The 56377-nt window shown below is 71.2% G+C and carries 53 protein-coding genes, 2 pseudogenes and 1 riboswitch (1 of these 56 cut by a window edge); of the genes and pseudogenes, 29 read left to right on the top strand and 26 right to left on the bottom strand.

The features are described from left to right. Positions 1-102 carry the 3' portion of a helix-turn-helix transcriptional regulator gene (locus ABZ490_RS44360; protein ID WP_359003901.1) on the top strand. The gene continues 777 nt to the left of window position 1, outside the view, so 102 of the gene's 879 nt are visible here — the last part of the coding sequence; the start codon falls outside the window, past its left edge; its stop codon occupies positions 100-102. Between the two features lie 288 nt (positions 103-390). Here ABZ490_RS44360 and ABZ490_RS44355 read toward each other — a convergent pair whose 3' ends face one another. After that, positions 391-618: a hypothetical protein gene (locus tag ABZ490_RS44355; RefSeq protein ID WP_359003898.1), complete on the bottom strand. Its 228-nt coding sequence runs from the start codon at positions 616-618 to the stop codon at positions 391-393. A gap of 113 nt (positions 619-731) precedes the next feature. Here ABZ490_RS44355 and ABZ490_RS44350 point away from each other — a divergent pair, with 113 nt between their 5' ends. Continuing rightward, positions 732-1007 carry a TetR family transcriptional regulator gene (locus tag ABZ490_RS44350; protein WP_359003919.1) on the top strand — a complete coding sequence of 92 codons (276 nt, stop codon included), beginning with the start codon at positions 732-734 and terminating at the stop codon, positions 1005-1007. A 47-nt stretch (positions 1008-1054) separates the two neighbouring features. Further along, a riboswitch (cobalamin riboswitch) is annotated at positions 1055-1280 on the top strand. Between the two features lie 148 nt (positions 1281-1428). Then, positions 1429-3741 carry a 5-methyltetrahydropteroyltriglutamate--homocysteine S-methyltransferase gene (gene metE / locus ABZ490_RS44345; RefSeq protein WP_359003895.1) on the top strand — a complete coding sequence of 771 codons (2313 nt, stop codon included), beginning with the start codon at positions 1429-1431 and terminating at the stop codon, positions 3739-3741. 378 nt (positions 3742-4119) lie between these two features. On the opposite strand, the gene ABZ490_RS44340 is transcribed toward metE, so the two are convergent. After that, positions 4120-4797: a TetR family transcriptional regulator gene (locus tag ABZ490_RS44340; RefSeq protein WP_359003892.1), complete on the bottom strand. Its 678-nt coding sequence runs from the start codon at positions 4795-4797 to the stop codon at positions 4120-4122. A 161-nt stretch (positions 4798-4958) separates the two neighbouring features. On the opposite strand from ABZ490_RS44340, the gene ABZ490_RS44335 reads away from it, so the two are divergent. The 4 genes from ABZ490_RS44335 (at position 4959) to ABZ490_RS44320 (ending at position 10005) form a co-directional block, all read left to right on the top strand. After that, positions 4959-6419: a cytosine permease gene (locus tag ABZ490_RS44335; protein WP_359003889.1), complete on the top strand. Its 1461-nt coding sequence runs from the start codon at positions 4959-4961 to the stop codon at positions 6417-6419. Next, positions 6416-7213 carry an MBL fold metallo-hydrolase gene (locus ABZ490_RS44330; RefSeq protein ID WP_359003886.1) on the top strand — a complete coding sequence of 266 codons (798 nt, stop codon included), beginning with the start codon at positions 6416-6418 and terminating at the stop codon, positions 7211-7213. Before ABZ490_RS44335 ends, ABZ490_RS44330 begins: the two co-directional genes overlap by 4 nt. Positions 7214-7284: 71 nt before the next feature. Next, on the top strand, positions 7285-8697 hold the full coding sequence (locus ABZ490_RS44325) for an NAD-dependent succinate-semialdehyde dehydrogenase (RefSeq protein ID WP_359003883.1): 1413 nt from the start codon (positions 7285-7287) through the stop codon (positions 8695-8697). A 42-nt stretch (positions 8698-8739) separates the two neighbouring features. Then, complete coding sequence (locus ABZ490_RS44320) at positions 8740-10005, top strand: acyl-CoA dehydrogenase family protein (RefSeq protein WP_359003880.1); 1266 nt, start codon at positions 8740-8742, stop codon at positions 10003-10005. Between the two features lie 48 nt (positions 10006-10053). On the opposite strand, the gene ABZ490_RS44315 is transcribed toward ABZ490_RS44320, so the two are convergent. Next, positions 10054-10560: a MarR family transcriptional regulator gene (locus ABZ490_RS44315; protein ID WP_359003878.1), complete on the bottom strand. Its 507-nt coding sequence runs from the start codon at positions 10558-10560 to the stop codon at positions 10054-10056. Between the two features lie 110 nt (positions 10561-10670). Here ABZ490_RS44315 and ABZ490_RS44310 point away from each other — a divergent pair, with 110 nt between their 5' ends. Next, the gene (locus ABZ490_RS44310; RefSeq protein WP_359003875.1) at positions 10671-11162 is read left to right on the top strand and encodes a cupin domain-containing protein; all 492 of its coding nucleotides are present in this window, start codon (positions 10671-10673) and stop codon (positions 11160-11162) included. A 22-nt stretch (positions 11163-11184) separates the two neighbouring features. After that, a complete protein-coding gene (locus tag ABZ490_RS44305) occupies positions 11185-11571 on the top strand; it encodes a VOC family protein (protein WP_359003872.1) in 387 nt (128 codons plus the stop codon). Positions 11572-11930: 359 nt separating this feature from the next. Here the strand turns inward: ABZ490_RS44305 and ABZ490_RS44300 are convergent, their stop codons facing one another. Both ABZ490_RS44300 and ABZ490_RS44295 read right to left on the bottom strand, forming a co-directional pair. Further along, positions 11931-13463, bottom strand: a complete 1533-nt coding sequence (locus ABZ490_RS44300) for an FAD-dependent monooxygenase (protein WP_359003916.1) — start codon at positions 13461-13463, stop codon at positions 11931-11933. Positions 13464-13468: 5 nt separating this feature from the next. Next, complete coding sequence (locus tag ABZ490_RS44295) at positions 13469-14596, bottom strand: NAD(P)/FAD-dependent oxidoreductase (protein ID WP_359003869.1); 1128 nt, start codon at positions 14594-14596, stop codon at positions 13469-13471. A gap of 246 nt (positions 14597-14842) precedes the next feature. Between ABZ490_RS44295 and ABZ490_RS44290 the strand changes: the two genes are divergently transcribed. Further along, positions 14843-18130 (top strand): BTAD domain-containing putative transcriptional regulator, encoded by a 3288-nt coding sequence (locus ABZ490_RS44290; RefSeq protein ID WP_359003866.1) that lies wholly within the window; start codon positions 14843-14845, stop codon positions 18128-18130. On the opposite strand, the gene ABZ490_RS44285 is transcribed toward ABZ490_RS44290, so the two are convergent. Both ABZ490_RS44285 and ABZ490_RS44280 read right to left on the bottom strand, forming a co-directional pair. Further along, positions 18127-18813 carry an HAD-IA family hydrolase gene (locus ABZ490_RS44285; protein WP_359003863.1) on the bottom strand — a complete coding sequence of 229 codons (687 nt, stop codon included), beginning with the start codon at positions 18811-18813 and terminating at the stop codon, positions 18127-18129. The two genes, ABZ490_RS44290 and ABZ490_RS44285, sit on opposite strands and share 4 nt — an antisense overlap. A 119-nt stretch (positions 18814-18932) precedes the next feature. Beyond that, complete coding sequence (locus ABZ490_RS44280) at positions 18933-20297, bottom strand: aminotransferase class I/II-fold pyridoxal phosphate-dependent enzyme (RefSeq protein WP_359003860.1); 1365 nt, start codon at positions 20295-20297, stop codon at positions 18933-18935. A gap of 130 nt (positions 20298-20427) precedes the next feature. Here ABZ490_RS44280 and ABZ490_RS44275 point away from each other — a divergent pair, with 130 nt between their 5' ends. Continuing rightward, positions 20428-20919, top strand: a complete 492-nt coding sequence (locus ABZ490_RS44275) for a MarR family transcriptional regulator (protein WP_359003857.1) — start codon at positions 20428-20430, stop codon at positions 20917-20919. A 9-nt stretch (positions 20920-20928) separates the two neighbouring features. Here ABZ490_RS44275 and ABZ490_RS44270 read toward each other — a convergent pair whose 3' ends face one another. Together ABZ490_RS44270 and ABZ490_RS44265 are read right to left on the bottom strand one after the other, a co-directional pair. Beyond that, a complete protein-coding gene (locus ABZ490_RS44270; RefSeq protein WP_359003924.1) occupies positions 20929-21072 on the bottom strand; it encodes a hypothetical protein in 144 nt (47 codons plus the stop codon). A 6-nt stretch (positions 21073-21078) separates the two neighbouring features. Beyond that, positions 21079-21176, bottom strand: a pseudogene (locus tag ABZ490_RS44265) (IS5/IS1182 family transposase); the annotation flags it as partial. Positions 21177-21235: 59 nt separating this feature from the next. Here ABZ490_RS44265 and ABZ490_RS44260 point away from each other — a divergent pair. Next, positions 21236-21712 carry an NUDIX hydrolase gene (locus ABZ490_RS44260; RefSeq protein WP_359003854.1) on the top strand — a complete coding sequence of 159 codons (477 nt, stop codon included), beginning with the start codon at positions 21236-21238 and terminating at the stop codon, positions 21710-21712. Positions 21713-21732: 20 nt separating this feature from the next. Here ABZ490_RS44260 and ABZ490_RS44255 read toward each other — a convergent pair whose 3' ends face one another. After that, entirely contained in the window at positions 21733-22272 is a 540-nt protein-coding gene (locus ABZ490_RS44255) for a DoxX family protein (protein ID WP_359003851.1), read from the bottom strand. Positions 22273-22300: 28 nt separating this feature from the next. Beyond that, the gene (locus ABZ490_RS44250; protein WP_359003848.1) at positions 22301-23749 is read right to left on the bottom strand and encodes an amidohydrolase family protein; all 1449 of its coding nucleotides are present in this window, start codon (positions 23747-23749) and stop codon (positions 22301-22303) included. A gap of 265 nt (positions 23750-24014) precedes the next feature. Between ABZ490_RS44250 and ABZ490_RS44245 the strand changes: the two genes are divergently transcribed. From ABZ490_RS44245 to ABZ490_RS44220, 6 genes are all read left to right on the top strand, one after another. Beyond that, complete coding sequence (locus tag ABZ490_RS44245; protein WP_359003845.1) at positions 24015-24836, top strand: IclR family transcriptional regulator C-terminal domain-containing protein; 822 nt, start codon at positions 24015-24017, stop codon at positions 24834-24836. A 71-nt stretch (positions 24837-24907) separates the two neighbouring features. Continuing rightward, entirely contained in the window at positions 24908-26098 is a 1191-nt protein-coding gene (locus ABZ490_RS44240) for a CoA transferase (RefSeq protein ID WP_359003842.1), read from the top strand. Continuing rightward, the gene (locus ABZ490_RS44235; protein ID WP_359003839.1) at positions 26091-26933 is read left to right on the top strand and encodes a citryl-CoA lyase; all 843 of its coding nucleotides are present in this window, start codon (positions 26091-26093) and stop codon (positions 26931-26933) included. Before ABZ490_RS44240 ends, ABZ490_RS44235 begins: the two co-directional genes overlap by 8 nt. Positions 26934-26978: 45 nt before the next feature. Then, a complete protein-coding gene (locus tag ABZ490_RS44230) occupies positions 26979-27836 on the top strand; it encodes a dioxygenase (RefSeq protein WP_359003837.1) in 858 nt (285 codons plus the stop codon). Positions 27837-27889: 53 nt separating this feature from the next. Further along, complete coding sequence (locus ABZ490_RS44225) at positions 27890-28483, top strand: YdcF family protein (RefSeq protein WP_359003834.1); 594 nt, start codon at positions 27890-27892, stop codon at positions 28481-28483. Between the two features lie 39 nt (positions 28484-28522). Beyond that, a complete protein-coding gene (locus ABZ490_RS44220; RefSeq protein ID WP_359003831.1) occupies positions 28523-28996 on the top strand; it encodes a hypothetical protein in 474 nt (157 codons plus the stop codon). 367 nt (positions 28997-29363) lie between these two features. On the opposite strand, the gene ABZ490_RS44215 is transcribed toward ABZ490_RS44220, so the two are convergent. Next, the gene (locus ABZ490_RS44215; RefSeq protein ID WP_359003828.1) at positions 29364-30218 is read right to left on the bottom strand and encodes a YwqG family protein; all 855 of its coding nucleotides are present in this window, start codon (positions 30216-30218) and stop codon (positions 29364-29366) included. Positions 30219-30236: 18 nt separating this feature from the next. After that, positions 30237-30701: an NADAR family protein gene (locus tag ABZ490_RS44210; RefSeq protein ID WP_359003825.1), complete on the bottom strand. Its 465-nt coding sequence runs from the start codon at positions 30699-30701 to the stop codon at positions 30237-30239. Between the two features lie 93 nt (positions 30702-30794). On the opposite strand from ABZ490_RS44210, the gene ABZ490_RS44205 reads away from it, so the two are divergent. Continuing rightward, a complete protein-coding gene (locus tag ABZ490_RS44205) occupies positions 30795-31019 on the top strand; it encodes a hypothetical protein (protein WP_359003822.1) in 225 nt (74 codons plus the stop codon). Between the two features lie 42 nt (positions 31020-31061). Here ABZ490_RS44205 and ABZ490_RS44200 read toward each other — a convergent pair whose 3' ends face one another. The 6 genes from ABZ490_RS44200 to ABZ490_RS44175 form a co-directional block, all read right to left on the bottom strand. Continuing rightward, positions 31062-31805, bottom strand: coding sequence for a hypothetical protein (locus ABZ490_RS44200; protein WP_359003819.1), 744 nt, complete (start codon positions 31803-31805; stop codon positions 31062-31064). 529 nt (positions 31806-32334) lie between these two features. Continuing rightward, entirely contained in the window at positions 32335-33024 is a 690-nt protein-coding gene (locus ABZ490_RS44195) for a polysaccharide deacetylase family protein (protein ID WP_359003816.1), read from the bottom strand. Next, a complete protein-coding gene (locus ABZ490_RS44190; RefSeq protein WP_359003813.1) occupies positions 33021-33701 on the bottom strand; it encodes a glycoside hydrolase family 11 protein in 681 nt (226 codons plus the stop codon). The genes ABZ490_RS44195 and ABZ490_RS44190 overlap by 4 nt, the downstream gene beginning before the upstream one ends. Before the next feature lie 210 nt (positions 33702-33911). Next, positions 33912-34067, bottom strand: coding sequence for a hypothetical protein (locus ABZ490_RS44185; RefSeq protein ID WP_359003810.1), 156 nt, complete (start codon positions 34065-34067; stop codon positions 33912-33914). 131 nt (positions 34068-34198) lie between these two features. Continuing rightward, on the bottom strand, positions 34199-34576 hold the full coding sequence (locus ABZ490_RS44180; protein ID WP_359003807.1) for a cupin domain-containing protein: 378 nt from the start codon (positions 34574-34576) through the stop codon (positions 34199-34201). Positions 34577-34587: 11 nt separating this feature from the next. Beyond that, positions 34588-35238, bottom strand: coding sequence for a TetR/AcrR family transcriptional regulator (locus tag ABZ490_RS44175; protein ID WP_359003804.1), 651 nt, complete (start codon positions 35236-35238; stop codon positions 34588-34590). A 112-nt stretch (positions 35239-35350) separates the two neighbouring features. Here ABZ490_RS44175 and ABZ490_RS44170 point away from each other — a divergent pair, with 112 nt between their 5' ends. Next, positions 35351-38167 carry an FAD-binding and (Fe-S)-binding domain-containing protein gene (locus ABZ490_RS44170; protein WP_359003801.1) on the top strand — a complete coding sequence of 939 codons (2817 nt, stop codon included), beginning with the start codon at positions 35351-35353 and terminating at the stop codon, positions 38165-38167. A gap of 58 nt (positions 38168-38225) precedes the next feature. Here ABZ490_RS44170 and ABZ490_RS44165 read toward each other — a convergent pair whose 3' ends face one another. From ABZ490_RS44165 to ABZ490_RS44150, 4 genes are all read right to left on the bottom strand, one after another. Continuing rightward, positions 38226-39110, bottom strand: a complete 885-nt coding sequence (locus ABZ490_RS44165; RefSeq protein ID WP_359003798.1) for a fumarylacetoacetate hydrolase family protein — start codon at positions 39108-39110, stop codon at positions 38226-38228. Positions 39111-39217: 107 nt separating this feature from the next. Next, positions 39218-40588 carry an NAD-dependent succinate-semialdehyde dehydrogenase gene (locus ABZ490_RS44160; protein ID WP_359003796.1) on the bottom strand — a complete coding sequence of 457 codons (1371 nt, stop codon included), beginning with the start codon at positions 40586-40588 and terminating at the stop codon, positions 39218-39220. A gap of 35 nt (positions 40589-40623) precedes the next feature. Then, positions 40624-42246 (bottom strand): NAD(P)/FAD-dependent oxidoreductase, encoded by a 1623-nt coding sequence (locus ABZ490_RS44155; protein WP_359003793.1) that lies wholly within the window; start codon positions 42244-42246, stop codon positions 40624-40626. A gap of 202 nt (positions 42247-42448) precedes the next feature. Then, positions 42449-43375, bottom strand: coding sequence for a LysR family transcriptional regulator (locus tag ABZ490_RS44150; RefSeq protein WP_359003790.1), 927 nt, complete (start codon positions 43373-43375; stop codon positions 42449-42451). 276 nt (positions 43376-43651) lie between these two features. Here ABZ490_RS44150 and ABZ490_RS44145 point away from each other — a divergent pair, with 276 nt between their 5' ends. From ABZ490_RS44145 to ABZ490_RS44125, 5 genes are all read left to right on the top strand, one after another. Next, positions 43652-44578 (top strand): C-terminal binding protein, encoded by a 927-nt coding sequence (locus ABZ490_RS44145; RefSeq protein ID WP_359003787.1) that lies wholly within the window; start codon positions 43652-43654, stop codon positions 44576-44578. Between the two features lie 244 nt (positions 44579-44822). Next, entirely contained in the window at positions 44823-46238 is a 1416-nt protein-coding gene (locus ABZ490_RS44140; protein ID WP_359003784.1) for an APC family permease, read from the top strand. Between the two features lie 147 nt (positions 46239-46385). After that, the gene (locus ABZ490_RS44135; RefSeq protein WP_359003781.1) at positions 46386-47690 is read left to right on the top strand and encodes an FAD-dependent oxidoreductase; all 1305 of its coding nucleotides are present in this window, start codon (positions 46386-46388) and stop codon (positions 47688-47690) included. 1 nt (position 47691) lies between these two features. Beyond that, the gene (locus tag ABZ490_RS44130) at positions 47692-48144 is read left to right on the top strand and encodes a flavodoxin domain-containing protein (RefSeq protein WP_359003778.1); all 453 of its coding nucleotides are present in this window, start codon (positions 47692-47694) and stop codon (positions 48142-48144) included. Between the two features lie 39 nt (positions 48145-48183). Then, positions 48184-49395 (top strand): cytochrome P450, encoded by a 1212-nt coding sequence (locus tag ABZ490_RS44125; RefSeq protein ID WP_359003775.1) that lies wholly within the window; start codon positions 48184-48186, stop codon positions 49393-49395. Between the two features lie 123 nt (positions 49396-49518). Here the strand turns inward: ABZ490_RS44125 and ABZ490_RS44120 are convergent, their stop codons facing one another. Together ABZ490_RS44120 and ABZ490_RS44115 are read right to left on the bottom strand one after the other, a co-directional pair. Next, the gene (locus ABZ490_RS44120) at positions 49519-50382 is read right to left on the bottom strand and encodes a TIM barrel protein (RefSeq protein WP_359003772.1); all 864 of its coding nucleotides are present in this window, start codon (positions 50380-50382) and stop codon (positions 49519-49521) included. Further along, positions 50379-51440, bottom strand: a complete 1062-nt coding sequence (locus tag ABZ490_RS44115; RefSeq protein WP_359003769.1) for a Gfo/Idh/MocA family oxidoreductase — start codon at positions 51438-51440, stop codon at positions 50379-50381. The genes ABZ490_RS44120 and ABZ490_RS44115 overlap by 4 nt, the downstream gene beginning before the upstream one ends. Positions 51441-51593: 153 nt before the next feature. On the opposite strand from ABZ490_RS44115, the gene ABZ490_RS44110 reads away from it, so the two are divergent. From ABZ490_RS44110 to ABZ490_RS44100, 3 genes and pseudogenes are all read left to right on the top strand, one after another. Continuing rightward, positions 51594-52664 carry a LacI family DNA-binding transcriptional regulator gene (locus ABZ490_RS44110; RefSeq protein ID WP_359003766.1) on the top strand — a complete coding sequence of 357 codons (1071 nt, stop codon included), beginning with the start codon at positions 51594-51596 and terminating at the stop codon, positions 52662-52664. A gap of 22 nt (positions 52665-52686) precedes the next feature. Further along, positions 52687-52872: a hypothetical protein gene (locus ABZ490_RS44105; RefSeq protein WP_359003763.1), complete on the top strand. Its 186-nt coding sequence runs from the start codon at positions 52687-52689 to the stop codon at positions 52870-52872. Further along, positions 52869-53612 (top strand): annotated as a pseudogene (locus ABZ490_RS44100) (fumarylacetoacetate hydrolase family protein); the annotation flags it as partial. The gene ABZ490_RS44105 and the pseudogene ABZ490_RS44100, both read left to right, overlap by 4 nt. Positions 53613-53835: 223 nt before the next feature. Here the strand turns inward: ABZ490_RS44100 and ABZ490_RS44095 are convergent. Further along, positions 53836-55083: an MFS transporter gene (locus ABZ490_RS44095; protein WP_359003760.1), complete on the bottom strand. Its 1248-nt coding sequence runs from the start codon at positions 55081-55083 to the stop codon at positions 53836-53838. 102 nt (positions 55084-55185) lie between these two features. Here ABZ490_RS44095 and ABZ490_RS44090 point away from each other — a divergent pair, with 102 nt between their 5' ends. After that, positions 55186-56271 carry a DUF5937 family protein gene (locus tag ABZ490_RS44090; RefSeq protein ID WP_359003757.1) on the top strand — a complete coding sequence of 362 codons (1086 nt, stop codon included), beginning with the start codon at positions 55186-55188 and terminating at the stop codon, positions 56269-56271. Positions 56272-56377: the final 106 nt, after the last annotated feature.

Raw genomic sequence — 56377 nt, 5'->3', positions numbered from 1 at the left:
ATCGTCACCTACACCCTGGCCTCGGCCGCACCCCACGCCGACGCGTTCCGTCGGCTTCGCGAGCACGGCTCGGCCGCCGCCGAGGAGCCGACATCGGCCTGAACGCGGTTCCCGCGCCGGTGCGTTGCTCCCCCGGTCGGCCGCAGCTTCTCCGGGGCCAGGCAATCGGCGCTGTACGCGACGGCCGGGGGGCGCGTCACCGCGGTGCTTCCCACCCGATGAGACGGCTTCGCTCCGGTCGCGGCGCTCGTGCAAGTCCCAGTACAGGGGTGCGATCTGCTCGGGCGTGGCCCACGGGATTTCCCCGGGGCCGCCCTGTCCGATCCACGTGCCTGATCGTCACGTGCGCCGCGAGGACGCCGCTGTCGGCAGGCTCGTTGTGCAGGTTGATCACCCGGTTGCGCAGCGCGCCGCCCGCACGTCGATCGAGCCGAAGCGGGCACGGGCCGCGTCCAGGGCGGCGGTCAGGGAGGGGCGGTCCAGTACGTCCGCGGGGAAAGCGGCGGCCGTGACGCCTTCCTCGCCGAGCAGGGCGACGAGGTCGTCCAGCTTCTCGGGCGTGCGGGCGATGGCCAGACCCATACCGGGGCCGGCGCCGACGCTGGCGAGAGTGGGCACGATCAGATCTCTTCCGTGAGGAGGGGAAGGGGCGCGCCGACGCCGAGCGCAACCGCGATCTCGTCCTCGACGCGGCCCGCCGCCTCTAGGCCACCGACGGGCTCGGCGTGTCCATGGCCTCCGTCGCCCGCGAGGCCGGCGTCGGCAAGGCCGCCCTCTCCCGCAGGTTCGCCACCCGCGAGGAGCTCATCACCGCCATCACCGCCATCACCGCCGCCTTTCGCGGACCGCATGGACGCCTACGCCGCCGCCGCCGTCACCGAGGCCCTCGCCGACCCCGACCCCGACCCCTGGGACGGCTTCTCCCACTGGCGGACACCCCGACGCCCACCAGCCTGTACCGGTCCATGGTCCGGCTCGGTCGCCCGCTGCCCGGCCGCAGGCCCTGACGCGCGGCCGGACGGTCAACGGCCGCTCGCGGCAGCGGTCCTGTGTGTACGCTGGCCCTGCAGCTGGTTCGCCCTGCCCGCCAGGCAGGCGCGTCGCAAGAGGGAACCCGGTGGGAATCCGGGACTGCCCCGCAGCGGTGAGCGGGAACGACCGCCGTCATACGCACTGGGTCCGGACGCAACGGACCTGGGAAGCGACGGCCAGTAGGTGCCTCGTGACAGAACGAGGCGTGCCCGTGAGTCCGAAGACCTGCCACTGCCCGTGCGCGGACCGCCGTGCGCGGAGATCCCGGTGACCTCGTGGGCGGGTCGGCGTACACAGCGGGCGGGCACGCGAGTCGTGACTCGTCCGGTCTGTCGTCCCTTCGCGTCCGCGCTCCACCTGGGTCGCTCTCGTCCAGAGCTCGCGAAGGAGAGTTTCGTGACAGCCAAGTCCGCGGCCGTACGGGCCACGGTCCACGGTTACCCCCGGCAGGGACCGAACCGGGAACTGAAGAAGGCGATCGAGGGCTACTGGAAGGGCCGCGTCAGCGCCGGCGCCCTCGCCGAGACGGCCGCCGGCATCCGCCGCGCCAACTGGCGTGAGCTGGCCGACGCCGGCGTCCATGAAGTCCCGACCGGCGACTTCTCGTACTACGACCACGTCCTCGACACCAGCGTGATGGTCGGCGCGATCCCCGCACGGCACCGCGCGGCCGTCGAGGCCCATCCCCTCGACGGGTACTTCGCCATGGCCCGCGGCACCCAGGACACCGTGCCGCTGGAGATGACGAAGTGGTTCGACAGCAACTACCACTACCTCGTGCCGGAACTGGGCCCGGACACGGTGTTCGCGGCCGACTCGACGAAGCAGGTCGGTGAACTCGGGGAAGCCCTGGCGCTCGGGCTGACCGCCCGGCCCGTCCTCGTCGGCCCGGTCACCTACCTGCTGCTCGCCAAGCCCGCTCCGGGCGCCCCGGCCGGCTTCGACCCGCTCACCCTCCTGGACCGGCTGCTCCCGGTGTACGGCGAGGTGCTCGCCGACCTGCGGGCGGCCGGCGCCGAGTGGGTGCAGCTCGACGAGCCCGCCCTGGTCCAGGACCGCACCCGGGCCGAGCTGGACGCCACCGCCCGCGCCTACCGTGATCTGGGCGTCCTCACCGACCGGCCCCGGCTGCTGGTCGCCTCCTATTTCGACCGGCTCGGCGAGGCGTTGCCGGTCCTGGCGAAGGCCCCGGTGGAGGGGCTCGCCCTCGATTTCACCGGGGCCGCCGTCGCGGACCTGGATGCCCTGGCCGCCGTGGGCGGCCTGCCCGGCAAGCGCCTGGTCGCCGGGGTCGTCAACGGCCGCAACATCTGGGTCGACGACCTGTCCGCGTCCCTGGCCACCCTGGGCACCCTGCTCGGGCTGGCCGACCGCGTCGACGTCGCCGCCTCCTGCTCCCTCCTGCATGTCCCGCTGGACACGGCCGCCGAGCGGGACATCGAGCCGCAGATCCTGCGCTGGCTGTCCTTCGCCCGGCAGAAGACCGCCGAGATCGTCACCCTCGCCAAGGGCCTCGCCCGGGGCACCGACACGATCGCCGCCGAACTGGCCGCCAACCGCGCGGTCCTGGCCTCCCGGGCGGCTTCGCCGATCACCCACGACCCTGCCGTCCGGGCGCGTACGGCGGCCGTCACGGCGTTCGACGCCCGCCGCTCCCACCCCTACCGCCAGCGCACCGCCGCCCAACGCGCGCACCTGAGGCTGCCGTTGCTGCCCACCACGACCATCGGCTCCTTCCCGCAGACCGGCGAACTGCGCACCGCCCGCGCCGAACTGCGCGCGGGCCGGATCGACACGGCCGGATACGAGGAGCGCGTCAGGGCCGAGATCCAGGAGGTGATCGCCTTCCAGGAGAAGTCGGGCATCGACGTCCTCGTGCACGGCGAGGCCGAACGCAACGACATGGTCCAGTACTTCGCCGAGCAGCTCACCGGCTATCTCGCCACGCAGCACGGCTGGGTCCAGTCCTACGGCACCCGCTGTGTACGCCCGCCGGTGCTCGTCGGCGACATCTCGCGCCCCGAGCCGATGACGGTGCGCTGGACGTCGTACGCCCAGTCCCTCACCGACCGCCCGGTCAAGGGCATGCTCACCGGGCCGGTCACCATGCTCGCCTGGTCCTTCGTCCGCGACGACCAGCCCCTGGGCGAGACCGCCCGCCAGGTCGCCCTCGCCCTGCGTGACGAGGTGAACGACCTGGAGACGGCCGGGACTTCGGTCATCCAGGTCGACGAACCCGCACTGCGCGAGACCCTGCCGCTGCGGGCCGCCGACCGCCCGGACCACCTGGCCTGGGCGACGGAGGCGTTCCGCCTGACCACCTCCGGCGTACGGCCGGACACACAGATCCACACCCACATGTGCTACGCCGAGTTCGGCGACATCGTCCAGGCGATCGACGACCTCGACGCCGACGTCATCAGCCTGGAAGCGGCACGCTCGCACATGCAGGTCGCCCGGGAACTGGCGGCACACGGCTATCCACGGGAGGCCGGGCCGGGCGTGTACGACATCCACTCCCCGCGCGTACCGAGCACGAAGGAGGCCGCCGACCTGCTGCGCACCGGCCTCAGAGCCATTCCCGCCGAACGCCTGTGGGTCAACCCCGACTGCGGGCTGAAGACCCGCGGCTGGCCCGAGGTCCGCGACTCGCTGGAGCACCTGGTCGCAGCCGCGCGGGAGGTACGCCGGGAGCTGTCCACGGACTGACGCGGGCGGTCGGCGACGGCCCGGTCCCCGGCGGACACGGACTGACGCGGGCGGCGGACCGTCCTTTCCCCGGTTCGGCCGGCCCCTTTTCGCGGTACGCCGGACGAGGACGGCGTACCGCCAGGGCGGCGATGCTCACGGGTGTCGCCGCCTGCTCGGTGCCGCCTGCTCGGTGCCGCCGACACGGGAAGCGAGGAGGCGCGGGAAGCGGGCAGCGGGAAGCGGGCAGCGGGAAGGCATGCGACTCCGCCGCCCCGCGCGCCGACGGCCTGGCCGGCCTGGCCGACCCCGTACGGACCCCGCGCGGACCCCGCTGGGGGGCTCGGGTCGTACGACGTCGACGACGCGGCACGGCACGGCCTCGGTGGCGCGTGCCCGTCAGGAGGCCGACGCCGGGCCGCCGGGGCCGCTCAGCGTTCCGGCGGGCAGTCCGACCTCACGTTCGACCGTTTCCCAGACGAGCCTGGTCACATCGCCGTAGGACTTCTCGGCACGCATGGAGATCTGGACGAGGACCCCGTCGAGCAGCACGAGAATCCGGAAGGCACTCGCGCGGGGGTCGGTCAGCCGGAAGACGCCCTCGTCACGTCCGCGGGCGAGCAGGCCCGTCAGCAGGTCCAGGCCCTCCACCATCCGCCGGTCGACTTCCTTCGCCAGCTCGGGACGGCGCGGGGCCGCCACCCAGGCGCTCATCCAGACACGTGCGTAGCGCAGCGGCGCGTCGAGCTGGCGTGCCACCAGTCCGCACAGGCCCGGAAGGGCGGGAAGCGACTCGATGATCGAGCGCAGCTCGTCGTGTTCGGCCCCGGTGAACTGGGCGAACGCCTCCACGATCAGTTCGTCCATGGAGGCGAAGTAGTGATGGACCAGCCCCGGCGCCACACCGACGGCGGCTCCGATGTCCCGCGACGTCAGCCGGTCGAGCCCCACCTCGTCCGCCAGGTCCAAGGCGGCGTCGAGCATCTCCTGGCGCCGCTCCTGCGGGCTCAGCCTCCGCCCTCTGGTCCCCACGCGATCCCCGCCCTTCTCTTCGGTCGGCCAGTGTATCCGGGTCACCCGAAGCACTCTATTGGTCGAACAGCCAACACGTCACCACCACGATCATGCTTGTTCCAAGACGTCTCGCCGGAGCCATTGACAGGACGACGACTCTGTTGTTGGCTCCCTGCCCAACAGAACTATTGGGCATTCGCCCAACACAAGGCAGGGTGACCTTCATGTCTGACGCCTCCTACCTCGCCGCAGAACCCGGCCCCGCAGAACCCGGACCCGCATCGCCCGAGGAAGCCGTCGACCGGTTCGGCAGGATCGAGAGCGCCGGTGTCGAGTACATCGGCCCGGCGGACCGTCATGGCCGCCCGCGCGAGCTGTTCGCCGTATGGCTGTCGTCGAACCTCGCGTACTTCTACATCCTGGTGGGCGGACTGCTCCCGGTCCTCGGACTGTCGATCTGGCAGTCCTTCGCGGTGCTGACCGCAGGCCACCTCTTCTGGGCACTCGTCGGCCTCGTGGCCGTCAGCGGGCCGAGTACGGGCTCACCGAGTTCCGTCGTCACCCGCGCGATGTACGGCGTCCGCGGCAACCGCGTCCTCGGAGCGGGCGCGGTGTGGGTCCTCTGCATCGCCTACGAGGGACTCAACCTGGCGATCGGCGCGGACGCGGGGTTCTCGCTGGCGTCCTTCGTCGGCGCGGGGACGTCGCTCCCCGTGAAGGTGGCCGTGACCGTGCTCATCGGCATGGTCACGTTCGCGATGGGCGTGTACGGGCACGCGACGATCGTCCGCCTGAGCGTGTGGTTCTCCGTACTGCTGGGCACCAGCACGGTCGTCCTGGGATTCTTCGTCGTCCGGCACGCGACCCTGCACCCGGCCGGCTTCCACGCGCTCTCCGGCGGCAAGCTGTGGGCCGCGCTGCTGATCGGTTTCACCGCGGTGGCCGCGCTGCCCCTGGGCTGGCCCGGCAGCGCCGACTACGCCCGCTACCTGCCGCGGACCGCCTCGCAGCGCGCGGTGGCCGGATGGACCGCGTTCGGCGGCTGGGTCCCGGCCATGGCCCTGGGGAGCATCGGGATCCTGGCCGGTTCCGCGATCGACATGTCCGACCCGCAGTCCAACATGAGGGCCATCCTGCCCTCCTGGTTCTACGCCGTCTTCCTCCTCGTCCTCGTCGTCGGCTCGATCACCAACAACGTCCTGACCGTCTACTCGTCGGGGCTGGCCCTCCAGGCGATGGGTGTGCGGATCAGCCGGGCCCGGTCGGTGCTCGCGGACGCGCTGCTCGGCGGTGCCCTGTGCGTGGCCGCGCTCGCCTCCAGCAGCTTCCTCACCTCGATGAGCAACGTGCTCGCCCTCTCCGTAGCCCTCCTCGGGCCGTTCCTCGCGATCTACGGCACCGACATCCTGCTGCGCCGCAACCGTTACGACGGCCCCGCCCTGCACGACTCCTCCCCGTCCGGCCCGTTCTGGTTCCGCAACGGCGTCAACTGGTCCGGCGTCCTGGCCCTGGCCGGCGGGACCACGGCGGCGCTGCTCTGCGTGAACACGACGGTCTTCGTCGGCCCGGTGGCCTCCGCGATCGGCGGCGGAGACCTCTCCGCGCTCGTCGGCCCGGCCGTCGCCGCTCTCCTCCACACCGGCGGCAGCCTGCTGCTGGGCAACCACCGCAAGGGAAACCTGTGATCGCTCCCCGACACCCCGTGGCCGACCGCTGGTTCCAGGTCACCCGGGTCGACGACGACCTCACCGTGGTCACGGAACCGCATGTGCACCCGTTTCTCCGCGCGAACATATGGCACCTGCGCGGCAGCCGTCGTGACCTCGTGGTCGACGCGGGGCTCGGGGTGCACTCCCTCCGGCAGGACGTGCCACAGCTCTTCGACCGCGATCCGGCGCTCGTGGTGACCCATGCCCATCTGGACCACATGGGCGGCGCCCACGAGTTCGACCATTGCCACGCCCACCCGGCCGAGGCACCCCACACGCCGGCACCCGGCACGCTGCACGGCGGGCGCCTCGTGGACGCGCTCGGGCTGCGGGTGGCGTACGCGGCGGATTTCCCGGAGTTCATGGTGGACGCCGCGCCCGCACCGGGGTTCGACCCTGACGCGTACGAACTGCGCCCGCCGAAACGGTGGTTGCCCCTCGCGGACGGAGACGTCATCGATCTCGGCGACCGCAGGCTGACCGTCCTCCACCTCCCCGGCCACAGCCCGGGAAGCGTCGCGCTGTTCGAGCCGGAGACGGGCGCACTGTTCTCCGGAGACGTGGTCTACGACCTCCAGGAGGGCGAGGAGCTCCTCGACGCGATCGACGGCGCGAACGTGCCGGACTACGTCGACTCGCTGAACCGGCTCGCCGACCTGCCCGTGACGGTCGTCCACCCGGGGCACGGCGAACCGTTCGGCCGACCGCGGCTTCTCGAGCTGATCCGCGCGTACGTCGGCTCCCGCACCGCGCGAAGCCGGACCTCGTGACCTCCGCGCCGGACCTCCTGACCTCCGCGCGGCCGCCGGCCGGCCCTCCGCCAGAAAGGCAGACCACTTCCATGACCACCGCAGCGCCAGCCGCTTTCCGGACCGTGAACCCGGCCACGGGCGAGACGGGCACGACACGAGCCTGCCTCACGGGCACGGAACTCGAGGCACTCCTGAACGCCGTCACCGCCTCCCACCGCACCTGGGCCGCGACACCCCTGGCCCGCAGATGCGAGGTCCTGCGGCGCGTCGCCGGGCTCTACCGCGACCGGCGCGACCTCCTGGCCGGTCTCATCGTGACGGAGGTCGGCAAGCCGGTGACCCAGGCACTCGGCGAGGTCGACCTGTGCGCCGACATCTACGACTACTACGCCGAGCACGCCCCCGCCCTGCTGGCCGACCGGGAGATCCCCGTGCTCTCCGGCGGCGGACGGGCCCTGCTGCGCAGGAGTCCGGTCGGCACCCTGCTCGGCGTGATGCCGTGGAACTTCCCCTACTACCAGATCGCCCGGTTCGCGGCGCCCAACCTGGCCGCCGGCAACTCCCTGCTGCTGAAACCGGCTCCACAGTGCCCCGACAGCGCGGCGGCCGTGGAGGCGCTCTTCCTCGAGGCCGGCCTCCCTGCCCGCACCTACGCGACCGCCTTCGCGGGCCACGACCAGGTCGAGTCGCTGATCGCGCACCCCGGGGTGCGCGGAGTGTCCTTCACGGGGTCGAGCCGAGGCGGTTCGGCCGTGGCCGAGATCGCGGGGCGCCACCTGAAGAAGGTCGTCCTGGAACTGGGGGGCTCGGACCCCTTCCTCGTGCTGGACGTCGGCGACCTGGCCCCGGTCGTCCGCGCGGGCGTCGAGGCCCGTCTGGAGAACAACGGGCAGTCCTGCAACGCCGCCAAGCGGTTCATCGTCCTGGACCACCTGTACGAGGAGTTCCTGACCGGGCTGACGACCGCCATGGCCGCCGTCACCCCCGGCGACCCCCGCCGGGACGCGACACGACTCGGCCCGCTGGCCTCGCTAGCCGCGGCCCACCGCCTGGAGGAGCAGATCGCCGCCGCCGTGCAGGACGGCGCCACCCTGCACCTCGGCGGCCCGCGCGAGGGCGGCTTCGTACCGCCGACCGTGCTGACGGACATCACCCCGCACCACCGCGCCCACCACGAGGAGTTCTTCGGACCGGTCGCCCTCGTCTACCGGGCCCGGGACGAGGAACACGCCCTGGCCCTGGCCAACGACACGCCGTTCGGGCTCGGCTCGTACGTCTTCACCGACGATCCCGACCAGGCCGGGCGCGCGGCCGACCGGATCGACGCCGGAATGGTCTTCGTCAACGGTGTCGGGCTCGAAGGCCCCGAACTTCCCTTCGGCGGCACCAAGGACTCCGGCTTCGGCCGCGAGCTGGGCCCGCTCGGCATCGACGAGTTCGTCAACGTGAAGGTGATCCGCACCGCCGGCGCCCCCGCCGTTCCCCCCGCCCGCGCCACCTGACCCACCGCGAAACCGCCCCTGACCGAATGGAGAAAAAGGACCATGGCCGTCGACTTCACCCTCACCCAGGACCAACTCGCCGAACGCGCCGCCGCACGTGAGTTCGCCGAGAAGCATCTCGCCGGGGTGGAACGCCTCATCGCCGGGATCCCGACCCCGGAGGAACGCCTGCTGGCGACCCGGCCGATCTACCGGGAGATGGTGCGAGCGGGCTACCTCAAGGCCATGATCCCCGCCGACCTCGGAGGCACCTTCCGGTCCGTCCTCGACCTCGTGATCGTGGGAGAGGAGATCTCGCACGGGGACATGAGCGTGTCCTGCGGTCTGTTCTCCTCCGGCCTGGGCTTCTACCCGGTGCTGATCGGCGGCAGCCCGGAACAGCGCCGTCGCTTCCTCGCTCCCTTCCTCGCCGATGACGGCACCCCGATGGCCGCGCTGGCCTTCAGCGAGGACGGCGGCAGCGCCAACTTCGACGCTCCGGAGCCGTCCGCCGGCTTCACCACGACCGCGCGCCGGGACGGCGACGAGTGGGTGATCAGCGGACGCAAGGCGTTCACCACCAACGGCTACGGCTGGGAGGGCGAGGGCCCGGAGTTCTTCTCCGTCGCCTGCCGCGTGGGGGACGGACCGTCCGATCGGACACTCTCGGTGATCGTGGTCCCCGGTGACTCCCCGGGCATCTCCTACGGTCCGTCCCTGGACACGATGGGGCACCGTGCCTGTCTGTCGCCGCGCGTGGTGTTCGACGAGGTCCGGGTACCCGTCGAGAACATGATCGGGCGCCCGGGGGACGGGATCGACCTCCTCACCCGGACCTTCGCCTGGTCGGGAGTCACTGTCGGGGCGGAGGCGGTGTGCGTGATGCAGCAGGCGTTCGACGCGGCACGCGCGTTCGCCGTGACCGAGCGCCGACGCGGCGCCGTACCCGTCATCGAGCACCAGAACGTGGCCTACATGCTCGCCGACATCAAGATGCGGCTGGAGGCCGCACGCTACCTGGTCTGGAAGGCCGCCCACCGGCTGGACGAGACCCAGGGCGCCGACATGGAACTGTCGAACATGGCCAAGGTCCACTGCTCCGAGCTGGCGGTGCAGGTCGTCTACGACGCGATGCGACTGGTCGGCGTGGAGAGCTACGCCGACGAGCGCCCCTTCGCCCGGATGCTGCAGGACGCCCTGGCCCTGCCCCTCTACGACGGCGGCAACATGGGGATACGCCGCCGCGCGATCGGCCAGGTGCTCGCTGCCGGCGACTACGACTCCCGGGCGGCGGCCGAGAACCGGCTCCCCTCGCACTCCCGACGGTGAGCGGAACGCCGGCACCCCGAGGTCCGGCGTCCGGCTCCGTCGTCCCGGTCAGTCGAATGCGATGTCGCCCCGGGCCTCCAGAACCTTGCGGAGGCTCTCGACCATCTGCTCACGCTCCGCGGAGGTCAGGACCGACACGATGTCCTCGTAGTCCCGCAGATGTGCCCCGATCATGTCGTCGGCCAGGTCCTTGCCACGCGGAGTGAGGCGGATCTTCACCGTCCGCCGGTCCTCACCGTCACGCACACGCTCGACCAGGCCCTTGGCCTCCATACGGTCGATACGGTTGGTGATGGCGCCGGAGGTCACCATGGACGCGCGGAGGAAGGCGCCCGCGGTGAGCGTGAAGGGCGGCCCTGAGCGGCGCAGCGTGAACAGGATGTCGCACTCGCCCATGTTCACGCCGTAGTCGTCGGTCAGCTTCTTGTAGTGCCGGTCGACGACGCGCTGCATCCGCTGGACGCGCCCGAACAGCTCCATGACGCCCAGAGCTTCCGCCAGGTCGGGCCTCTGATCACGCCACTGCTCGGTGATCCGGTCCACCGCGTCGGCCATGCCGCCCTCCTTCCACGTGAGGTATCTCAACCTTAAGAGGTTTGACATTGACCTAGCAAACGAGGTTTTCTATCAACGTTAAGATAATCAACCTTGAGAGGAACCGGGCGATGTCTTATCCCGAACCCCGCTACCTCGGCGAAAGAGGCAAGGTCACCGCGCTGTTCCGGCCCGCCCCTCCGGAGCCCGACACCGGCTTCGTCGGCTCCGCCGCCATCAGCTACGTCGCCGACCGGGAGACCACCCGTGGCGAGTTCGGCCTGTACAAGGTCGACATGGGTCCGAGGACCATCGGGGCCGAGGAGCACTTCCACCGGACCATCTCCGAGTCCTTCTACGTCCTGTCCGGCGAGGTCCGCTTCTCGGACGGCGAACGCTGGGTCACCGGCTGCGAGGGCGACTTCCTCCACGTCCCCGCCGGCGGGCTGCACGCCTTCCGGAACGACAGCGACGCCCCCGTGTCGCTGTTGATGATCTTCTCGCCGGGCGCACCTCGGGAGGAGTACTTCGAGAAGGCCGCGGAATACGCGGAGCGCAGCCGCGAGGAACTGAAGACCTTCCGGATGAAGCACGACAACTACTTCACCGACATGCTGGATTGACGCAACCTTGGGAGGAACCCTCATGCGTGTCAAAGCCTTCGACCACCTGGTCCTCAACGTGACCGACGTCGACCAGGCGCTGGACTTCTACACCGGGCTCCTCGGCCTCGTGCCCGAGCGGGTCGAGGAGTGGCGGGCCGGCACAGTGCCGTTCCCCTCCGTCCGTATAGACGAGGGCACGGTCATCGACCTGTTCTCCCGCCCGCGCGGCGAGTCCAACGTCGACCACATCTGTCTCGTCGTGGACCCGCTCGACTGGCAGGCCGCCATCAACGACGGCACGTTCGACGTCGTCGAGGGGCCCGTCCCCCGGTGGGGCGCCCGAGGGGAGGCCCAGTCCGTCTACGTCAAGGATCCCGACGGCAACACCGTCGAACTGCGCTGGTACCCAGAGGACGTGACGGACTGACGCACACGCCTTCAGACCGAGGGACGACCAGCGGCGCCGCCGCACCACGCGCGGGGCGCTGGTCATGGGCGGGCGGGTGGTTGTGCGGGGTGTGCGCCGTCCGCGATCCGGTCCTCCGGTCCGGTCCTCCGGTCCAGTACTCCGGTCCGGTCGTCGCGGCGAGTCCGGCGAACGAGCCGTCGGCGGCGAGGAGATGCGCGTCGTAGGTGCGGGCGTGCGGCGCCGGACGCGGCGAGGGGTGCGAGCGGGCGGTCGTCACCAGTCGCGTGCTCCTGCCTGGAGAGCGCCCGGCCGACATCGCGTCCGGACGGCCCGGTCCGAGGGGCGCAGTCCCCCGCTCCCCCGCCTGGGAATGACGATCACGAGTGCTCCCCGCTGTCCGGGGGACCGAACCAACGGTCCGCCGTCTGTTCGAACTGCGTCGGGTCAGGGTCGTCGGCGGTCGCCCAGGCGACCGTGCCGTCGGGCCGGACCAGCACGGCACGCAGCCCGAGATCGTTGCGCGCGGGCCCGGCCGCGTACCGGATCCGGTTCTCCCGGCGCGTGGCCGGAGCGTGCAGGGGTCGGTCGGGGTCGAGATCGAGTACGACGCCCCGGCCGTCCCGCATCAGATCCGCGAGGCGGGTGCCGTCCTCCAGACGGAGGTCCGGCGCGTCGCGTCCGACGAGCGGGTGCTCGCCGCCCAGGTCGTAGCGGTTCGACGACCCCGATGTCCGCGTGTACACGTACGTCGTCCCGTCCCGCGTTCCGATCAGGTCACGGATCACTTGCTGGACCGCCTGGCCGTGCGCGTCCGGCTTCATGGCCGCGGTCTGCGCGCGCGTCCAGTCGAGCGCCGCCGCGCCGACGGGACGGCGCTCGCGGGTGTAGGTGTCCAGGAGTCCGGCCGGAGCGTGACCGCGTGCCGTCGACGCGAGTTTCCATCCCAGGTTCATCGCGTCGCCGATGCCGAGGTTGAGTCCCTGCGCTCCGAGCGGGGAGTGGATGTGCGCGGCGTCTCCCGCGAGCAGGACCCGTCCCCTGCGGTAGGTCGTCGTCTGCATCGCCCGGTCGGTGAAGGTCGAGACGTGCCGGACGTCGGTCAGTGTCACGTCGGTGCCGGACACCCGGCGCAGAACCGTCTGGAGATGGTCGCGGGTCGGTCGCTGTGAGCGGTCGTACGCGCCGCCGTCGCAGTCCAGCACGCCGATGTAGTCCTTCGCGGGCATCCGGAGGTACATGCCCGTCGGCGTGAGATGGAAGCCCGGGCGCAGCTTGTCGGGGTCGGTGACGGTGGCGAGCATGACGTAGCCGGTGAACTGCGGCTCGCTGCCGACGAAGTCGAAGCCCGCGAGCCGGCGCACCGTGCTGCGTCCGCCGTCGCAGCCGACCAGCCAGCGGCCCGTGCAGCTGTGCTCGCCACCCCGAACGACCACGCGCTCGTCGTCCTGCGTGACCTCCGAGACCGTGACGCCGCGTCGGACCTCCACACCGAGCTTCGCCGCCCGCTCGGACAGCACCGTCTCGACCGCTTCGAGGTGCGTCATCACGCCCTCGGACGCCGGGCCGGGCAGCCGGAACGGCAGGGCGGTGACGTCGACGTGGGCCGGGTCGAGCATCATGCCGGCGAAGTGGCCCGCGCTCCGGGGACGCGGTGGCTCGTCCGTGTCGGAGTCCGCACCGGGGGCGTCGTCGATGTCCGAGGCCGCCAGCAGCGGGCGCAGCAGGCCGCGGCGGTGGAACGCCGCGACCGACGCGGCGGACAGCCCCCGCATCCCGAGCGGGTCCGCCTTCCCCGGGGAGCGGAGCGTCGGCTCCCGCTCCAGCACCAGGACCGAGCAGCCCGCCAGGCCGAGCTCGCAGGCGAGGAACATCCCGACCGGGCCCGCGCCGACGATCACGACGTCGTACACGCGGCTCACCGGCCCTGCTCCTCGATCATGTCGAGCAGACCCCGAGCGGTGTTGTCCTCGGAGTCGATCCCCCGGACCTCGGCCCCTTCGAACATGACCTCCTCGGTGGGACGGAGGAACATGGCCTCCTCGTACGCGCCGAGGGCGGCCTCGACGTCGTCGGGGTGTGCGGCGAGGGCCTTGCCGAGTTCGGCGCCGTCGAGCAGGGCGAGGTTGGCGCCCTCGCCGTTCGGGGCCGCGAGGTGGGCGGCGTCGCCGAGCAGTGTCACCCCCGGCACCCTGTCCCACCGGAGCCCGGTCGGCAGGGCGTAGTGGGGGCGCAGGACCGGCGGGGTGTCGGCGTCGGTGATCAGCGCGGTGAGTTCCGGCGCCCAGCCGTCGAACTCCTCCGCGATCCGTGTGGTGGCCGCGGCGGGGTCGGTGAAGTCGATCGCGGCGAACCAGTCGCGCTCCCTGGTGAGCTGTACGTAGGTGTGCAGGGTGGCGCCGCTCTCCCGGTGGGCGAAGATCTCCTTGCCCGGGGAGGGCGCGATCATCGATCCGCCGCCGACCGCCTTCGCGGCGGCCGGGTGCCTGGTGTCCGCCTCGAACAGGTACGTCTCGACGAACGAGGAGCCCGCGTACTCGGGGGTGGCGTCGCTCAGCAGCGGCCGGACCCGTGACCACGCGCCGTCCGCACCGACCAGCAGGCTCGTGACCACCGTGCACCCGCAGGCGAACGTCACCTCGTGGCGTCCGTCGCCGAGCCCACGGACGCCGACGGCCCTGTGGTCCCATCGGACGGTGCCGGCCGGGAGCGAGTCGAGCAGCAACCGCCGCAGGTCACCGCGCATCACCTCGGGGCGGCCACCGCCGTCGTCGGCCTTGTCCATCAGGACGGTCCCGTCCGTGTCCAGAACCCGCATCGTCTGACGGCCCTCGACGACGACGGCACGGAACTCGTCCATCAGATCGGCCGCCTGAAGGGCGAGTTGACCGTTGTAGTCGTGGATGTCGAGCATGCCGCCCTGCTTGCGCGCGGCCGGAGAGGGATCGGCCTCGTAGACCCTGGCCGGGATGCCGTTGCGGTGCAGGACGCGGGCCAGGACGAGCCCGCCGAGTCCGGCGCCGATGATCGTGACAGGGCTTTGCATAAGGGTGACTCCCCAGGGGTCGGACCGCCCGGTGCCTCCGGGCCGGCCGCCTGCGGACCGGCAGGCACTCGAAGACTGGCGCGCGCCGCTGACACGGGGCTCACACGGGCCTCACACGGCATGGGCGGCGGCTCACACGGCGCCGACGGCGGCTCGTACGCCGTCGGCGCGGTCGGGCCACCGGCCGAACACCGGGGACAGCGAGCCGATTTGGGGACTCGAGGTCACGCACGGGAGGATCGGGGGATGGACGGCGACACGCGGCTTCGCTTCACGCTGCTCGGCGGCTTCCAGGCGTCTCGCGGTGACGCCGCCCTGCCCGTCGTAGGTGCGCGGTTGCAGGCTCTGGTCGTACGGCTGGCCCTCGCCGGTGGTCGTACGGTCGCCCGGAGCGCGCTGGTCGACGCGATCTGGGCCGAGGAGCCGCCTGCCGACCCCGCCCACGCGCTGCAGGCCCTCGTCTCACGCCTGCGCCGGATTCTCGGCTCGGCCGGCCGGGTCGCGCAGGACGCCGGCGGCTACCGGCTGGACGTGGACGCGGCCGACGTGGACGCGCTGCGGTTCGAACAGCTCTGCGCCGTCGGCCGGGACCGCCTGCGGGCCGGGGACCGTCATGGCGCGGCGGCGGTGCTCGGGGAGGCCGTGGCGCTGTGGGCCGATCCCCCGGGAGCCGAGCCGCCGGGAGCCGAACCGGCGGCCGTCGCCGCGGTGGCACCGGCCGTCGCGACCCGGCTGGCGCACGCCTCGGCCGAGGCCGTCGCCGACCTCGCCGACGCCGAACTGTCCCTGGGCCGTGCCGACGCGGCCGTCGTCCGGCTGACCGCGCTCCTCGCCGCACAGCCCGTCCACGAGCGGGCGGCCGTACTGCTGCTGGACGCGCTCGCCGCCCAGGGCCGCCCGGCCGAGGCCCTGGCCCGCTACGAGCAGATCCGCGCAACCCTCGCCGACGAACTCGGCACCGACCCGGGCGCCGCCCTGCGCGAACGCCATGCGCGTCTGCTGCGGGCCGAGCGGCCCACCCCGGCCGCCACCCTCGCGCGGACCGCGGCGAGCAACCTGCCCGCGCCGCTGACCGGCTTCGTCGGGCGCGACGACGACCTCGCGCGGATCGACGCGCTGCTCGCCGCGGGCCGTCTGGTCACCGTGCTCGGTCCCGGCGGCGCCGGCAAGACCCGGCTCGCCGTCGAGGCCGCGCGCCGTCGGCACGGGACGTACCGCGACGGAGCCCGGATGATCGACCTCGCCTCGGTCACCGAGCCGGCCAAGGTGGGCGCGGCGCTGCTCGCCGGGACCGGACTGCGCGGCGGCGCGACGTTCGAAGCCCGGCCCGGGGGTAGGAGCGGAGGCGGGGGCGACGAAGTGGAGGTACTCGTCGACCGGCTCGGCGGCCGGGAGAGCCTGCTCCTCGTCGACAACTGCGAGCACCTGATCGAGGCCGTGGCCCGCCTGGTCGCGGCGCTGCTGCCGCGCTGCCCCGGGCTGAGCGTGCTGGCCACCAGCCGTGAACCCCTCGCGGTCGACGGCGAGGCGCTGGTGCCGCTCGGCCCGCTCGCACTGCCCGGCCCGGACGACGGCGTCGAACAGGCGCGACACGCGGAGGCCGTACGTCTGTTCGTGGAACGGGCCGCGGCCGTGCGCCCCGGCTTCGCGGTCGACGAGGCGACGCTGCCGGACGTGCTGCGGGTCGTGCGGGGTCTGGACGGAATGCCGCTGGCTCTCGAACTGGCGGCGGCGCGGCTGCGGACGCTGTCCCTGCCCGAGCTGGCGGACGGGTTGTCCGACCGCTTCCGGCTGCTCACCACCGGCAGCCGGACCGCTCTGCCCCGCCATCGCACGCTGCGCGCCGTCATCGCCTGGAGCTGGGACCTGCTCGGCGCACACGAACGCACGGTCGCCGAACGCGTCTCGGTCCTGCCCGGCGGCGTCACCACGGCCTCGGCCACCGCCCTCTGCGCCGGTACGGCGGTACCGGCCGCGGACGTTCCCGAGCTGCTCGCCGGTCTGGTCGACCGGTCGCTGCTCCAGCTCGCGCCCGCCCCGGGCCGTTACCGGATGCTGGAGACACTGCGGGAGTACGGCACCGACCAGCTGGCCGGCCGGGACGAGCTCGGCACCGTCCGCGATCTGGCCGCCGGCCACTTCGCCTCGCTGATGGCCCGCTTGGACCCGCAGCTGCGCGGGCCCGGTCAGCCGGCGGCCCTGCGCGGGATCGGCGCCGAGTACGACAACACGCTCGCCGCCCTGCGCCGGCGCTGCGACACCGGCGACTCCCCCGGCGCCGTCGCGCTCGCCCTGGATCTGACCTGGTACTGGCAGATGCTGGGCCGTACCTCCGACGCGGCCCACTGGCTGGGCGAGGCGCTGGCGGTGCCCGGCGGCCGGCCGACGCCCGAGCGTGACTGCGCGCACGCGATCCACCTGCTCAACCGGGGCGACGCCCGGCCGGTCACGGCGACCGGCCAGGCCGCGGACGACCGGGCCGGGATCCTGGAACTGGCCGACCGGCTGCTCGCGTATCCGGAGCTGCCCGGCCCGTACGGCGCGCTCGCCGCACTCCCTCTCGCTTTCCTCCAGGCGGAGAGAACGCAGGGAGAGAAGACCACGCCCGCCATCATCGAGCGGCTGGCCGACGGCGACGACGTGTGGCTGGCCGGGCTGGCCCGTATGTTCCGCGCCCAGTTCACCGAGAACGCCGGCGAACTCGACCGTACGCGCGCCGATGTGGAGGAGGCGCTGGCCTGCTTCGGGCGGGTCGGCGACCGCTGGGGGCAGGCCGAGGCTCTGCCGATGCGCGCCCGGCTGCGGCAGTACGACGGCGACCTGGACGGCGCGCTGGCCGATCTGCTCCAGGCGCGGTCGCCGGCCGACGGGTTCGGCTCGCTCAGCCTGGCCGACACGGTCTTCGGCGATCTGCGCTGGATCGACCTGCATCTGCGCCGCGGGGACGACGACCGGGTGATCGCGTTGCTCGACTCGGCCCGGGAGCGGGCGCTGCGCGCGCGGGCTCCGGCGCTGCTGTTCCTGGTCGACGCGTGGGAGGCGGGCTTCCGGGTGCGGCTCGGCGAGCTGGACCGGGCGCGGGAGCTCCTCGACACGGCAGAGCGGGGTCTGTCCGCTTCCCTCCCCTTCCCCGGGGACCACGCGCGGACGCTGACCGGCACCGCACGGGCCGCGTTCTGTCTGCGGACGGGCGACCCGGCCGGCGCGCGGAAGGCGCTGGCGACGGCCTGCACGGCGGCGCTGCGGACCCGGGACCTGCCCGTCCTGGCGCTGGTGGCGGTGCACACCGCCGCGCTCGCCGACGCGCGCGAGCTGTATCAGGAGGCCGCGGTCCGGCTCGGCGCCGCCTCCCGGCTGCGCGGCACGCACGACCACACCGACCCGCAGGTGCGCGACCTCACCCTCAGCGGGCGGGCCGCGCTGGGCGCGGACGCCTTCGCCGCGGCGTACGGAAAGGGCTGGGAGCTGGACCACAGGGCGGCCATGGCCGTGGCCGACCCTGCCCGGCTGTCCCGGGAGGACGGGATGCGCTAGAACAGGTCCAGCAGTTGTGTCAGGGAGGCGACGGCGGGCACCGCAGACACGGCCGGTACGGCCGAGTCCCGGCACAGTGTGCGTCCCGGATAGCCGAGCCGGATCGCCGCGGCGACCAGCTCCGGGTCGTCGTCGACGAACAGGCACTGCCCGGGTGCGAGACCCAGTGTGGTGCTGGCCTGGTGGTACATGCGTGGGTCGGGCTTGGTGCAGCCCAGAACGGCGGAGATGGCGTACGCCTCGAAGAACCGGCCGATGCCGAGTTGGTGATGGAGGTCGGGCAGGTCGGGCCAGGCATCCGACACCACGGCCATCCGCACTCCGCGCCGGCGCAGCTCGACGAGGGTCACCTCGACGTCCGGGTACGTCTCCAGATACGTCGGCGCCGGAACGTCGCGGCGGAGGTCGGCGAGGAGTCGCGGGGCCGGGTCCACGCCGAGGTGGCGGAGCACCACGCGGTGGTAGTCGTCGTAGTCGGGTGTCGACGACGACGCGGCGAGGAATCGGTCCCCCGCAGCGATGGCCGCCGTCAATCGCGCCGGTGCGACGGACGGGGCATGGGCGAGAACGGTCTCCTCGAAGTCGGCCCGAGGATTCCAACGGCCGCCGATCGGCCGCATCAGGACACCACCCGAGTCGAAGAGAACGGCACGGAGAGCCCGCGCAGAGTCCGGTCGAGTCATCACCTGTCCAGGATGGCGACCGGACGCCGGTCGGTCGACCCTCCTGGCCGCACGGGCACCGCGCTCCATGACGTCGGACGGCGTCCCGTCGGCCCTTCTCCGAGGCTGGTGTGACGGGGTCAGCGGGCCCGGATCAGCTGCTCGACCCGGTTGTGCAGGTGTGGGACGTGGTGTTCGGATTCCGGCTTCATGAGGACGCTGCGGAGGATCCGGGCACCGTCGGTGTCTGCGGTGATCTCGGGGTGGCGGGCGGTGAACCCTTCGTGGCCGGCTTTGAGCGTGCTGAGGTAGACGGGCTCGGAGCTGGTCATACCGTCCGCGAGGATGCGGGCGGAGGCTGCATCGATGCCGGTGAGGGTCGCGGGGGCGACAACAGGGAAGTAGGTGACAATGTCCAACTGTGGTGGCTGGTAGAGCTCCAGGACGTCGGACGCCTCGATCAAGTCCGCCCATTTCAGGGCCGCTCGCCGGCCGGCTGCCAGGACCTGGCCCAGGCCGTCGACAGTGGGCGGCAGGAGTTGGAGGGTGAGCCACATGGCTGCCGCGGAGGCGCCGGCGCGGGAGCATTCCAGGCTGATCTCGCCGAGGTGGAGCTCGGTGGAGGTGAAATAGGTGTAGGGCGAATCGTGAAGGTAGAAGCGGCCCACCTCGGGGTCGCGGAAGAGGACCGCTCCACAGCCGTAGGGCTGTAGGCCGTGCTTGTGCGGGTCGACGACGACCGAGTCGGCCCGCGCGATGGCCCGCCAGGGCTCGGGCGGAAGCGCCTCGGGGCTGCCGGCACCGGCCAGGAGCGTGAAGAAGCCGCCGTAGGCGGCATCGACGTGGATGCGGACGCCGTACCGCTCGGCCAGGGGCAGCACGTCGTGGACGGGATCGACCGCGCCCAGTCCGGTGGTGCCGGTGGTGAGGACGACGGTGCCCACCTGTCCGGTGCGCAGTACGTCCTCCAGCGCTTCGAGGTCCATACGGCCTTGACTGTCGGTGCGGACGGGGTGGCTCACCAGGCCCAGGACGTGGCACATACGACCGTGGGTGTAGTGGGCGTCGGCGCTGTGAGCGATACCGCGTCCCGGGTGGAGTTCTCGGGCGACGAAGAGGGCTTCGAGGTTGGCGATGGTGCCGCTGGTGGTGAGGTGACCGAGGTGGGTGTCGTAACCGAACATGGTGGCGAGCTGCGCGACGACCTCGCGCTCCATCGCGGCGGTTGCGGGGCCTCCGTCCAGGGCGTGGTTGTTGGGGTTGATCAGCATGGCGGTGAGGTAACCGACGACCGCGGCGGGGTGCGGGGGCTTGAGCATCTGGCCCGCGTAGTGCGGGTGGAAGAAGGGGTAGTTGTCCTTCAGCCTCCCGGTGAACTCCGCGAAGACCGAAGCGAATCGGTCGTCGTCCACGTGGAGGGACAGGTGCTGCTGGTAGGGGCCGAAGGTGTCGGCCCAGTTCTGTACTGCGTCGGCTGCTCGGCCGAGCCAGTGCTGCAGATCCATTGAACTCCCTCTCGGTCACGGTGTGCGCCCACCCTAAGATTTCATTGACTAGTCAGCAATTGATTGCTCAGCAATTGAGATGGCAGTGGGTGAGGAGGCAGTAGGTGAGGAGGCAGTAAACTTGGCGGCAATGAACCCCACACCTCAGCACAGCGAGGAGGCCGTCGCCCGCGCCGCCAACAGCCGGCTGGTGCGGGATTTCGGCCTGCTGATCAAGTCCGCCACCCGCCTCGAGCAGTGCATCGACCGCGCACTGAGACGCGAGTGCGGGATCAGCCACACCATGCTGGAGGTGCTGATACGGCTCTGTCGCAAGCCCGGCGAGCAGGTCTCCCAGCGGCAGCTCGCCGACGACCTGACCCTCACCAGCAGCGGCACCACCCGCCTGATCGACCGCATGGAAGAAGCCGGCCTGGTCTGCCGCGTCCAGTCCCCCGGGGACCGGAGGGTGGTCCTGGTGGAACCGACCGCCGAGGGACGTACGGCGTTCCTGCATGCGGCGGCCGTCCACGCCGAGGTCGTGGAGAAGTACTTCGTCCAGCCACTGACAGCCGACGACCACGCGCAGTTGATCGGCGCACTGAGCGTGATCGACAAGGCACTTCGCGAAGGCACCCGGTGAGAGAACGCGTCAGGGTACTGCCTGGAGGACATGACCGGTCGGCTGGGTGAGGCGGCGGGTCATCACGGTGATGGCCGCCCCCAGGTGACGGGGGAGGACGACGAACCCGGTCGCGCCCTTGGGCCGGGAGACCGTACGAATCGTCAGGTGCAAGAAGCCCTTCGCCCAGTCGACCAGCCGGCCGGCGTAGACCGAATCCGCCCAGGGACCTCGCGGGCTACGTCTCGATCCTGGACATCGGCCGGAGTGACCATGACAGGCTGGGCGTGTGCACGCTGAGCGGTGAAGACCTGCCCCAGGACCGGACTGGTGTCCTGTGCCTCATCGCGGAAGAGGAAGTCGGCGTCGATCTTGGGTTCGGTCAGGGCCCGCACCTTCGGTTGGCCGAGGGGTTGGGTCTGAGCCGTCGGCAAGCGGGCGCCGCAGCTGGCCGGGGTGCCCGCCGTACGTCACGACGGTCGGTGGAGGTGTCGAAGGCTACGACGCCGACCTCCAAGCGGCCCTGCGCCGCGAAGTCATGGAGGAGCTGGGTGCCACGATCGGCGCGGCCACCGAGTTCCTGACCTTGACGGAGCCGGGCGGTGAGGTCACCGTCGTACGGCACTACTTCCGTGCCGAGCTGCTGGACATGGATCCCAGCCGCCGTGGCGGTCCCGAGCTGGACGACCCCGATACCGGCGACTTCTCGGCGGTCCGGGTCGCGCCGGACGCGTCTGCTCTCGCGGCGCTCGCACTCCAACCGCCCGAACTCGTCAGCCACTTGTGCGAGCACGCCCGGGAACGGGTCGCCTGACAGCGGCGTTCAACGGGCTCTCAGCTCTCGACGGCGGGGTCCGGCTCGCCTCGCTCCCCCGCTTGCCGTGTGCGGAGGACGCGGCTGCGGGAGATGAGCGGGACGGTGGAGGCCAGCAGTCCGAGGGCCAGGCCGGCGGCGCCCCAGCCGTTGCCGGAGGCCCAGGGCAGGCCCAGCGCGTCGTCGACCGAGTACGCACCCGGGCCGGTGATTCCGAGGACCGCCGCTACGGCGCCGTACCAGAAGGGCAGCTCGCACCCGCCGCGTTGGGCCCAGAAACCCTGGGCCGAGGTCGCGACGGCGGCGACCGTCATGGTGCCGACGACGATCGCGCAGCCGCCGGGTGTCAGCAGGCCGAGGGCGATGGACGCCGCGCCCACGAGTTCCGCCAGGCCGGCCGTCACGGCCATCCGGGCCCCGGGGACGAAGCCCCAGCGTTCGAAGACGGCCCCGGTGCCCGCGGGGCCGGCTCCCCCGAACCAGCCGCGCAGCTTCTGCAGTGCGTGGCCGAAGAGCAGGGTGGCGAGCAGGATCCGGAGGAGCAGCAGTCCCACGGTCATCGCGTGGCCTTCCGTCGTGCCGCCGGGTTCAGCCCTGGTGCGTCGTAGCGCTGCGGTAGTCGGTGTAGGTGTAGGGGTTGTCCAGGAGCTTCGCCTCGGGGATGTCCGGGTTCATGCCCTTCGCCCAGGCCTCCTCCCCCATCGTCGACCGCAGGTGCTCGACGGTCCGTTCCACCTGGTGCCGTACGGCGGCCAGGTCGACGTCGAGCAGCCGGTGGTCGTGCTTGACCACCCGGCCGTCGACGAGCACGGTGTGCACATCGCCGCGCTGGGCCTGGAACGCCACGTGCCCGTAGGGGTTGAGGACCGGGAAGGACACCGGTGAGTGGTCGTTCTTCAGCAGGACGAGGTCGGCCTTCTTGCCCTCCTCGATGCTGCCCAGGTCGTGCGCGCGGCCGAGTGCCCTGGCCCCGCCGAGGGTCGCCCATTCCACGACCTGGTCGGCGCGCAGGGCGCTGTGGGTGACGGTCTCCCCCTTGGCGTGGGCGTCCAGGTGCTCGCGGGCGCGGTCGGCGCCGAGGGTGGTGCGCATGGCGGAGAACAGGTCCCCGCTCCACCACACGCTCGTGTCCATCGACAGGGAGACCGGGATGTCGTGGGAGCGGATCGCCCAGGTCGTCGGGTAGCCCTGCCCGGCGCTCTGCTCGCTCTCCGTGGACACCGAGATGGAGCCGCCGGTCGCCGCGATGCGGTGGTAGGAGTCGGCCGAGAGGGTCGAGGCGTGCACATAGACCGTCTCCGAGGTCATGAAGCCGTGCTCGTGCATCAGCCGGATGCCGTCGTCGTCGGTGGCGCCCCACACGCCGGCGTGGGTGGTGACGGGGACGCCCAGCTCGCGTGCCACTTCGAAGGCGGGCTTCTCGGGGAAGGCGGGGTCGCCGGTGACGTCGAAGGCGAGCTGGAAGCCCAGCATGTCGTCACCGGTGATGCGTCGGCGGACGAAGTCCCGGAACTCCGGTGCCGCGGTCCATTCCGCGGGCGCCTGCTGGATGTTGCCGTAGGCGAGGACGAACCGGCCGGGCACCGCCTCCAGCGCGTCCACGGCGGCGTCCGCGTGGTCGACCGTCTGCAGGCCGTGCGACCAGTCGACGACCGTGGTCACCCCGGCGTCCAGCGCCTCGACGGCGGCCAGGAGGTTCCCGGCGTGCACGTCTTCGGGCCGGAAGGCCTTGCCGTGCTCGAGGTAGTACCAGACGAAGTACTGGGTGAGGGTCCAGTCGGCTCCGTACCCGCGCATCGCCGTCTGCCACATGTGCCGGTGCGTGTCGATCATGCCGGGCATCACGATGCCGCCGGACGCGTCGATCTCCACCGCCCCTTCCGGGACGGCGAGGCGGGGGCCGACCGCGGCGATCCGGTCGCCGATCACGAGCACGTCCGTGTCGGTGAGCACCCGCCGGGTGCCGTCCATGGGCAGCACCGTGCCGCCGCGAAGGACGACGGGGCGTCCCGCCTGGAACGGGGTGGACTCGCTCATCTGAATCTCCGACTCTCCATCGGACAATCGTCCGTACAACGGCAGATGGTGTCAGCCGATGGTGGTGAGAGCCCGTGTCCTGTGTCAATACTCGATGCGCTGCGGGATGCAGCACCACGATTGAGGCCAGTTGTCCGTCTGACGGACAGCTAGAAGGTCTACCCTCGGACTGCAGCGGAATCCGTGCCATTCTCGCTGCGTAGAGTGGATCGACGAGCTGTCCGCGAGACGGACAGCCGCAGCCGACCCCGTGTAGAGGAGCATCATGCCCCGCGAAGGAACCGGACCCGATTTCATCGAGGCGCTGGCCCGCGGCCTGGAGGTCATCACCGCGTTCCAGCCCCGGCAGCCCGTGATGTCGCTGGCCGACGTGGCGGCGGCGACAAACCTCGCCCGGCCCACCGCGCGGCGGATCCTGCTCACCCTCACCGAGCTGGGTTACGTCCAACAGCAGGCCGGCGGTTTCGCCCTGACCCCGCGCGTCCTCGACCTCGGCGTCGCCTACATCCGCTCGATGGGGCTGTGGGACGTGGCCCGCCCCCACCTGGAGCGGCTGGTCCGGCGCACGAACGAATCCTGTTCGATCGCCCAGCTCGACGGTTCTGACATCCTCTACGTCGCCCGGGTGTCCGTTCCCAAGATCGTCACCCTCGCCGTGCAGATCGGCACCCGCTTCCCCGCGCTGCCCACCTCGCTGGGAAAGGTCCTGCTGGCCGCGCTGCCACCCGACGAGGCGGCCCGGATCATCGGCGAGCCGAGCCGCTCGGGACTGGAGCCCGTGTGGCAGCCGGACCGCGCCGACTGGGAGGCCGAGCTGCGCGAGGTGCGCGCACGCGGCTGGGCCATGACCGACCAGCAGCTGGCCAGGGGCATTCGTTCGGTGGCCGCCCCGCTGCGTGACGGCTCGGGCCGGGTGATCGCGAGCATCAATGTCAACGCCCACGCCGCGGAGACCTCCACCGAAGTGCTGCTCGACGACTACCTGCCGCTCCTCCTGCACACCGCCGGCGAGATCAGCGTGGACTTCGCCCGGCTGGAGTCCGTACCGCACACCATCCAGTCGGCGGGGGCGATCACCAGGCCTTGACGCCCTCCCGCTCGCGACACAGAATCGCCATACGGACACTCGTCCGCTGGACGGACAGAGAGGCATGCTCGATGTCGCAGAGCGCCAAGCCCGCTCGGCCCGGGACCGCGGGACCCCTTTCCGGCGTGCTGGTGGCGGACTTCTCGCGGATCCTCGCCGGGCCGTACGCCACGATGCTGCTCGCCGACCTGGGCGCCGACGTGGTCAAGGTCGAAGGACCGGACGGCGACGACACCAGGACCTGGACTCCCCCGACGCGCGGCGAGGTCTCGACCTACTACCTGGGGATCAACCGAGGGAAGCGTTCGATCAGCCTCGACCTGCGCGACGAGGACGACGCCGGGGTCGCCCGCGCACTGGCCGCCCGGGCGGACGTCCTGATCGAGAACCTCAAGCCCGGCGGCATGGCGAAGTACGGACTGGACTACGCATCGGTCCGCCGGGACAACCCCGGGCTGATCTACACCTCGATCACCGGCTTCGGCGCCGGGCCCGGCCGCCATGTCCCCGGCTACGACCTGATGGTGCAGGCCATCTCCGGACTCATGAGCCTCACCGGCGACCCGGACGGGCCGCCCTACCGGGCCGGGATCTCGGTGTTCGACGTCATGGCCGGCAACCACGCGGCGATCGGCATCCTCGCCGCACTGCGGCACCGGGACGCCACGGGCACGGGCCAGCTCGTCGAGGTGAACCTGCTGTCCTCGGCGCTGACCGGACTCGTCAACCACAGCTCGGCCTACGTCGCCGGCGCGACCGTGCCGTACCGCATGGGCAACGCCCACCCCAGCGTCTTCCCGTACGAGCCCCTGCCCACCGCCGACAACGACCTCATCGTGACCGCGGCGAACGACGGCCAGTTCCGCAAGCTCTGTGAGGTGCTCGGCATACCCGAGGTGGCCGACGATCCGCGTTTCGCGCGCAACGCCGACCGCACCGCCCATCGTGAACAGCTGCGTCCCCTGCTGGTGGAGAGGCTGGTGACCCGCGGCGCCACCGAGTGGTTCGAAGCCCTGGTCCAGGCCGGTGTACCCAGCGGTCCGATCAACACCATCGACGGCGGCTTCGCGATGGCCGAGCGATTCGGACTCGACCCGGTCGTCACGGTCGGCGAGGGCGACCGTGCCGTGCCCACGACACGGCACCCGATCCGGTTCTCCGCCACACCCGCCACCTACCGGCTGCCGCCTCCCGAACTGAACGAACACGGCGTGGAGTTGCGCAAGTGGCTGTCCGAGCCCGAGGAGAACGAGCATGGCTGAACCGGCATCCCGCCCCGCCTACCCCACCGCTCTGGGCGCGTCCGACCTGAAGACCATCACCCTGCTCGGGCACGACCTGGCCGAGGACATCATGGGCTCGGTCGGCTTCGGGGAACTCGCCTTCTGGCTGGCCACCCAACGACGGCCCACCCCCGGCGAGACACGCGTCTTCGAGGCGGTGCTCGCCGCACTCGCCGACCACGGCTTCACCCCCACCGCCATCGTCACCCGGCTGACCTACCTGTCGGCGCCGGACTCGGTGCAGGGGGCGCTCGCCGCCGGTCTGCTCGGCGGCGGGTCACGCTTCCTCGGTGTCACCGAGGACACCGGCCGCTTCCTGCACGACGTCCTGGAATCCCTGGACGGCGCCCTTCCCGCCCAGGACGCGGACTGGGACGAGCTGGCGCTGCGCACGGTCCGGGAACAGCGCGCGGCCGGCACGTTCGTCCCCGGACTGGGGCACCACGTGCACAAGGAAGGCGATCCCCGTACGCCGCGGCTGATGCGCATCGCGCGGGAAGAAGGTGTCTTTGGCCCGCACCTGTCCCTGTTCGCCGCCATCGGCCGCGTCCACCCGACCGTGCTCAACAGGACACTCCCCCTCAACGGCGCGGGAGTCTGCGGGGCCGCCCTCGCGGACCTGGGGCTCCCGCTGCCGCTGCTGCGCGGCTTCGCCCTCCTGGCCCGCACCGCCGGGCTGATCGGCCAGCTCGCCGAGGAACTGCGCCGTCCGGTCGCCCGGGACGTCTTCCTGTCCGTCGACCTCAACAACACCCCTGTCCCCCCGGATCCCTACGCCCCGGAACCGTTCGCGCAGGGGCGACGCGAGGCCTGATCCCGCGCCCGCCGCCCTCCACCCGCAGAGCAAGGAGCAGCAATCGTGTCCGTCGACGAGGACAACATCACCGAGCTGGCCGTCCGGCGCTGGGCCACCGCGCACTCCCCGCGGCTGGGCGAACTCATGGGAGCGCTGGTCCGTCATCTGCACTCCTTCGCGCGCGAGGTACGGCTCACCGAGGACGAGTGGGCGGCCGCGATCGAGTGGCTGACCGCGGCCGGCCAGACGTGTGACGACAAGCGCCAGGAGCTGATCCTCACGTCCGACGTGCTCGGACTGAGCACGCTCGTCGTGCAGTTGAACAACCGGTTCGGGCCGCGGGCGACCCCGGCGACGGTGCTCGGGCCGTTCCACATCGACGGCTCCCCGACCGCGCCGTACGGTTTCGACATGTCGGACGGCATCGAGGGCACGCCGCTGTTCTTCACCGGCAAGGTGACGGACACCGAGGGTGCTCCGCTCCCGGGCGCCGTGCTCGACGTCTGGCAGGCCGACGCCGACGGCGCGTACGAGGCCCAGCTCCCCGAGATCGACGAGGCCCGCCTGCGGGCCAAGTACCGCACCCGTCAGGACGGCACGTACTGCATCCGCACCATCGCGCCGCGCGGCTACGCGATCCCCATGGACGGCCCCGTCGGCGACCTGGTGCGCCGGACGGACATCAGCCACTTCCGGCCCGCGCACGTGCACTTCCTCCTCCACGAACCCGGCTACCGGAAACTGATCACCCACCTGTTCCAGGAGGGCAGCGAATACCTCGACTCGGACGTCGTCTTCGGCACCAAGGACGCGCTGGTCGTCCCGTTCACCGAACGCCCGGCGGGGACCGCGCCCGACGACAGCACGCTCGAGGTCCCTTACCTCCACGCCGAGTTCGACTTCGTGCTGCAGCGCGACTGACCCGGATTGTGTTCAGCCCCCGCACCCGTCGAAAGGTGCCCTAGAGTCGCCGCATGCGACGAAGGACCGGATGGGCGACAGCCGGGGTGGCAGCCCTGGCCTGGGGTGAGTGGCTGAACTGGCGCTGGTCTCGAACTCTCGTAGGGAACAACGACGGCGCTTCCGAGGCCGTGGTCGTGCTGGGCTACCGGAATCGCCAAGAGACGGCGAACTTGATCAACCGCTGGCGAGTCCGTGCGGGAATACGCTCCATCGCGGCTGACCGCACGCACGGGACCCGCGTGGTCTTCAGCGGCGGTGCGGCCGGCAGCGGCGCCGCGGAGGCCACGCTGATGGCCGACTACGCGAAGTCGGTACTCGGGTTCGACGGCACAGTGCTTCTCGAAGACCAAAGCATGACGACATGGGAGAACATCACGAACGTGATCCCACTGATCGAGGACGTGGACCGCATCAAGATCGTCTCTCAACCAGCCCATGCGCTCAAGGCCCGGGCGTACTTGCGGCGGCAGCGCCCTGATCTTGCACAGAAGCTGGTGCCCGCGGATGACTACCGCCCTGGCGAGTGGATGGTCGTCAAGCCGCTGCTGGCTCTGTACGGACTTTGGACCCTCCGCGTTCTCAAGGCCGACGAACGGAGGGTCTGACTACTGTGGAATCCCGCGTGGCAGGGCAAGCTTGCGGCCATGGAACCTGTCAACGTCGAGCACGAGTGCGTGATCGATATCATGTTCGCCGGGCCGCAGCGGCCCAGCTTCGGTGATGTCTTCCTCCTCTGTGGTGACCACCACCCGAAGTTCCCCGCCACGGACGCCCGTTGGGGATCGCTGGAGCGCTTGCGCTTCGAGCAGGTCGACGACTACTTCGCGGTCCTTGACGAAGACTCGGAGGAACCCGTCATCTGGCTGTATCCCCTGGCCCAGGGTTCTGTCGTGCACCACCATCCGGGACCGTTCGACGGCCTGCGACTGCAATACGACCCTGAACTGGACAGCTCGGGCCTGATCACCCACTTCGTCGACGTCGTCGAATGCCTTGCCGGCCTTTTGCCCGCACACGTGCTGTGGGGACAGCGACGTGAGCCTATGGGGCCACCCATCGACACCGACGCCCTCGCGGCGCGCGTCCAGCGCTTCGCCGACGCCGGTGATGTGCGGTAGAGGCAGCAGCAGCGGGGCCTTGACGACCGAGGGAGCGGGGTGGCCAGTTCTTCGCCTCCGTCACCGCGGCCTTTCCCGAGGACGGAGCGACTGGAGCAGCGACGACTGGCAGGACAAGAAGCGCTGGTGCGCCGTGCTCCATCAGTTCGACGAGTCTGGTCGGCACATGGACTCACTCATTCAGTTCACCGGTACCACGGCGGACGGTGAACAGAAGGCGATCACTGCGGCCGAGCAGCTGCTCGGTGAGTGGCTGGACGCGCTGCCTGAGCGGCAGTACCCGGACATAGCGATCGCACCCTTCGCCGTTCGAAGGGAGGGCGCCTTGTTCGGTCTGGTCCTGGAGAGGCACCCGGCCGGCCCATGGCTAGCCCTGCACCGTGAGCCGAGCCAGGTCGAACCGCCGGGCGGCGAGGTCGTCGGAGCGGATGAGCCAGTAGAGGGTGCCCTCGTCGCCCCAGGTCGTCTTCGCGTCGCTGTCGCCGGCGAACTGGGCGAGCAGGACCCAGCGTTCGGCTTCCCGGTCCAGCGGTTGGTCGCCCCACGCGTGCATGCCGCCGAGCGTCGCGTTCGCGATCTCGTACTCCACCGGGCCCTGGACGGGCACGGCGTGACCGCCGATCTGGTGGTCGATCCGGGTGCGCAGGTGCGCGAAGGCGCGAACGAACGGTCTGAGCCCGGCCGGGGTGTCGCGGGGGTGGGGCCAGTGCCGGGTGTCGCCGAGCAGCGCCTGCCGGGCCTGGGGCAGCCACAGGTCCGGGGCACTCTCTCCGACGTCCGCGCCGAGTTCCACGCGCGGGAACGCCTCCAGGACAGGGGGTGTGTCCACCGGGAGGACGGGGGTGTTCTCCGGGACGTACAGCACCTGGGCCCCGGCCCAGGTGTCGGGGTCGTCGACGGACACGAAGACGTCTTCGTCCACCTGACCGTCGAAGGAGAAGAAGGACAGGGTTCCATCCCGGGGGAACTCCTCAGCGAGTCCGTCGCGGGGCAGTGCGGCGCAGCGCACCGAGGCGACGAAGGACAAGGGCCCGTATCCGGGCCACTCGGGCCAGGCGGTCCCGGCCGGAAGCTCCGGGGTCCCGCCGAGCACGGCAGCGATCTGCTCGCCGGCTCGGGCCTGGCGCAGGCGTACGGACGGGCGCAGGAGTGCTGTCCAGCGCTGCGCGACGTCGCTGGGAAGATGCTCGGCAGCAAGTCGGGAGTATCGCTCGTCGGTCATGACATCCATCATTTCCGATCAGCCGTCCTTGAGGGCTTCGGTGAACTCGGCGTGCAACTGGTTACGGGTGCGGACCAGAATCCGCCCGAGCATGTTCTTGCCGTTGCCGGTCCTGCCCCGCCCCCAGTAGTGGTCGGTGGTGGTGTCCTCGACGATGTCCTCGTCGCCGGTGGACAGCAGAATGTCGCGGATATCGGCGTGCGCGCGGAACTTGGTCACCACCGCACGGCGCATCACGTCGTCCTTGACCCGCTCCCAGTCCCTCCGCAGGGGCTTGGACGAGTCACGGCCCAGCTCCGCTGCCCGCAGGGGCGTGCGCGCACGCCGGATGAGATCCGCGTGGCGGGTGCCCTTGAACTTCTGCGCCTGGAAGTAGTGCTCCGAGGTGGGCCACCGGACCCCGTCGAGGTCGAAGCCGTGATCGGAGAAGTTCGAGAAGCATCCGTAAGGGACTTCGTCGGCGCCATAGAAGTAGATCGTCATGAGAACCTCACGGATGTCACGGAAACCCGCACGATGTCAGGCGTGCCCCGGGCCTGCCAACCGGTTTCTTTGGGGGGCCGGTCCTGAAGGGCCGTGAGCGTCGTGCTGTTCGGCAACCATCGCGAGGTCCGGTTCCAGGTCAACCGCGGCCCGGTGGTGGCCGGCCGGTCCAGGTTGGTTCCCCGGAACCGGGGTCGGCTGGTCACCGGCCGCCTGGCGGGCCATCAGTTCGGGACACATGCCCAAGTGCACGCGGGAAGTGTGCTGTTCCCCGACCGCCTCGCCGCCGTCGAGGGCGTCTCGGCCGATGCGTCCTGAGTTCGACACCGGGACGCGGCCGCGCAGGTGAACTGACCGCTCTCAGTCGTCGTTTCTGGTGTTCTCGTTCGGCAGCAGCCTCTGGCGGACCCAGAGGCTCAGCAGAGCCGTCCCGCCGACCAGCACCGGCACCGGGTCCCCGGCAGGAGGAGCCAGGACATACCCGAGCACCGTGACCGTGCAGACCGTCAACGGGATGAAGGCTGCCGCGCTCTCCATCCCCCATCGCAACGTCGGCTGTGCCGTGCCCAGAACCTTCGCCCCGCCGGGCACCCAAGGGCCGGCGGCGGCCACCAGCAGGCCCACGGTGTTGCAGACGGCTGCCACCTGACAGGACATCGTCTCAGGGCTGGGCGGGCCGACCGTCCACAGGCGCAGGGTGTCGCCGGTCAGCATGAGGGCCAGCCCGACGATCCCCACCCACAAGGTGGCTCTCCGGTCGCTCCGTACGAGACGGCGCAAGGCGAAGAGAAAGCTGAGGAACAGGACTTCCGCGGTCCAAAGGACACCCACCATGCCCGTACCCAGTCGCCAGCCACCACTGGCGCCGCGCAGCAGGACCCATCCCGTCATGAACACGGCTCCGGCTGTGACGACCCCGTCCAGCACGCGCCGCAGCCACACGCTCCGGCCTTGGCCGGCATCGGCCGCGACCACCAGACCTGCCATGCCCAGGCCGACCGCCAGTGTCACTCCGAAGAGCACCACCGAAGCGAGCAGTGAATGGTCGACCGGTGTCAGCCCTGGAGGCTGAGCCGACAGCACGTTGACCGCTTCCCGGTACACACCCCCGGCCGCCGCCGAACCTCCCAACAGCAGCAGCCGCGTCCGTACCCGGCCGGCCGCCCCCCACGCACGGAGCCCCAGGGAGACCGCCAGCGCACAGCACCCGGTGGTCGGCCCGAAGGCCACCGTCCACGCCGCCGCGTTCCCGGCCGCCCATGGCCCGCTGACCGTCAGCGCTGTTGCCACCAGACAAGCCACGCCCACCGCGCCCCAGGCCCATGCCCCGGTCCGGCGGGAGCGGCCCGCCCGGGCCCCGAGCACGTCCGGCGACTTCCCCAACCCCGACATCAGGTGCGCCTTTCGCCCTGTCCCCCGCCCGCCGGGCGTGCAGCCCCCGGATCCATGCAGAGACCGTAGAAGACTCACCCACCTGTCCCGACCTGAACGATCGGGTCATTCACCCGTACTGCGTAAGGAAGGTGCCGGATCGGCCTCGGGAGGCCCACTTGGCCCGGACGGCCCGTGCAGCCGTGGAGGGTGGAGGCCGACGGTCGGTCGGCCGTGCCGACTCAGGTCGGCCCCCACCCTGTCAGGGCGCTACCGCGCGGCCCGTCTGCGGGGAGATCGTGCCGGAGCACAGGCCGCGGGCGGCCAGTCCCTGGGCGATGCGCGGGATCGCGGCGAGCGTGTTGGCGGCCCAGTCGTGCATGAGGATGACCTGACCGTTGGTGAGCCGCCCGGCGGCCTGCACGATCGCATCCGTACTGGCGCCGTTCCAGTCCTGGGAGTCCACGTTCCAGATGATCTCGGTGAGGCCGTACCTGGCCTCCACCGCCTTGACCGTCGCGTTGGTCTCGCCGTACGGCGGCCGCATCAGTTTCGGCGTGCCGCCGCCCGCCGCCGCGACGGCCTGCTGGGTACGGAGGATCTCCGAGTCGATCTGTGCCTGGGTGAGCTGGGTGAGGTGGGGGTGCGTGTAGCTGTGGTTGCCGACCCACATGCCGGCCGCGACCTCCGCCCTGACCTGGGCCGGGTAGGCGGCGGCGTACTGGCCCTCGTTGAACATGGTCGCCCGCAGGCCGTTGCGTTGCAGCGCGCTCAGCAGGGCGGGGGTGTTCCCGGACGGGCCGTCGTCGAAGGTGAGTCCGACGTATCCCGCACAGGCGGCGGCCCGGGCGGGGGCGGCCTGGACGGTGAGGGTGCCTGCGGCGGCCAGGGCCAGCGCGGCCAGGGTCGTCGTCAGGCGGCGCGCGCCCGGATGTGTCCCGGCCGGGCTCATGCCGCCACCGTGATGGTGGAGCTCCCGCTGCTCTGATAGCCCTCGGTCGCGAGGATCATGTAGTACCTGAGGGTGCCGAGGGACATCCCGGCGCGCGCCCAGGCGTCGAAGTGGTTGCCGGTGGTGATGGCGCCGCCCGTCCGCTTCGCCTGCCGGACGCTCCAGTACTGGTTGAAGGTCCTGGTGCCTTCGACGGACGGCGCGTTGTACCGCGTCGTCTGATAGATGTCGTAGGTGCCGCCGTCGCTGGTCACGGCCCCCTTGTACGTGCCGGTCGGCCGGTAGGTGCCCCAGTTGTCGACGATGTAGTACTCGACGAGCGGATTGGACGACCACCCGTAGAGGGCGAGGTAGGCGTTGCCGGACGGGCTGAAGGTGCCCGAGTAGTTCACGGTCCTGCGTGAGCCGGTGCTCCAGCCCTTGCCGGCGACGAAGTTCCCGGTGTTGCGCCAGCTCGTGCCGTAGGTGCCGCCGGAGTCCAGGGTCATGGAGACCGTGCCCTGCGCGTCGGTCCAGAACGAGTAGTAGAAGCCGTTGTTGGTTCCGGTCTGGTTCGTGGTGATGACGGTGGCCGCGCGGGCGGTGCCGGGCAGGGCCAGCGTCGACGCGGCGCCCAGCAGTAGGGCGCATGCGGTCCTGCGGGTCGGGTGGTGTGCGGGTGCGGGTGCGGGGTGCATTCGAGGTTCCTCCTCTTCTGAGGCCTGAAATGTGGTCCGCAGTGTTGACCCGCCCTCATCGACTGTCAATAGTTTCGGTTTCTGTCCCGAAATATTTCGATGCCTTCTGACGACTATTGAGACAGCTATTTTCGTCGGGGTGAGAGGAGATCGGGAGAGTTTCGCGGCCCTCCTGATACCGAATGTTTCGAAGACCTTCCGGCAGGAAGGTCAGGCCAGGCGCACGCGCGGCTTCTCCAGCTGGATGGACGGGAATTGTTCGAGAAGGGATCTCAGGCCGACGCGGCCGTCCAGCCGGGCGAGGGGAGCGCCGAGGCAGTGCTGGATTCCGTGGCCGAAAGCGAGGTGCACGTGCTCGGCACGCATGAGGTCGAGCTCGCGAGCAGCCGGGCGCAGACCGCTTCGACGGCTGACCGAACGAGTCTGCGCAGCAGATCGTGGGTGGGAGGGGCGGCAATCAGGCGGGCACGGACAGGAGCAGCGTGATGCGGGACGGTTCAGCTGCTTTCCGGTGGCTCCAGGCGTGTGTACATGTGCACGCGGCTCTCCAGCCCCTGCGGATTCGGGGCGTAGACGGCGATCATGCGGGCGTACTCCGGAGCCCAGTAGCGGCCGACGCTCCCGGCCGGCACCCGGACGACGTCTCCGGTGACGGCCTCGACGGTCTCCCCGTCGCAGGCGACGAACAGGTGGCCCTCCAGGACGTAGTTGAACTCGTCGTGCGGATGCTCGTCCGTCCAGGACTCGCCCCGCAGCTCCCATTCCATGAGGGCGACTCCCGGCCGGGGCCCCTCCCCCGGTGGCACGAAGGCGTGGCCCTTGGGGCGTCCTTCCCGTTGGACGAGGGGGCTGGAGGGGTACTTCCGCGGTGCCATCGTTCGTCCCTTCATTCCTTCGCGAGTTCCAGCAGGGCGAGGGTCGCGCCGTTCGCCTTCTCGGCCAACCGCGCCAGGGACCGGCGCTCGCCGTCCCACATGGCCCAGCGGTTTGCGCCTTCGAGGACGGTCATCACGAGCTTGACCTGCTGGACGGACGGGCCGAAGCCCATGTCCTCGGCCGCGGCGCGGTAGAGCGCCTCGTACAGATCGACCCAGGCGTCGACCTCCTCACGAAGCGCCGGCGGGAGGAAGTGGACGACCTGGTCGGTCGCCACCAGCAGGTCCCACAGGTTGCTCTCGGGAAGCTCGATCTGCCGGGTGAGATGGACGTGCACCATCCGGCGCCAGCCTTCCCGGGGGTCCGGGACACCGCGCACCTCGTCGAGCAGGGCGACGCCGAACTTGTAGAAGTGCCAGCGGAGCGACTCGGCCACGATCTCGTCGCGGCCGTCCGGGAAGTGGTTGTACAGGCTCGGGGCCTTGATGGACATCTCCTTGGCGATCATCCGCATGGTGACCGAGTTGAACCCGTTCTCGGTGGCCAGCCGGAGGAACGCCTCGAGGATCGCCTGCCGCGAGGGGGTCTGACGGCTCCAGTCGAGCGCGCCGAGATGCTCGTCGAACTCCTCGACCGCGCGGGGCCACCGCTCCTCGGCCACTGACGCCTCCTTCACCGGTGTGCGACGTTTCGAGGGGAGACTACCTGACGTTAGTTAGCACACGGCGACGCCACACTCTGGCGAAGCTACCGTACGTTAGTTAGCCTGAAGCATGCCCGTTGAAGCACAGCGCACCTCCGTGTCCCGCGACGACCTCGCCGCCGCTCTGCGCGCCGCGAACGTCACGTTCGACGACACTCCCCTGACCCGCGCCCTGTACTCGTCGGACGCGAGCCTCTATCGCGTCGTCCCGTCCGCGGTCGTCACGGCGCGCCACGCCGACGAGGTGATCGCGGCCCACGAGGTGGCGCGTGAGCTGCGGATACCGGTGACGATGCGCGGCGCCGGCACCAGCATCGCCGGCAACGCGGTCGGCCATGGCATCGTCGTGGACACCCGCCGGTTCAACCGGATCCTCGACATCGACCCGGCCGCGCGCACGGCGCGCGTGGAACCGGGCGTGGTGCACGCGGACCTCCAGCGCGCGGCGGCACCCCACGGGCTGCGGTTCGGACCGGACCCGTCCTCGCACAGTCGCTGCACGATCGGCGGAATGATCGGCAACAACGCCTGCGGGTCGCGGGCGCTGGGCTACGGGCGGACCGTGGACAACGTCGAGTCGCTGCGCGTGCTGTACGGCAACGGCGAACTCGCCCTGGAGGCGGGCGGTCGGCCCGGTGGCCACACCGCGGCGCGACTGGCCGCCGTCGGGGACGCCAACCTCGCTCATCTGCGGACCGAGTTCGGCCGTTTCGGCCGTCAGGTCAGCGGCTACGGCCTGGAGCACCTGCTGCCCGAGCGGCGCCGCGTCGAACGGTTCCTGACCGGCAGCGAGGGCTCGCTGGCCACGGTCCTGGAGGCGACGGTACGGCTGGTCGACGACCGGGTCGAGCGCAGGATGCTGGTGCTCGGGTACCCGACGATGGCCGACGCGGCCGATGCCGTACCGGCGCTGCTCGCCGCCGTGCCGGGCCGGCTCGTCGCGTGCGAGGGCATGGACTCGCGCATCGTCGATCTGGTGCGGGAACAGGGTTCCGCCGTTCCCGACCTGCCGCGCGGGCGTGGCTGGCTGTTCGCGGAGGTGGCGGGCGAGGACGCGGGCGACGCGGTACGGCGGCTCGTCGCCGTCGGCGCCGCGCTGGACACACGGCTGATCGACGACCCGCGGGAGGCGGCCGCGCTGTGGCGCATCCGTGAGGACGGCGCGGGGCTCGCGGGCCGGTCGCTGCCGACTCCGGCGTACGGCGGCTGGGAGGACGCCGCCGTTCCGCCGGAGCATCTCGGCGCGTGGCTGCGCGACTTCGAGGGACTCCTGCGGGAGCACGGCCTTCAGGGCGTTCCGTACGGGCACTTCGGCGACGGCTGTGTGCACTGCCGTATCGACTTCCCGTTCCGGCCCGGCGACCCGGCCTCGGCCGGCGTGTTCCGTGACTTCATGACCGCCTGTGCGACACGGCTGCGTGCGTACCGCGGCACCCTGTCGGGAGAGCACGGTGACGGCCGGGTCCGCGGCGAGCTGTTGCCGCTGATGTACGACGAGACGTCCCTCGCCCTGTTCCGGCAGGTCAAGACGGTCTGCGACCCCGACGGCATGCTGAACCCGGGCATCATCGCCGACCCGGTTCCGCTCACCGACGACCTGCGCCCGGTGCGCCCTCGGACCCCGGTGCGCACGGGGCTGCGTCTGGTGCACGACGCGGGGGACCTCGGTGCCGCCGTGCACCGCTGCACCGGCGTCGGAAAGTGCGTGGCGCCCACGACGACGGGGGTGATGTGCCCGTCGTATCTCGCCACGAGGGACGAACGGGATGCGACCCGCGGCCGGGCGCGCGTGCTCCAGGAGGCGCTCGACGGCGGTCTGCTGCGCGGGGGCCTGAAGGACCCGGCAGTCGCCGGGGCGCTCGACCTGTGCCTGGCGTGCAAGGGGTGTTCGAGCGACTGCCCCAGCGGTGTCGACATGGCCACGTACAAGAGCGAGGTGCTGCACCAGCGGCACGATGTCGCCGGGCTGCGCCGGCCGCGGTCGCATCTGTTCCTCGGGCGGCTCCCGCAGTGGGCCCGGCTCATGGCACCGCTGGCCAGGCCGGCCGATCTGCTCCTGCGGGTCGGGCCGCTCGCCGCGCTGGCCAAGTGGGCCGCCGGTATCGACCGCAGGCGGTCCGTGCCGCGGTTCGCCTCCCCCACGCTGAGGCGGGCGGCGGACACCGGTGTCGTGGGCGACACCCCTCCCGACGTGTGGATCTGGGCCGACTCCTTCACCGACCACTTCTTCCCCGCCTCCGGTCTGGCGGCGATCCGGTTCCTGGAGTCGCACGGCCTCACGGTCCGCGTCATCCGGGAGGACGCCTGCTGCGCCCTGACCTGGATCACGACCGGTCAGCTCGACCGGGCGCGGGACATCGTGGGCCGGACCGTGCGGACGCTCGCGCCCTACCTCCGCGGCGGGGTCCCCGTGATGGCGCTGGAGCCGTCGTGTCTGGCGTCGTTGCGCGGCGACGCGGCGGAACTGTGCGACGGCGAGGAGACGGGCCTGGTGGCCTCGGGGATGCTGAGCTTCGCCGAGCTCGTCGAGCGCCTCGAGCTGCCGCTGCCCGACCTGACCGGGGTGGAGGTCGTCGCCCAGCCCCACTGCCACCACAGTGCCGTCATCGGCTGGGACACCGACCGGCGCCTGCTGGAGCGGGCCGGCGCGTCCGTCACCCAGGTGCCGGGGTGCTGCGGCCTGGCCGGCAACTTCGGGGTGGAGAAGGGGCATTACGAGGTCAGCGTGGCGGTCGCCGAGACGCATCTGCTGCCGGCCGTGCGGGCGCACGCGGACGCGGTGGTCCTGGCGGACGGCATGTCCTGCCGCGTCCAGCTCGACGACCTGGCCCAGGTGCCGACCCGCCATCTGGCCGAGTTGTTCGCGTCCCGCGTCCGAGGCCGGTGACACGTCTGCGGAGCCGGGCCCCGGGGGCTCGGCTCCGCAGACGGGTGACGGTGGCGGCTCAGTGGATCTCGTTGCGCAGGGTCCCGATCTTCTCCAGGACGACCTCGACCTTGTCGCCGGGGCGCAGCCACAGGGGCGGGTTGCGCTTCGCGCCGATGCCCTCGGGGGTGCCGGTGGCGATGACGTCGCCCGGGCCGAGCGTGAGGAACTGGCTGACGTAGGAAATGATCCTCGCGACGGGGAAGATCATGTACCTGGTGTTGGAGCCCTGGACCCGGGTGCCGTTGACGAAGGTCTCGATGTCCAGGGCCTGCGGGTCGCCGATCTCGTCCAGGGTGACGATCGCCGGCCCGAACGGCGTCGCACGGTCCACCGCCTTGCCCGCGAGCCACTGGGTGCCGCGGTACTGGAGGTCGCGGGCCGTGATGTCGTTGAGGACGGACAGGCCCGCCACGTACGACAGAGCGTCGCTCTCGTCCACCCGGCTGCACTCTCTGCCCATGACGACGGCGAGTTCGCCCTCGAAGTCGAGGTGGTCGGTGACGTCGGACCGGTCGATGGCGTCGTAGGGGCCGATCAGGCTGCTGGCGAACTTGGCGAACAGGTCGGGGTGGGTGGGCAGGGCGCGGCCGGTCTCGCCGACGTGGTCGGCGTAGTTCAGGCCGACGCAGAGGACCTTGAGCGGGTCGGCGACCGGCGGGCCGAGGCGCACGGCGGACACGTCGCCGACGGGCTCCACCGTCCCGTCGGCGAGGAGCGGTCCGACGGCCGCGGCGATCCACGGCAGCCGGCCGCCGTACAGCCGGAGGAAGGCGCGCACGGACGGCAGGTCGCGCGAGATCAGCCCGGCGGTGTGGAGCACGGCGTTGAGGCCGAACACCTGGTCGTCGTGGAGGAGGCCCGGCTTCAGGTCGGCTCCGGATGCGTAGGAGACGAGTTTCACGTCAGATCCTTCGGGTGGTGGGCGTACGGGGTGGGGTGTGCCGTTCATGGAGGCGCCCTGCCCGCGGGGAGGTGTACGGGCAGGGCGCTGCGCGGGGACCGGGGCCGTCAGGAGAGGCGGATGGTCTTCTTGTTGGCGAACTCGTCCAGGCCGAGGCGGCCGAGCTCACGGCCGATCCCGGAGGCCTTGACGCCGCCGAACGGCAGGTCGGGCTGGCTGCGGATGAGGGTGTTGAGGCCGACCATGCCGACCTCCAGGCGTTCGGCGATGTCCGCGGCGAGGTCCTCGTCGCGGGTGAACACGGCGGACCCGAGCCCGAACCGGGAGTCGTTGGCCAGCTCGACGGCCTCCTCGACGGAGTCGACCTTGTACAGGACGGCGACGGGTCCGAAGAGTTCCTCGCTGTGGGCGCGCATGTCCGGGGTGACTCCGGTGAGGACGGTGGCCGGGTAGAACGCGCCGGGGCCGTCGGGGAGTACGCCGCCCAGGTGCAGCCGGGCGCCCTTGGACACGGCGTCCTCGACCTGCTCGGCGATCTCCTGCCGGCCGGACGCGGACGCCATGGGGCCGATGCGGGTGCCGGGGTCCAGCGGATCGCCGGTGTTCCACTGCTGCGCGCGGGCGACGAACCCTTCCAGGAACCGGTCGTAGACGTCGCTGTGGACGATCAGGCGCTTGGAGGACGTGCAGGACTGGCCGGCGTTGCTGAACCGGCCGGTCGCGGCCAGGTCGAGCGCGAGGTCCAGGTCGGCGTCGGGCAGGACGATGAAGGGGTCCGAGCCGCCGAGTTCGAGGACGCACTTCTTGAGGTGCCGGCCGGCCTGTTCGGCCACGCTCCGGCCCGCTTCCTCGGATCCGGTCAGCGAGACGCCCTGGAGACGGACGTCGGCGATGAGGGCGCCGATCTGCGAGGACGACACGACGAGGTTCTCGTAGACGCCCTTCGGGGCGTCGGCCTCGGCGATGAGCTCCTCGATGAGGAGCGCCGTACGGGTGCAGGAGCGGGCGTGCTTGAGCAGGACGGTGTTGCCGAGCAGCAGGTTGGGGGCGACGAACCGCGCCACCTGGTAGAGCGGGAAGTTCCAGGGCATGATCCCGAGCACGGGGCCCGTGGGAGCGGTCCTGACGACGGCCCGTCCCCCGGCTCCGACATCGATGACCTCGTCCGCCAGCAGGCGGGCGCCCGCGGTGGCGTAGTACGCGTAGATCGAGGCGGAGAGGTTGACCTCGCCCTCGGCCTGGGCGAGCGGCTTGCCCATCTCCGTGGCCATCGCCTCGGCGAGTTCGGCGCCGCGCTGCCGGTGCAGCGCGGCGATACGGGCCAGCACGGCGATACGGTCCTCGAGCCCGGCGCGGGCCCAGTCGCGGTAGGCGTCGGCGGCACGGGTGAGCGCTTCGGCGGCCTCGGCGTCGGTCATCATCGTGTACTCGGCGAGCACCTCACCGTCGAGCGGCGAGATGGTCTGGTAGGTGGGCATGGCGTGCTTCTCCAAACCGCTTGCGGGGTGGGGGGTCAGACCGTAGACGGGACGCGGACGTCGTAGCTGGGGTATCCCCGGGCCGTCTCGGCCTCGGAGATCGCGATGAACTTGTCGAGCCCTCCGACGTAGAAGTTGGCGGTCCTGGCCTTGCGCTTGCCGGGGATGTTGTTGCCGAAGATCCACGATCCGGTCTCCAGGAACAGCGAGCCCTTGAGTTCGTCGAGGCAGGTCCGCAGCCAGTTCTCCTCGGCCTCCTCGCGGAGCCACAGGGAGGCGCCGGGGGTGTCCTTGACGCTCTTGACGGCCTGGGCGATCCACTTGGCCTGGACGCCGATGGCGGAGGGGTTGTTGACGAACGGGCCGTTGGGTCCGAGGACCATGAACAGGTTGGGGAAGCCGGACACGGTCATGCCCATGTGGCTGCGGGGGGCGTCGGCCCAGTGCTCCTTGAGGGTCCTGCCGCCGGCGCCGCGGATGTCCATGTTGCGGTAGCTGCCCTCGACCGCGTCGAAGCCGGTGGCCAGGACCAGGACGTCCAGGCGGTGCAGGGTGCCGTCCTGGGTGACGACGCCCTCGGCCACGAACTCCTCGACGGGGTTCTCCCGGGTGCTGACGAGGGTGACGTTGGGCTGGTTGAAGATCTCGAAGTAGCCGGAGTCGCAGATGGGGCGCCGGGCGAACAGCTCGGTCGGGGTGAGCTTGCGGGCCGTCTCGGGGTCCTTGACGATCTCCCTGATCTTGCGCTTGATGAAGTCGGCGGCGAGCTCGTTCGCGGCGCGGTCGCTGGTGACGTCGCAGAAGGTCTCGTTGGCGAAGGTGTAGTTCCCGCCCTTGCGCCAGGCCCACTCGAAGATCGCCTCGCGCTCCTCCTCCGAGACGCTCCAGATGCTCCGTGTGGTCTCGTCGACGCCGAAGCCGATCTTGGAGGTGCGGAACTCCTCCCAGCGGTCCTCGCACGTGGCCTTGAACTGCTCCAGCTCCGCCTCGGACCAGGCGCGGTTCCCGGCCGGGACGGTGTACTGGGCGGTGCGCTGGAACGAGGTCAGGTGGGCTACGGTCCTGGCGGCCTCGGTCATGAACTGGATGCCGGTGGAGCCGTTGCCGATGACGCCGATGCGCAGGCCGGCGAGGTCGAGGTCCTCGGGCCAGTCGGCGGTGTGCACGACACGGCCCTCGAACCGGTCGATGCCGGGGAAGTCGGGGATGTTGATCCGGGAGAGCAGGCCGGCGGCGGTGACGAGGAAGCGGGCGCGGAACTCGCCCCGGTCGGTGACGACGTGCCAGCGGGCGCTCTCCTCGTCGAAGGCCGCGCCGACCAGGGTGGTCTCCAGCCGGATCCGGTCGCGCAGGTCCCAGAAGTCGACGGCGTCCTCGACGTAGCGGCGGATCTCGGGGCCGGGGACGTAGCGGGTGCGCCAGTCGGTCCGCTGGAAGAGTTCCCTGTCGTAGGGCAGCTGGTACATGAAGCTCTGCGTGTCGGAGAGGGCGCCGGGGTAGCGGTTCCAGTACCAGGTGCCCCCGACCTTCGGCGCCCTGTCGATGGCGATCGCGTCGAGACCGGCGTCGGCGGTGAGGGTGCGCAGTGCCATGACGCCGCCCATGCCGGTGCCCACGACGAGCGCGTCGATCTCACGCACGGTTTCTTCGCTGCCCATGTATTGCTCCTTTACGGGATTTCGCGCACGGAAAAGCGGCTCGCGCGATGATGTGTTTCGCCGAAATCACCGGAGGGAGTCGTCTCCGATTTCGACAACGTGACGCTACGTCCGGGAAATGTTGATCGCCAGATCACATTGATGCGAAGGTGGCGGACGATTGTTTCCGGAACTGAAATGATCAATGCAACACGAGGGCTTCTCAGGCCACGGCGGCCGGGTTCTCGCGGTGCAGACAGCGGCGCAGGTGGCCGAGAGCGGCCTCGACAGGCGGGTCGACGCATCCCGATCGCCAGGCCGCGCGCAGATGGACGTCGGGTACGAGTTCGCATTCGCGGCGGGCGAGCGGCACGAAGACGACGTTGGGGTTGGTCGTCGACCGGGAGACGGAGCGCAGCGCGAGGTGGCAGCCGACCTCCGCCCCGACGAGCGCCAGACAGGACGAGGTGTCGGGGGCGAACTGGACGTTGTTGACGCCGCCGGTGCCGTGCGCGTAGCCGAGCCGCCAGAGCCGGTCGGTGGTGACCGATCCGGTGGCGTAGGGCAGGGAGACGAACGGCTCGGAGGCCACGTCCTGGAAGGAGACGACCTGCGAGCCGGCGAGCCGGTGGGTCCGCGGCACCGCGACCACGAGCGAGTCGGCGATCAGTACCTCGCTGTCGAGGCCGGGCGGCAGGTTGTCGAAGCGGCCGAGTCCGACGTCCACCTCCGCGTCCAGCAGCCGGCGGATCGTCGGCCTGGAGACGGCCTGCGAGGTCAGATCGAGGCGGATACCGGGGTGGTCGGCCCGCATGCCGCGGGAGAGGGCGGCCACCAGGGGGTGCGCCGCGACCCCGCAGAACTCGACGCGGACGGTGCCGGACTCGCCGGAGACGGCGGCACTGACGGCGGCCTCGGCGACGGCCACGGCGGCGAGCACCTCGCGGGCCGGCCCGATCAGGGCCGCACCGGCGGGCGTGAGGGAGACCGAGCGGGTGTTGCGCTCGAACAGGCGGCTGCCGAGCTCGCCCTCGAGTGCCTGGATGGTCCGGCTCAGGGGTGCCTGGGCCATGAAGAGCTGCTCCGCGGCGCGGCCGAAGTGCAGGTGTTCGGCGACCGCGAGGAAGGCCTGTAGTTGTCGCACGTTCACGGTCGTACACCTCCGCTTGTGATGCTCGGCACCCACCCTAGGCTAACGTCCGTTAGTTAGCTAGAGTCTCGGGTGGCCGGATTAATCCGGTTCCGACAACACACCGTTTCCAGTTCGGACGTATTCCGATTCCACTGGTCCGGACCCGTTGACGGGCCGTTCGTCGGTCCTTACGTTTCATTTCACTTTCCCCGCGAACAGGTTTAGGCGGCCGTTGAAATGTCTCTTGCAAGCAGCACCGAAATCCCGGCCGGCCCCGCCGGTCGCGCCGGTGGTTTGCTCCTTGTCGGTCCCCAGCAATATCCGAGCCTGGAGCGGGAGCGGGCACTGGCCGAGGAGTTCGACCTGGACTTCGTGGTGGCGCCGGACCGGAAGGCGTTCCGTGCGTCGATCCCGGAGGCCACCGTGGTGATGGTGACCCCGTACGCGCCCGTGGAGGCCCAGGACTTCGCCGCGATGAGGAAGTGCATCGCCGTGGTGCGGTACGGCATCGGCTACGACAACATCGACGTGCCGGCCGCCCGGGAGAAGGGTGTCCCGGTCGCGATCGTGCCGGGTGCGGCGACCGAGGAGGTCGCGTCGCACGCGCTCACCATGGGACTGCTGCTGGCGCGGCGCATCCCGGCGGGGCAGTCGGCCATCGAGGCCGGCCAGTGGGCGGGCAGTGTCGGGATGGACACGCCACGGTTCTCCCAGCTGGACGTCGCGGTCGTGGGCATGGGCCGGATCGGCCGCCAGGTCGCCCGGTGGTACGCGGCCCTGGGCACGAACGTCCGCGCCTACGACCCGTTCGCGACCTTCGACTCGGTGCCGGCGGCGCCGCTGAGGGAGCTGCTCGAACAGTCCGACGTGGTGTCGCTGCACCTCCCGCTGTCGTCCGCGACCAGAGACCTGGTGTCCGCCGAGGTCATCGGCCGCATGCGGCCCCGCTCGGTCATCGTCAACGTCTCGCGCGGCGGGCTCGTCGACGAGGCCGCGCTGGCGGACGCGCTGCGCTCCGGACACCTGGCCGGAGCGGGTCTCGACACCTTCACGACGGAGCCGCTTCCGACGGATCACGTCCTGCGCGGCGTCCCGAACCTGGTGATGACCCCGCACGTCGCATGGCGGTCCGACCTGGCGATGGACGCGCTTCAGGAGGCTGTCGTGCTCCGCGCCCGCCAGGCGCTGACGGGCCGGCCGCTGTCGGACCTGGTCACCTGACCGGACCGGCATCGCGCCGCGGCCTGCCCTCTCCCCCCACACCCGAACGTCTGCGCGGGCACTGACGCCGGCGCAGCGAGCTCCACGCGGTGAGCACGTCCCGAACGGGACGGCATCCCCGGGAGGCGACACCAACCCCAACCGGCCCCGCGGTAGCTCGGGTGGGCCCCACCAGGAAGAGAAACTCATGGCAAGACACGAGCAGGTCCCCACCGTGAGTGGTGAAAGACGAGAGGCGGAAGTCGTGGAACAGCCGCGGCGTCTGCAAGGCAACATGGGCGTCGGCGAGCTCGCCATGAGCGTGCTCGCGTTCTCCGCGCCGCTGACCACGGTGGCCGGGTTCATCCCGGTGCTGCTGATGTTCGGCGGCAGGACCGGGCCGGCGATCTACATCGTGGCGACGGTCATACTCCTGCTCTTCTGTGTGGGCTTCACGGTGATGGGCCGCACCGTTGCGAACCCCGGCGGCTTCTACGCCTTCGTGACGCAGGGGCTCGGCCGCCCGGCCGGTCTCGGCGGCGCGTTCCTGGCGACGTTCGGGTACTTCATGATCGGGTTCTTCGCCCCGCCGTTCTTCGCCATCACCGTCCAGAGCTACGTGGAGAAGAACCTCCACGGTCCCCACATCGGCTGGGGCTGGTACGCCCTGGCGATCGTCGCCGTGACCACCGCCCTGGCGTACCGGCGCATCGACCTCTCGGCGAAGGTGCTGACCGCGGTCATGGTGCTCGAAGTGGTCGTCGTGGTGATCTTCGACATCGCGTCCTTCGCGCACGGGGCCCCGGCCGGTACCGGAGGTGCCTCACTGAGCCTGCCGTGGGTCACCGACCCGAACATCGGTCTCGCCCTCCTCTTCGTGGTCGGCAACTTCTTCGGCTTCGAGGCCACCGTCATCTTCCGTGAGGAGGTCAAGGACCCGGACAGGACGATCCCCCGGGCCACCTACCTGTCCGTGGCGGGGATCGGCGTCTTCTACGCCCTGGCCGCATGGGCCTACATCGCCTTCACCGGAGCCGACAAGGCGCAGGCGGCCGCCACGGCCAACACCGGCGGGATGTTCACCGACGCGCTGACCGCACTGGTCGGCAAGACCGTGGTGGACGTCGTCACCGTCCTGCTGATGACCTCGATCCTGGCGTCGATGCTCTCCATCCACAACGTCACGGCGCGGTACATGTACTCCCTGGGCACCGACGGGGTGGTGCCGAAGGCACTGGGCAAGGTGCACCCCCGGCACGGGTCACCGTTCGTGGCCGCGTCCCTCATCGGTGCGCTGTGGGCGGTCGGCGTGGTCCTCTTCGTGGCACTGGGCAGCGACCCGAACGTCCTGTACGCCCGTGCGTCCGGTATCGGTACCTTCGCGATCGTGCTGCTCCTGTTCGCGGCGAGTGTGGCGGTGTTCTTCTACTTCCGCCGCAACCCGTCCTCCGAGCCCGCCTGGAAGACCGCGGTGGCACCGCTCCTCTCGGCCGCCGGGATCGGCGTCGTGGCGTACCTCGCGGTGTCGAACTACGCGGACCTGCTCGGCGGCTCCGGCTTCGTCACGTCCTTCTTCCTGTTCTTCACCTTCGCCCTGTTCGTCATCGGGATGGTCCACGCGCGGGTTCTGCGCGGCCGGCGTCCCGAGGTCTACCAGCGCATCGGCCGCCAGGAACTGTGACGGCCTCCCGCTGACGGCGGCCGGCCCCGATCGGACGATCACGCCCATCGCCCGATCGGGGCCGACACCGGCTCCCTACGCTAACGATCGTTAGTTAGTCACTGTGCGTCGACCCTGTCGGCTCTTCCACAAGCAACCGAGGTGGCCATGAAAACTCCGGCAGAGACAGCGCCGAACCGGCCGACCGCCGCCACCGGCGACGGAATCCCGTTCCGGGTCGCGGTCGTCGGCGCCGGTCCCAGCGGGTGTTACACGGCCCAGGCTCTGCTCAAGGGACAGCCCGATATCGAGATCACCGTCCTCGACGCACTGCCGACCCCCTTCGGCCTGGTCCGATACGGCATCGCGGCGGACCACCAGGGCGCCAAGGCCGTGTCGCGTCAGTTCGAGCGGGTCTTCTCGCAGCCAGGGGTGGACTTCGTCGGGAACGTGTCCGTCGGTACCGACGTCGGCCTCGAGTCGCTCCGCGAGAACTTCCACGCGGTCGTCCTCGCGACCGGCCTGGGAGCGGATCGGCGACTGGACATCGAGCGGGATCCGGACGCCCGGGTCGTCGGCGCCGGGGACCTCGTCCGGCTGCTGAACTCGGACCCGGACGCCCGTCTGCGGCACCGGCGGGACGGTCTCGACGACCTCGGCGCCGAGGTCGTCATCCTCGGGACCGGGAACGTCGCCGTGGACGTGGCGCGCCTGCTGTCGAAGTCCGACCTGGACCTCATCGCCTCCGACATCGACGACGACGCCCTGCGCGCGGTGGCACCGAACCCGGTACGGACCATCCACATCCTGGGGCGATGTCCGTCGCATCGCGCCAAGTGGGACGCGTCGATGGTGAAGGAACTCGCCCACGTCGTCGGTGTCCGGGTGACCGTGGACGGCACGCCCCTGCTCGACGGGACCGCGGTGTCCCCGCGCACGACGGTGAACGTGCGGTTCGAGCAGGTTCCCGCCGCCATCCGGCGGCACGACGGCCGGATCCGTGTGACGACGCACCGGGCGGGCGACAGCGGGCAGGTCGACCACGTCGACGCCGACACCGTCATCACGGCGCTCGGATTCGAGTCCCCGGCCGCACACCTGACCCACTCCGGTGGCCTCGACGCGCCGCACCTCTTCCGGGTGGGCGGACCGGCCACCGGCCGGCTCGGCAATCTGGCGGAGAACCGGAGGCTGGCGACGGACGCGGCGAGGGACGTCCTCGCGTTCCTCCGGGGCCAGGAACCCCGGCACCGGGCCGGCCTGGACGGGCTCCGCGACCGACTGCCCGCCTCGGCCGTGGACTTCGAGGCGTGGCGGCGCATCGACGACGCGGAGATCCGGCGTGCCCGGCCCGACCGGTGCCGGACGAAGTTCACGACCAGGGAAGAACTCCTCGCCGCGGCGGCGGGTTCCGCCGCCCCGCCTTCCATCCCGCTGGCCACGACCGGGCCATCGACAACCCAGGAGAAGTGAGATGACTGTCGTACACGTCCTGTTCGGGACCGAGTCGGGCAACGCGGAGATGGTCGCCGACGACATCGCCGCCGCGTTCGGCGGCCAGGGATTCGAGACCGTGACCACGGAGCTGACCGACGTCGAGGTGTCCGACCTGGCGGCCATGGAGATCGCCGTCTTCGTGAGCTCCACCTACGGCGAGGGCGGGCTGCCCGAGACGGCGGCACCCTTCTACGACGCCCTCCTCGCGCAGCGCCCCGACCTGACCGGTGTGCGGTTCGCGGCGTTCGGGCTCGGCGACAGCATCTACGAGACGTTCAACAACGCCATCGACACCCTCCGCAGGGCGCTCCTGGAGCTCGGCGCGGAACAGATCGGAACCACGGCCAAGCACGACGCCGCGTCGACGACCCCGGCCACGGAGCTCGCCGACGCATGGGCCCGGGACCTCCTGGCCCTGCTGCCCGCCTGACCCCGCCCCCGGCCTGACCGGACCGAAGGAGTGACAGAGATGAGCCCGACCATCGAGGAAGCCTCGGCGCTGTTCCCGTGGAACGACGAGGGATTCCGGGCCGACCCGTACCCGGCGTACGAGCGGGCCCGCGCGCTCGCACCCGTGCACCGGACGACGGAGAACACGTACGTCGTGCTGAACCACGCGGACACCATGCACCATGCGAAACGGCCGTGCATGCGGATCGCGGAACCGCCGTCGTTCGCCGCCGCCTCCGAGCACGTTCATCCGTGGACCGCGTTCGACAACACGGTTCTGTCGAAGGACGCGCCGGAGCACACCCGGATGCGGCGGCTGACGAACCGCTGGCTGACACCGAAGATGATCGGCACCTGGGCACGGCTGACGCATGACTTCACGGTCGAGGCGCTCGACGGGCTCGGCCCGGGCGAGGTGGTGGACGCCCACTTCGACCTGGGCGTGATGCCCACCCATCTGACGATGTGCCGCATCCTCGACATGCCCGTGGGCGATGTGGAGGGCATGTTCTGGGCCCTGTGGGACGCGATGCTCATCAACGCGACCGCTCCGGGCGAGGGCATCCACGCGAGGTCGCTGGCCGGGATGACCTTCATGTTCGACGAGACCGAGCGGTACGTGCGGGAGAAGCAGAGCGCCGGGGAACCGGGGAACGGCCTGGTCGACGAACTCCTCGCGGCCCATGAGCGCGGCGAGCTGAGCTGGCGCGAGGTCCTGGAGACCACCGTGCTGCTCTACATGTCGGGCGGCCCGAATCCCGCCTACCTCATCGGTGCCGGCTTCAAGCTGTTCGCCGAACGCCCGGACCTGATGCGGGAGTTCGGGCGGAAACCGGAGATCCGGGACGCCTTCATCAACGAGCTGGCGCGGCTGAACCCGGTGGAACTCATCATCACGCGGTTCCCGAACGAGGACGTCGAGATCCAGGGCGTGCGCATCCCCGCGGGTTCGTGCGTCAAGTACCCGATCGGTGCGGCGAACCGGGACCCGGCCGTGTTCGAGAATCCGCATGAGTTCGACTACCACCGTCCGCCGGACGCGAGCCGGAACCTGACCTTCGGGCTCGGTACCCACGCGTGCGCCGGGCAGCTGCTGGCGCGGGCCGAGACCAGCGTGATCCTCGGTCTCGTGGCCGAGCGCTACACCTCGGTGGAGCTCGTCGGCGAGCCGACGGAGGTCCGCACCGACCGCCTGGTCGCGTTCGACAAACTGCCGGTCCGCCTGTCCTGAGCCGGCGCGGGCCAGATGCGGCAAGGGTGGCGTACGGCGCCCTTGCCGGAGGTCTCCCCGTCGATCCCGAACTGTCCCGTCTCCCAGCCGAACGCCCGTACCGGGCCGCCCCGCACTCGCGGGTCAGGAACCGACAGCGGCCCTGGTGGACTCGGTCGTGGTCGAGTCAGCCGTGGTGCCGTGGCCGGATGCGGCCGGCACGGCGAAGGCCTCGCGGAACGCGTCCAGCGCGGCGTCCGAGTCGTCACGGGCCCAGCCTTCGAGGCCGATGACGCCCGTGTAGCCGAGACCGTGCAGGGCGCGGGCGACGGCAGGGTAGTGGATCTCCCCGGTGCCCGGTTCGCAGCGGCCCGGGACGTCGGCGACCTGGATCTCACCGATGTACGCAAGGGCCTGGCGGCAGAGTTCGACGAGGTTCCCCTCGCCGATCTGGGCGTGGTAGAGGTCCAGGTTCATCCTCAGGTACGGGCTGTCCACGGCGCGGACGAGGGACAGGGTGTCGGCAGCGCGGGCGAACGGTGTTCCCGGATGGTCGACCGCGAGGTTGAGGTTCTCCAGGGTGAAGACGCGGCCCGCGGCCTCGCCGAGTTCCGCGACGCGCCGCAGGGTGTCGGCGGCCGTGAGCCACATGCCGGGTGTGACGACCTCGACCGGGCGGACCGCCAGGCCCTTGTCGTCGAGTCCGGTGCCGTGCAGGTTCAGTCGCGGGCAGTCGATCCGGGCGGCCGCCTCCAGGGAGGCGCGGGCGGAGGAGAGCAGCGCTTCGATGCCGTCGGCGTCGGTGAGGTTGCCGGTGAGGTAGCCGGTCATGGAGGAGAACGTCGCGCCGGTGGCGGCCAGGGCGTCGAGGTCCTTCGCCGACCAGTCCCAGATCTCGACCTGGAAGCCGCGCTCGGCGATACGGGTCACCCGTTCGGTGAACGGCCGGTCCAGGTAGAGCATTTCGGCGCTGGCGGCGAGGACGAAGGGGCTGGCGGTGCGGGTCATGCGGTCACCTCGGCGATCGTGACGGGGCGGTCGTTCTCCACGCTGCGGATCGCCGCCAGGGCGATGGACAGCGCGCGGCGGGCGTCGTGGCCCGTGACGGAGGCGGGGTTCTTGTGACGGACGGCGTCGGCGAACGCGGCCAGCTCGCCGACGTAGGCCTCGCGCAGCAGGTCGGTGTCGCGGCGGGCGGTGTCGATGTGGATGCCCTGGGCTCCGTAGAAGGTCATGTCGGTGGTGCGGACGCCGCCGGCGGTCACCATGCCTTCCGATCCGAAGACCTCGCCGCGCACGTCGTAGCCGTAGAGGGCGCAGAAGGAGGCTTCGGCGGTGGCGATGGCGCCGTTGTCGAAGCGGATGGTCACCACCGCGGTGTCCAGGTGGCCTCGGTCCTTGGCGTCGGGGCGGACCAGGGCGTCGGCGAGGGCGTGGACGCCGACCGGTTCGGCACCGGGGTTGAGCCAGCACAGGGTGTCGAAGTCGTGGATGAGGGTCTCCAGGAAGATCGTCCACTGCGGGATGCGTGCCGGATCGGCGGTGAACGGACCCGGGTCACGGGTGAGCGAGCGCAGCAGTTGCGGGGTGCCGATCCGGCGCTCGTCGATCGCGGCGCGCGCGGCAGCGAAGCCGGGGGCGAACCGGCGGTTGAAGCCCACCTGGAGGACGACACCGGCCTGTTCCGCCGCGGCGATGGCACGGTCGGCGTCCGCCAGGTTCACCGCCATCGGCTTCTCGACGAAGATGTGCTTCCCGGCCCCGGCCGCCGCGACGACCAGGTCGGTGTGGGCCCGGGCCGGTGCGGTGATCAGTACGCCGTCGATGTCCTCGCGGTCGAGGACCTCGTTCACCTCCGTGGTGGCCAGTGGCGCGCCCAGTTCGCTCGCGAGGCGTTCGGCGGCACCGGGGACCGGGTCACTCACCGCGGCCAGGGTGGCGCCCGGGATGTCCCGGGCGACGATCGCGGCGTGGTTCGACCCGATACGGCCCGCGCCGATCGTGGCCAACCGCACCTCGAGCGGGACGGGCCGGAGGCGGCCGGGGGGATTGTCAGCGACGACCATGTCGGTGCTCCAAGTCGGTGCTCCCAGATCTAGAACGTTCTAGTCGGGAAGGTAGAACGCACCTCGGGAATCGGTCAAGGGGTCGATATGCTCGGCGCGAGGCCGTCCGGCCGGGTGGTGGAACCACATGCGACCAGGTAGGGAAGTGGCGACGTGACGAAGTCGGACGACGCTCGTGACGGTGCCGAACAGCCGCCCCCCGCCAAGACCGGCACCGCGCGGGCGGCACGCAAGGGGCGCCCGACCATGGTCGACGTGGCCCGCGCCGCCGGCATCTCCACCGCCCTGGTGTCGATCGTGATCCGCGACGTCCCCGGAGCCAGTGCCGAGACCCGCCGGCGCGTCCTGCAGATCGCCGACGAGCTGGGTTACGTCCCCGACCGGCGCGCCCAGAAGCTGCGACGGTCCAGCTCACGGGTCCTCGGCATCGTCTTCGAGCTCCAGCAGCCCTTCCACGGCGATCTCGTCGAGCACCTCTACGCCGCCGCGGCGCGGCACGGCTACGAGGCGGTGATCAGCGCGGTGGCGCCGAGCCGGGACGAGTCCACGGCGCTCAACTCCCTGCTGCGCGAGCGCTGCGAGGCCGCGATCCTGCTGGGCAGCCGTCTCTCCGGCGAGGAGCTCCAGGGTCTGGCCGGGCGGCTGCCCACCCTCCTCGTCGCCCGCCGCAGCGACCTGCCCCAGGTCGGTTCCGTCCGCAGCGACGACTCGGTGGGCATCAAGCTCGCGGTCGACCATCTGGTGGGCCTCGGACACCGGCGGATCGCGCACATCGACGGCGCCGGCGCCCCGGGCAGTTCCGATCGCCGGCTCGGCTTCCTCGAAGGGATGGCGGATCACGGACTGGCCGACTTCGCCGACGTGCTCGCGGGCGGCCTCACCGAGGAGGCGGGGGCCGAGGGCATGCGCTACCTGCTGGACCGCCCGGTGCCGCCGCCCACGGCCGTCATCGCGTTCAACGACCGTACGGCAACCGGTGTGCTGGACGTTCTCGCACGTCAGGGCCGTGACGTACCCGGGGAGATCTCCGTGGTCGGCTACGACGACTCACGGCTGGCGAAGATCCCGCACGTGCAGATGACCACCGTCTCGCAGGACGCGCCCCTCATGGCGGATGCCGCGGTGATCGCCGCGCTGGATCTCATCAACGGCGGCACACCGCAGGAAACAGTCCTCACACCCCGCCTGGTCGAGCGCGCGACATCCGGCCCCGCCCCTCGTTGACTCGACCGGGCGAACGCCCACGATGATCCCGATCAACCCCGAGTGGGACAACCTGGTCCTGGACACCCTCGCGGACGCCAGGCTGGCCGGGGTCGACACCTGGAGCACGGAGTGGATGGGCTCCGAGGGCGGTGGATCGGCGCACGAGGTCCGCACCTGGATCGCCGGATTCGCCGTGGTCACCGCGGAGTCGGAGGTACGGCGATGAGCGCGTCCGAGCGCGACCGCGCGATCGTGGAAGCCGCGCGCAGGCTGACGGCCGCCGCCGAGGAACGCACCCCGTGCGCCCCGGTACGGGACCTGCTGGGCACCGAGGACCTGGCGGCCGCCTACCGGGTGCAGCGGTTGCTCGTGGACCGCCGGCTGCGCGGCGGGGCCCGGGTCACGGGCCGCAAGATCGGCCTCACCTCCCCGGCGGTCCAGCGGCAACTCGGCGTGGACCAGCCCGACTTCGGCGTCCTCCTCGACGACTTGGACCTCTCCGGACGCGCGGTGCCCACCGGGCTTCTCCTGCAGCCCAAGGTCGAGGCCGAGATCGCGTTCGTCCTCGGCACCGACCTCGACTCGGACGGGCCGGCCGTGGCCGACGTGCGGGCCGCGGTCACCCACGAGGCACCGGCGCTGGAGATCGTCGACAGCCGGATCGCCGGCTGGGACATCACCCTCACGGACACCGTCGCCGACAACGCCTCGAGCGGACTGTACGTACTCGGCGAGGCCCGCCTCCCGCTCGACGCGTTCGCACCGCGTGCGGCGGCGATGCGCATGTACGTCAACGGCGCGCGGGTCTCCGAGGGCGACGGCGCCGCCTGCCTCGGCGATCCGCTCGACGCGCTGCTGTGGCTGGCCCGTACGGCGCGCTCCTTCGGCGACCCGCTGCGCGCCCGACAGGTCGTGCTCTCCGGTGCCCTCGGTCCCATGGCGGTGGTTGCGGCCGGGGACCGCGTCCATCTGGAGCGCGGCGACAAGGACCCGCAGCCGGTCGCCCCGCACGCCGCCGGCACCCGGCACCACCTCTACGTAGTCCCCGGGAAGCTGCGCAATGGTCACCACGGTCCCCCAGGTGCGCCAGTTCGGTCCGACGATCATGAAGACCGCCCCCGCCACTGGCTGAGACGAAGGACGGGGCGGGCCCGGAGTCTCCTTGTCACGTCCGTACCAATCCCACCGCTCAGGGACTCACGTCCGGCAGAGAACGGCGAACCTCCCGAACGTCTCGGTCCTTCTCGGTGGCGACGGCCGAGGCGGAGACGAGCGTCGCGGCGGCCAGGGTGCCCCAGAGGGCGGAGGAGCCGTGGGGTGCGAGCGCGGTGATGACCGCCGGGGAGACCGCGAGGCCGAAGCCCGTGGAGAGTCCGAAGCGGGCGAGGGCGCGGCCCAGGGCCTGGGGCGGGGCGAGCGCGGTGACCAGTGCGGTCGCGCTGCCGGCGTAGATGATCTCGCCGAGGGTGCAGACCACGGACACCGCGGCGACGGCCGGGGCTCCCCAGCCGGAGCCCAGCGAGGTGGCCGCGAGGAATCCGAGGTAGGACACGGCCAGTACCACACCGGAGAGGGCCAGCACGGTCCGCCGCGGGAAGCGGGACAGGAGGACGGTGAACGGAACCTGGAGGGTGACGACGAGCACGGTGTTGGCCACGAAGACGGCAGCCGACCACACCGGCGAGGCGTGCAGCTGTGTCACCAGGACCAGGGGGAGCGCGATTTCGGGGACGTTGAGGCAGAAGACGTAGACCACGTTGGCGACCAGCAGTGCGCGCATCCGGGGTGCGGGCTCGTCGTTCCCGTCCTGGGCCGGGGTGGCAGCCGGCTGCGCGCGCAGGTGGACCGACCACGCCAGGGCGGCCGCCGCGAGGTAGGCCAGGCCGGTGACGGCCGCCAGCGCCCGCAGTGCGGTGGTGCCGCCCGCCAGGCATGCGGTGGCGATGAGGGCGCCCACGCCCAGAGCGGCGTTGCGCAGGGCGCGGCCCGCCGCGAGGGCGGTGTCGCGTTCCCGCCCGTGGGCGACGGTGGCGACGAGCGCGGCATGGGCGGCCGGCCAGGCCTGGTTGCCGATGCCGAGGAAGAGCGCCGCCGCCGTGAAGAGCCGGACGTGCCCCGCCGGGGCGGCCAGGAGCAGCGCCACGCCGAGCACCCGTATCAGCATCGAAGCCGCCACGACCGTGCTGCGTGCGCCGCGGTCGAGCCATCGGCCCACCGCGGGCATGCACACCAGACCGGCGACGATACCGGCCGTCATGGCGATGCCGGTGACCGGCGCGGACAGTCTCAGTACCGTCACGCCGTAGAGCAGCAGAAAAGGCCGCAACAGGCCGGTGCCCACGGCGTCCACGGCGTCCACGGCCAGGGCGACGGCATAGCGGGGGCCGCCGGAGGCGCGGACGAGGGCACGGGGCTGGATTCCGGTGATGGTTGCCATGGCGTCAGACGGTGCGTCCGGCCGCCGGGGCAGGGCACGTGGGTTGACGTACATCGTCAATCGGCGCCGTCGCGGGGCCGGATGGGCGGTGATGATGGGGGGATGACGCTGAGGATCGACATCAGCGGCCTGCCGTCCGAGCCCGTGCGGTTCGCCGCCTCCCCGCTGGCCGAGCTGACCGCGATGCTCCACGTGCTGGCCGAACCCGGTCACCATCCGCAGGTCGCGGGCTGGGCCGCGGACGTCTGGGCGGGGCTGCGGCCGGAACTGGCCGAGCGGCTCAGGGAGGCGGAGTTCCTCTGGCGGTCCTCACAGGCCGACTTCCTGATCCCCGCACGGCCCCGGCCGACCCTCGTCGAGGAGTTGGACGACGTGGACCGGATCGACGACGAGACGTATGTGACCGCCGCGCTCGTCACGACGTGCGGCAGCAACCGGGTCCGTTTCCGCGGGGCGTCCCCGCTCACCGACACGGCCGCGCGCGAGCGGGCCTTGGACGTGGCCCAGGCGCGCGGCGCGCTGCAGGAGGCCTTCGCGGAACGGCTGCTGGCGGATCCGGCCGCGGTGCGGGCGCGGGTGCGCGAGACGCTCGAAGCATGCGCCGGGGCCTTCTTCGACGGCGCCTGGGCGGGCGTCGCGGTGCAGCTGGCTGCGGATCTGCGTCTGAAGAACGAACTGCTCAGGCGCCAGGGCGTCGGGGCGGCGCTCGCCTCGGTCTCCGGCGCGGTCACCCTGACGCCGGACGGCGACTGCATCATCGTGGACAAGGTGCAGGACAAGGCGACCGCCGCGCGGGGAGCCGGGGTCACCTTGATCCCCAGCGTCTTCGGCCGCCCGCACCTGGTCGCGGTCCACGCGCCGGGGTGGCATCCGGTGGTGCAGTACCCGGTCGCCGAGCCGGGTCCGGCGGAGCCGGTCTCCCTGGAGACGGTCACTCTCCGGTTGGAGGCGCTCGCTCATCCGGTACGGCTGCGGCTGCTGCGCACGCTGGCGCGTGGCCCGCACACCACCGGCGAGCTGGCCCACTTCTGGGAGCTCACGCCCCCTGAGGTGTCCCGCCACCTCACCGCCCTGCGCCGCGCGGGCCTGCTCACGGCCCGGCGGCAGGGCCGTTACGTCCGCTACAGCCTCAACCTGGCCGATCTGACGGAGTTGGGCACCGATCTGCTGGCCGCCGTACTGCGCTGAGGGGGCCCGTACGGTGAACCACCCCACATGACTCACATCACCTACTAACCCATCTAGTGGTGCATATCGGACGCCATGTCCACGCCATCATGCCCTCTGACCTGCA

Origin of the sequence: Streptomyces sp. NPDC005811, assembly GCF_040630405.1 — a bacterium.
Taxonomy (GTDB): domain Bacteria; phylum Actinomycetota; class Actinomycetes; order Streptomycetales; family Streptomycetaceae; genus Streptomyces.
This window is presented reverse-complemented; position numbering and strand designations above follow the sequence as displayed.

Coding starts and splice junctions, on each gene's coding strand:
- ABZ490_RS44350 (WP_359003919.1), top strand. CDS start 732: ATGGCCTCCGTCGCCCGCGAGGCCGGCGTCGGCAAGGCCGCCCTCTCC.
- ABZ490_RS44335 (WP_359003889.1), top strand. CDS start 4,959: ATGTCTGACGCCTCCTACCTCGCCGCAGAACCCGGCCCCGCAGAACCC.
- ABZ490_RS44325 (WP_359003883.1), top strand. CDS start 7,285: ATGACCACCGCAGCGCCAGCCGCTTTCCGGACCGTGAACCCGGCCACG.
- ABZ490_RS44320 (WP_359003880.1), top strand. CDS start 8,740: ATGGCCGTCGACTTCACCCTCACCCAGGACCAACTCGCCGAACGCGCC.
- ABZ490_RS44315 (WP_359003878.1), bottom strand. CDS start 10,560: ATGGCCGACGCGGTGGACCGGATCACCGAGCAGTGGCGTGATCAGAGG.
- ABZ490_RS44310 (WP_359003875.1), top strand. CDS start 10,671: ATGTCTTATCCCGAACCCCGCTACCTCGGCGAAAGAGGCAAGGTCACC.
- ABZ490_RS44305 (WP_359003872.1), top strand. CDS start 11,185: ATGCGTGTCAAAGCCTTCGACCACCTGGTCCTCAACGTGACCGACGTC.
- ABZ490_RS44295 (WP_359003869.1), bottom strand. CDS start 14,596: ATGCAAAGCCCTGTCACGATCATCGGCGCCGGACTCGGCGGGCTCGTC.
- ABZ490_RS44290 (WP_359003866.1), top strand. CDS start 14,843: ATGGACGGCGACACGCGGCTTCGCTTCACGCTGCTCGGCGGCTTCCAG.
- ABZ490_RS44285 (WP_359003863.1), bottom strand. CDS start 18,813: ATGACTCGACCGGACTCTGCGCGGGCTCTCCGTGCCGTTCTCTTCGAC.
- ABZ490_RS44280 (WP_359003860.1), bottom strand. CDS start 20,297: ATGGATCTGCAGCACTGGCTCGGCCGAGCAGCCGACGCAGTACAGAAC.
- ABZ490_RS44275 (WP_359003857.1), top strand. CDS start 20,428: ATGAACCCCACACCTCAGCACAGCGAGGAGGCCGTCGCCCGCGCCGCC.
- ABZ490_RS44255 (WP_359003851.1), bottom strand. CDS start 22,272: ATGACCGTGGGACTGCTGCTCCTCCGGATCCTGCTCGCCACCCTGCTC.
- ABZ490_RS44250 (WP_359003848.1), bottom strand. CDS start 23,749: ATGAGCGAGTCCACCCCGTTCCAGGCGGGACGCCCCGTCGTCCTTCGC.
- ABZ490_RS44245 (WP_359003845.1), top strand. CDS start 24,015: ATGCCCCGCGAAGGAACCGGACCCGATTTCATCGAGGCGCTGGCCCGC.
- ABZ490_RS44240 (WP_359003842.1), top strand. CDS start 24,908: ATGTCGCAGAGCGCCAAGCCCGCTCGGCCCGGGACCGCGGGACCCCTT.
- ABZ490_RS44235 (WP_359003839.1), top strand. CDS start 26,091: ATGGCTGAACCGGCATCCCGCCCCGCCTACCCCACCGCTCTGGGCGCG.
- ABZ490_RS44225 (WP_359003834.1), top strand. CDS start 27,890: ATGCGACGAAGGACCGGATGGGCGACAGCCGGGGTGGCAGCCCTGGCC.
- ABZ490_RS44220 (WP_359003831.1), top strand. CDS start 28,523: ATGGAACCTGTCAACGTCGAGCACGAGTGCGTGATCGATATCATGTTC.
- ABZ490_RS44215 (WP_359003828.1), bottom strand. CDS start 30,218: ATGACCGACGAGCGATACTCCCGACTTGCTGCCGAGCATCTTCCCAGC.
- ABZ490_RS44210 (WP_359003825.1), bottom strand. CDS start 30,701: ATGACGATCTACTTCTATGGCGCCGACGAAGTCCCTTACGGATGCTTC.
- ABZ490_RS44195 (WP_359003816.1), bottom strand. CDS start 33,024: ATGAGCCCGGCCGGGACACATCCGGGCGCGCGCCGCCTGACGACGACC.
- ABZ490_RS44190 (WP_359003813.1), bottom strand. CDS start 33,701: ATGCACCCCGCACCCGCACCCGCACACCACCCGACCCGCAGGACCGCA.
- ABZ490_RS44185 (WP_359003810.1), bottom strand. CDS start 34,067: ATGCGTGCCGAGCACGTGCACCTCGCTTTCGGCCACGGAATCCAGCAC.
- ABZ490_RS44180 (WP_359003807.1), bottom strand. CDS start 34,576: ATGGCACCGCGGAAGTACCCCTCCAGCCCCCTCGTCCAACGGGAAGGA.
- ABZ490_RS44170 (WP_359003801.1), top strand. CDS start 35,351: ATGCCCGTTGAAGCACAGCGCACCTCCGTGTCCCGCGACGACCTCGCC.
- ABZ490_RS44160 (WP_359003796.1), bottom strand. CDS start 40,588: ATGCCCACCTACCAGACCATCTCGCCGCTCGACGGTGAGGTGCTCGCC.
- ABZ490_RS44155 (WP_359003793.1), bottom strand. CDS start 42,246: ATGGGCAGCGAAGAAACCGTGCGTGAGATCGACGCGCTCGTCGTGGGC.
- ABZ490_RS44135 (WP_359003781.1), top strand. CDS start 46,386: ATGAAAACTCCGGCAGAGACAGCGCCGAACCGGCCGACCGCCGCCACC.
- ABZ490_RS44130 (WP_359003778.1), top strand. CDS start 47,692: ATGACTGTCGTACACGTCCTGTTCGGGACCGAGTCGGGCAACGCGGAG.
- ABZ490_RS44125 (WP_359003775.1), top strand. CDS start 48,184: ATGAGCCCGACCATCGAGGAAGCCTCGGCGCTGTTCCCGTGGAACGAC.
- ABZ490_RS44120 (WP_359003772.1), bottom strand. CDS start 50,382: ATGACCCGCACCGCCAGCCCCTTCGTCCTCGCCGCCAGCGCCGAAATG.
- ABZ490_RS44115 (WP_359003769.1), bottom strand. CDS start 51,440: ATGGTCGTCGCTGACAATCCCCCCGGCCGCCTCCGGCCCGTCCCGCTC.
- ABZ490_RS44105 (WP_359003763.1), top strand. CDS start 52,687: ATGATCCCGATCAACCCCGAGTGGGACAACCTGGTCCTGGACACCCTC.
- ABZ490_RS44095 (WP_359003760.1), bottom strand. CDS start 55,083: ATGGCAACCATCACCGGAATCCAGCCCCGTGCCCTCGTCCGCGCCTCC.
- ABZ490_RS44090 (WP_359003757.1), top strand. CDS start 55,186: ATGACGCTGAGGATCGACATCAGCGGCCTGCCGTCCGAGCCCGTGCGG.